Origin of the sequence: Streptomyces sp. NPDC057939, assembly GCF_042887545.1 — a bacterium.
GTDB lineage: Bacteria > Actinomycetota > Actinomycetes > Streptomycetales > Streptomycetaceae > Streptomyces.
In genome coordinates this window covers 1-42,117 of sequence record NZ_JBHVPG010000064.1, presented here as the reverse complement: position 1 = coordinate 42,117, position 42,117 = coordinate 1, and the positions used below count along the sequence as shown (strand labels likewise).

The window sequence follows — 42,117 nt, the reverse complement described above, 5'->3', positions numbered from 1 at the left end:
GTCGTGGACGGTGTACGTCTGGTCCTCCTTGACCCCGACCAGGCTGGAGCCCGCGCCCACACCGGCCAGCTCCTCGTCGGTGACCAGGTGCTCCTCGTCCTTGGGGAGCTTGGGCAGCACGGTGTCGGGTTCGTTGGCTGATACGTGCATTCATACGACCCATCCCGCGCCCCGTCCTTTCCGAGCAGCGTCCCCCCGATGCGCCCTTCACGGGACCGGGAGACCGCTCCGGCCGCCTCGCACACCCCGATCTACGACACGCTCTACTCGGAGTACCTGCGCGCCTTCAGGGCGCTGCCGGGCGACCGGACGGGTGAGGAGCACCTCGGCTTCACGGCGTTCTCCCACGGTGGCCCGTACAGCTCGTACAGCACCGGCGGATGGAACGGTTCCGCATGGCAGAGCGACCCCTGGCAGCCCGTCCACGCCCCGTTGCCGGTGCCGGCCACGCCCTCCCCGCAGGCCTCGTACGCCCACGCCGGGACCACCGGGTCCGGATACGGCGGCGGGCGCCAGCACCAGACCGGGATGCAGCACATCCCGGCGGCCCTGCCGCCCGCTCCGCGCCGGGGCTACTGACCCCGCGGTCGCCTACTTCTTCTTCTTGTACTGCGCTCCGCGCTTCTCGCGCACCCGCACCGAGATGTGGATCGGGGTGCCGTCGAAGCCGAACTCCTCGCGCAGGCGGCGCTCGATGAAGCGGCGGTAGCCGTGCTCCAGGAAGCCGGAGGCGAACAGGACGAACCGCGGCGGCTTGCTGCCCGCCTGGGTTCCGAACAGGATGCGGGGCTGCTTGCCGCCGCGGATCGGGTGCGGGTGCGCCGCCACGACCTCGCCGAGGAAGGCGTTCAGCCGGCCGGTGGGAACACGGGTCTCCCAGCCGGCGAGCGCGGTCTCGATCGCCGGGACCAGCTTCTCCATGTGGCGGCCGGTGAGCGCCGAGACGTTCACCCGGGGCGCCCAGGCGACCTGCTGCATCTCGGTCTCGATCTCGCGTTCGAGGTAGTAGCGGCGCTCCTCGTCGAGCTCGTCCCACTTGTTGTAGGCGATCACGATCGCGCGCCCGGCCTCGACGGCCATGGTGATGATGCGCTGGTCCTGGACGCTGATGTTCTCGGTCGTGTCGATCAGGATGACCGCGACCTCCGCCTTCTCGACGGCGGCGGCCGTGCGCAGGGAGGCGTAGTAGTCGGCGCCCTGCTGGAGGTGCACCTTCTTGCGGATGCCGGCGGTGTCGACGAACTTCCAGGTGACGCCGCCGAGCTCGATCAGCTCGTCGACCGGGTCGCGGGTGGTGCCGGCCATCTCGTTGACGACGACGCGGTCCTCCTTGGCGACCTTGTTCAGGAGGGAGGACTTGCCGACGTTGGGGCGGCCAATCAGGGCGATGCGGCGCGGGCCGCCGGGGGCGGCGCCGCCGAAGGTCTGCTCGGGGGCCTCCGGCAGGGCCTCCAGCACGGCGTCGAGCATGTCGCCCGTACCGCGGCCGTGGAGGGACGACACCGGGTGCGGCTGGCCGAGGCCCAGCGACCACAGGGAGGCCGCGTCGGCCTCGCCGCTCTGGCCGTCGACCTTGTTGGCGCAGAGCACGACGGGCTTGCCGGCCCGGCGCAGCAGCCTGACGACGGCCTCGTCGGTGTCGGTGGCGCCGACCTTGGCGTCGACGACGAAGACGACCGCGTCGGCGGCCTCGATGGCGTACTCGGCCTGGGCGGCGACGGAGGCGTCGATGCCGAGGACGTCCTGCTCCCAGCCGCCGGTGTCGACGACCTTGAAGCGGCGGCCGGCCCACTCGGCCTCGTAGGTCACGCGGTCGCGGGTGACGCCCGGCTTGTCCTCGACGACCGCCTCGCGGCGGCCGATGATGCGGTTCACCAGGGTCGACTTGCCGACGTTCGGGCGGCCGACGACGGCGAGCACGGGGAGCGGGCCGTGGCCCGCCTCCTGGAGCGCCCCCTCGACGTCCTCGACGTCGAAGCCTTCCTCCGCGGCGAGCTCCATGAACTCCGCGTACTCGGCGTCGCCAAGTGCTCCGTGGTCCTGCTGGTCGTTCATGAAGTCCGTTCCTCGTCGTTCGTGGTGATCGGTGGCGCCCGCGCAGCGCGGTTCCACTACTAGGTCAAGTCTCGCTCAGCGCCCGGTGAGGCGCTTGGCGTCGGCCAGGTGGGCGGTCAGCCGGTCCTGGATGCGTACGGTGGCCGCGTCCAGCGCGGTCCGCGTGCGGCGGCCCGTGCCGTCCCCGGCGTCGAAGGCGGAGCCGAAGACGACGTCGACCCGGCTCCGGAGCGGCGGCAGTCCCTTGACGACCCGGCCCTTGGCCTCGGTGCTGCCCAGGACGGCGACGGGCACTATCGGGGCGCCGCTGCGGACCGCGAAGTACGCGAGGCCGGCGCGCAGGGACGCGAAGTCCCCTTCGCCGCGACTGCCCTCGGGGAAGATCCCGAGGGCGCCGCCGCCGTCGAGCACGCCGAGGGCGCGGGTGATGGCGGTCCGGTCCGTGCCGCTCCGGTCCACCTTCACCTGCCCGATGCCGTCGAGGAAGGGTCCGAGGGGCCCCACGTACGCTTCCTTCTTGATCAGGAAGTGCAGGGGGCGCGGAGCGGTGCCCATGACCATGGGCCCGTCGATGTTGTGGGCGTGGTTCACCGCGAGGATGACGGGGCCGGAGACGGGCACCTTCCAGGCCCCCAGCACGCGGGGCTTCCACAGCCCGTACATGAGCCCGATGCCGATGCGCCTGCCGATCGCCGCACCCTTGGGGGAGGGCGTTGCGCTCACTTGGCGCGCCGCTCTTCGACCAGGGTCACGACGCATTCGATGACCTGGTCGAGGGTGAGTTCGGTGGTGTCCACCTCGACGGCGTCGTCGGCCTTGGCCAGCGGGGACGTCTTGCGGCCGGAGTCGGCGGCGTCCCGCTTGATCAGGGCTTCCCTGGTGGCCGCGAGGTCCGTGGCCTCCTTGCCGCGCAGTTCGCCGCTGCGGCGGGCGGCGCGCGCCTCGGCCGAGGCGGTCAGGAAGACCTTGAGGTCGGCGGCGGGCAGGACGGTGGTGCCGATGTCCCGGCCCTCGACGACGATCCCCTCGCCCGCCTCGGCCGCCTCGGCGGCGATGGAGCGCTGGAGGTCGGTGATCAGGGTGCGCACCTCGGGGACGGCGCTGACGGCGCTGACCTTGGAGGTGACCTCGCGGGTGCGGATGGGGGCGGCGGCGTCCAGGCCGTCCACGGTGATCGTGGGGGCGGTCGGATCCGTACCGGACACGAGGGTCGGCTTGCCGGCGGCGACGGCGATGGCCTGCGGGTCGTCGGTGTCCACGCCGTTGGTGATCATCCACCAGGTGATGGCCCGGTACTGGGCGCCGGTGTCCAGGTAGCGGAGTCCGAGCTTGGCGGCCACGGCCTTGGAGGTGCTGGACTTGCCCGTGCCGGAGGGACCGTCGATGGCGACGATCACGGCGGACGGAGCTGCGGTTTCCACGGTGCGGGCACCTTCCTGGTTGCGCGTACGTGTCCGGGCGCGCCAAAAGCGCCCCTCCCCCAGGTTACCGGGCCGCGGCGCCCGCTGATTCCGCTCGTGCCGGGACCGTCCCGCGGGCGGTCCCGGCGGGGCTACTGCTGGCGCAGGGCCCAGCCCCGCTCGCGCAGCTCCGCCTCCAGGCCGGGGACGGCGCGCGGCTCCACCATCAGCTGGACCAGGCCCGCCTGCTGGCCGGTGGCGTGCTCGATGCGCACGTCCTCGATGTTGACCCCGGCCCGGCCCGCGTCCGCGAAGATCCTGGCCAGCTCGCCGGGGCGGTCGCTGATGAAGACGCCGACCGTCTCGTAGGCGGTGGGGGCCGCGCCGTGCTTGCCGGGGACCCGGACGCGGCCGGCGTTGCCGCGCCGCAGGACGTCCTCGATGCCGGCGGCGCCGCCCCGGCGCTCGGCCTCGTCCGCCGACTGGAGTCCGCGCAGGGCCTCCACGGTCTCCTCCAGGTCGGCCGCGATCCCGGAGAGGACGTCGGCGACGGGACCGGGGTTCGCGGAGAGGATCTCCACCCACATCCGCGGATCGGACGCCGCGATGCGCGTCACGTCCCGGATGCCCTGTCCGCACAGCCGGACCGCGGTCTCGTCCGCCTCCTCCAGCCGGGCCGCGACCATGCTCGACACGAGCTGCGGGGTGTGCGAGACGAGGGCCACGGCCCGGTCGTGGGCGTCGGCGTCCATCACGACGGGGACGGCCCGGCACAGCGCGACCAGCTCCAGCGCCAGGTTCAGCACCTCGTGGTCGGTGTCGCGGGTGGGGGTCAGCACCCAGGGCCGACCCTCGAACAGGTCGGCCGTCGCGGCCAGCGGCCCGGAGCGCTCCTTGCCCGCCATCGGGTGGGTGCCGATGTACGCGCCGGCGTCGACACCCAGCGCGGTGAGCTCCCGGCGCGGTCCGCCCTTGACGCTGGCGACGTCCACGTAGGCCCGGGCGAGGCCGCGGCCGATCGCGTCGGCGAGGGCGCTCGCCACGTGGGCCGGGGGGACGGCCACGATCGCCAGGTCTACGCGGCTCTCGGGGGCCTCGTCGGTGCCGGCGCCGAGGGCGGCGGCCGTCCGGGCCTGGGAGGGGTCGTGGTCGACGAGGTGGACGGTGATGCCGCGGGCGGTCAGCGCGAGCGCCGCGGAGGTGCCGATCAGTCCGGTTCCGATGACGACGGCGGTTCTCACGGGTGCTCCAGGGTGATCGCGGACGGCAGGCCCTCAGGGTAGCCGGCCGGTACGCCGCGAGGGCCCGGCGGCCACCCTGTGGGACGGTCGCCGGGCCCTCGTGCCGTACCGCCTACAGGTTCTGCTGCTTGATGATGTCCTCCAGCGAGCCCGACGGGACGGAGCCCTCCGGGGTCAGCTTGTCGACCGCCGTGGGCAGTGCCCGGGCGATCTGGTCGGCGGCCTGCTCCGGACTGACGCCCGTCTGCTGCGCGACCTGCTGGAGGGCCTCGTCCGGCAGGGCCTGGGCGATCTCCGCGCCGCTGACGGCCTTGTTCTCGCCGGTGCCGACCCAGGACTGGGCCTGGTCGACCAGGCCCGACTTGGTCAGCATCTCCAGCAGCCCGCCCAGCGGGTTGTTGCCGCCGCCCGCGGCCTGGGCCCCCTGGCCGCCGGCCCCGCCGCCGAGGGCTCCGAGCAGCGCGCCGAGGATGTTGCCCGCACCGCCGCCCTGACCGCCCTGGCCGCTGCCGCCGAGGAGTCCGCCGAGCAGGGAGCCGAGGTCATTACCCGCCATGGTCACGCCTTTCGAAGAGGGACCGGGCCGCACACCCAGCGGAGGGCCCGGCGTCGAGACACGGACAATGTCACCCGAATCAACCCGAACCGCCACTCGTCGCACACGCGTGCCCCTCACCCCGGGCGCCTCAGGAGCCGCCCCCCGAGCAGCGTCGCGCGCCGTGCGGTAGAACGACCGGCATGATCTTCCACATCGTCCCGCTCGCCGACTGGAACACCGCGCCGGAGCTCCCGTACGCCCCCGCCTCGCTCGCCTCCGAGGGGTTCGTCCACTGCTCGGCCGACCGTCCGACCCTGCTCGCCATCGCGGAGGCCCACTACCGGGAGACGCCCGGCACCCTGCTCGCCGTGGAACTGGACGAGACGGCGCTGACGTCGGAGGTCCGCCGGTCGGGTGAATCGGGCGGCCGTTACCCGCACGTCCACGGTCCGTTGAACCGGAACGCGGTGGCCCGCGTGTGGGAAGTCGTACGAGCCCCCGGCCGCCCGGCGGAACTGACGCCGTGGCAGCCGGCGGGATGAACCGGTGTGGCGGGCTTCACCTGGGGCCCGCCACGCGCCAGGATGCTGCACGCCATCCCGGCACCCCAGCGAGGAGATCACATGAGCGACCCCACGCAGACCGCCCGGCGCACCGTACTCGCGGCCGGAGCCGCCGCCCTCGCGGGCGGCACGATCGCCGCCTGCGGCGGCGGCACGGACAAGACGGCGAGCGAGCCGGGCAGCGCGTCCACCGGTGAGCCCGGAGGTGCCTCCGCGGCCCCCGCGGCGAAGGCGCTGATCAAGTCCTCGGAGGTGCCGGTCGGCGGCGGCAAGGTCCTCAAGGAGGAGAAGGTGGTGGTCACCCAGCCGACCGCCGGGTCCTTCCGCTGCTTCTCGGCCGTGTGCACGCACCAGGGATGCCTCGTCGACAAGGTCCGGGACGGTCAGATCGACTGCCCCTGCCACGGCAGCACGTTCAGCGTCACCGACGGCGCGGCCACCAAGGGTCCGGCCACCCGCCCGCTGCCCGAGAAGAAGATCACGGTGGCCGCGGACGGCGGTATCTCGCTCGCCTAGCGGGCCGCGGCCCGCCTAACCTCCCGGGATGGACGACCTCACCCTGGTACGGGACCACACGATCTACAGCTGCGTCATGGGCTCCCGTGCCTTCGGTCTGGCGACGGAGGCGAGCGACACCGACGTGCGCGGTGTCTACCTCGCCCCCACGCCGCTGTTCTGGCGGTTCGAGAAGCCGCCGACGCACGTCGAGGGGCCCCGGGACGAGGAGTTCTCCTGGGAGCTGGAACGCTTCTGCGAGCTCGCGCTGCGGTCCAATCCGAACGTCCTGGAGTGCCTGCACTCCCCCCTGGTCGAGCGGGTCACCCCGGTGGGGCGGGAACTCCTCGACCTGCGCGGGGCCTTCCTCTCCCGCCGGGCCCACACCAGCTTCACCCAGTACGCGAAGTCCCAGCACGGCAAGCTCCTGGCCGACGTCCGCGTCCACGGCGCCCCGCGCTGGAAGCACGCCATGCACCTGCTGCGGCTGCTCGGCTCCTGCCGCGACCTGCTCCGCACGGGCCGCCTGACGATCGACGCGGGCCCCGAACGGGAACGCCTCCTCGCGGTCCGGCGGGGCGAGGTCGGCTGGGCCGAGGTCGACGCCTGGATGACCCGCCTCGCGGCGGAGTCCGACGCCGCCCTGGACACCGGCCCGCTCCCCGCCGAGCCGGACCGGGCCCGGGTCGAGGACTTCCTGCGGCGCGCCCGCCGCGCCTCGGCCGCGTAGGACGGACGGGGCGGACGCCGCGTACCGGCCCGGCGGGGTGCGGCGGGCTACGCCCCGCGCGCGCGGACGACGAACGCGTCGAGCGCGTCGAACGCCGTCGCCCGCTCGGGCAGGGCCGTCACGGCCTGCGCCGCGTCCAGTACCGCGTGCAGGGCCTCGTAGTCGGCCGTCGGCGGCGGTCCGGCGTACCCGCCGTGCTCGGCGGCCACCTTCGCCTCCACCAGGTCGGCCAGTCGCGCGGGCGCCTCGGGCACCTCGGCGAGCAGGGTCGGCAGGTGTGCCTGGACCTCCCCGGAGCGCATCAGGTGGATGCCGGTGAGCAGCGCGCGGAAGGTGTAGAGCAGCGGCTTGAGTTCGCCGCTCCTGCCGAAGAGCCGCCACTGGGTGCCGGCGAACCCCCGGTAGTGGTGGGCGTGGTGGGAGGTCAGTACGCCCGGGGCGAGCGCCACGAGCTCCTCGTGGGCCGGCGTGGTGTGCACCACGAGCGGGGACAACAGCTGCTCCAGGACGTAGCCGTTGGGTCGCAGCATGAGACCGGCGAACTTGCGCAGGTCGTGGGTGACGAGGTCCATCTCCACCCCGTCGTCGTCCCACATCCGGGTCCGGGTCAGCTCGGGGTCCCGCAGTCCGAGCAGCGCCCGCGCGGGCAGCAGGTGGACGCCGCGCAGGTCGACGTCGGAGTCCCGGGAGGGGAACCCGTACAGGTGGGCGCCCGAGACGGTCGCGAACAGCAGCGGGTCGGGCTCCCGGGCCACGACGGGAGCCAGGTCGAGGGTCATCGCGTCGAGCACGGCTCAGGCCTCCCAGAGGGCGCCGAAGGCGAGGAGCTCGTCGCGGTACTCGATGCGGCCCTCCCACTCGCGGGGCCAGACGTCGGCGCCGAGGTGGGCGCCCGCGAAGGCGCCTGCGAGGCAGGCGATCGAGTCGGAGTCGCCGGAGGTGCAGGCGGCGCGGCGCAGGGCGAGGAGCGGTTCCTCCGGGAAGAGCAGGAAGCACTGCAGGCCGGTGGCCAGGGCCTCCTCGGCGATCCAGCCCTCGCCGGTGGTCAGGCAGGGGTCGGTCTCCGGGGAGGGCGTGCGCAGGGCGGCGGTGAGGCGGTCCAGCACCCCGAGGCACTCGTCCCAACCGCGGGCCATGAAGGACTCCGCCGAGGCGTCGGAGGCCGTACGCATCCACAGGTCGCCGAGCCAGCGCTCGTGGTAGCGGGTGCGGTTCTCCAGGGCGTACGAGCGCAATTGCCCGACCAGGCCGGTGACTTCGGTGCCGCGGGCCAACAGGTGGACGGCGCGGGCGGTGAGGTCCGAGGCGGCGAGGGCCGTCGGGTGGCCGTGGGTGAGGGCGGACTGGAGTTGGGCGGCGCCCGCGCGTTCCTCCTCGGTCCAGCCGGGGACGAGGCCGACGGGTGCCACGCGCATGTTCGCACCGCACCCCTTGGAGCCGATCTGACTGGCGTCCCGCCAGTCGCGCTCCGGCGTCCTCAGCAGGTGGCAGGCCTTCAAGCAGGTGTTGCCCGGTGCCCGATTGTTCTCTGGGGACTGGTACCAGTCGACGAACTCCTCCCGGACCGGGCGGGCGAGCCGCGTCGGAGTGATCGGGCCGCGTTCACCGGCCCTGCGGATGCCGCGGGCCAGGGCGAGCGTCATCTGCGTGTCGTCGGTGACGATCGCCGGGCGGGGCAGCGCCATCTGCCGCCAGGGGCCGGTCTTGGCCAGGATCGAGGGGACGTCGTTGAACTCGGTGGGGAAGCCGAGGGCGTCGCCGAGGGCGAGGCCCACGAGCGCACCGGTGGCGGGGCGCTTGCCGGTCGTGGGGCGCCCGCCGGTCGACCCGGCCGTGTCGGTCGCGGCGTTCGTCGCGCCCGTCGTTCCGTTCGTCGCGTTCGTCTTCATCGCGCGGTGCCTTCCGTCGGGCGCAGCAGGGGTGGGTGGAGGGCGGTCGCGGGTCCCGCCCGGTAGAGCGCGGCGGGTTTGCCGCGGCCGCCGGTGAGGCGGGCGGCGCCGGGCACGGCTTCGACGAAGCCGGGCGTCGCGAGCACCTTGCGTCGGAAGTTGGGCCGGTCCAGGGGGGTGCCCCAGACGGTCTCGTAGACGGCCCGGAGCTCCCCGAGGGTGAAGTCGGGCGGGCAGAAGGCGGTGGCCAGGCAGGTGTACTCCAGCTTGGCGCCGACCCGCCGGCGCGCGTCGGCGAGGATCGACGCGTGGTCGAAGGCCAGGTCCGCGACGTCCCCGACGGGTACCCAGCGGGCCCGGTCGGCGTCGCCGCCGCCCTCCGCCGCGGGCTCGGGCATGTCGGGGACCAGTGCGGTGAAGGCCACCGACACGACCCGCATCCGGGGGTCCCGGTCCGGTTCGCTGTAGGTGCGCAGCTGTTCCAGGTGGAGGTCCGCGACGAGGGAACCGTCGAGGCCGGTCTCCTCGGCGAGTTCGCGGCGGGCGGCCGTCTCGGCGGACTCCCGGGGCAGGACGAACCCGCCGGGCAGCGCCCAGGCCCCCTCGTACGGGGCCTGGCCGCGCCGGATCAGCAGGACGTGGAGGACGCCGGCGCGGACGGTGAGGACGGCGAGGTCGACGGTCACCGCGAACGGCTCGAAGGCGTGGGGGTCGTAACCGGCCGGGTGCCGGGTGCCGTCGCGCGGCCCGGGCCCGCTCACCGGTTCTCCGGGAGCGGGTCCGCGAAGCGGCGGCCCTCGGCGAGCAGGGCGTCCACGGCCGCGACGGCGGTCGCGAGGCGGGTCGCCCGGTCGCCGCGCAGGGTCAGGAAGGGTCTGCCGGTCGCGGTCAGCTCCTCGCGGAACCGACCGGTCATCCAGGGCCTCAACTGCGGGCCGTCGCGCAGGCCGTCGTCCTCGAAGGGGACGTCGGCGTCGTCGGTCAGCAGGTACAGGTCCCGGCGGGTCAGCGCGGCGGTCTTCTCGACCTCGATGTTGCGGCCGCCCATGTAGCGCTCGTGCCAGATGCCGGTCGCGAAGGAGTCGGTGTCGCAGAAGAGCACGGGCGAGCCGAGCCGGGCCGCCCGCTCCTCGGCCTCGTCCTGCCGGCGGGCGATCACCGGGAACTCCCGCGAGGTGAAGGTGACGTCGGACCAGGAGGCGGCCGGGTCGGCCGCCCGGGCCGCGGCGAGCTTCTCCTCGCTGTACTCGCGGCCGTACTCGGCGACCCATCCCGTTCCCGCCCACACCCCGCCCCGCGCCCGGTAGTGCGCTGCCAGGTCCCGGGAAAGGGTGGTGGTCCCGGTGGACTCGGCGCCGAGCACGACGACCCTGCGGGTCAGGGCGGCCCGGACGGCCGGCCCCAGGAACTCCCAGCAGGCCACGGGGTCGGCCCGGACGGCCGTGCCGGAGACGGGGAACAGCGTCCGCTCCGGGTCTACGCAGACCTCCCGGGCCCCGAACCGGCGGGCGAGTTCGGTGCCGTAGGCCTCCGAAGTGAAGACGGCGTCGACGGGCCGGCCCACCGCGCTCCGGAAGATCGCCATGTGCGCATCCCAGACCGCCGGGTCGTGCAGGTCGACGGGGATGTCGTCGACGGCCCCGACCACGTCCGCCCCGGGGTGCGCCTCGCGCATCCAGGCGACCCGGTCGGCGAGCGGCACCGACTCCACCGAGGCGGCGCACACCAGTACGGTCAGCCGCTCGCAGCGTTCCTCGGCGGTGCGCACCAGGTGGTGGTGGCCGGCGTGGGGCGGATAGAACTTGCCCAGCACCAGTCCGTGTCCGAAGCGCTCGCCGCCGCTCATGCCGCCGCTCCCACGGCCTTGCGGAGGTCCCCCGCGACGAGCGTGCGGCGCCAGCCGATCAGCCCGGCGACGCACAGGGCGAGGAAGCCGACGTACAGGACCGAGGTCAGGTAGAGGCCCTTGTAGGCGTAGAGCGGGATGTAGACGAGGTCGGCGGCGATCCACAGCCACCAGGATTCGAGGCGCTTGCGGCACTGTCCGTAGGTGGCCATGAGCGAGAGGCCGGTGGTCAGCGCGTCCCAGAAGGGGACGGTCGAGTCGGTGGCGCGGTCCAGCAGCAGGGTCAGGGCGGCGGTCCCCACCGCCCCCGCCACGAGCAGCCACGCCCATTCGGCGCGCGTGGTGCGGCGCACCGGCAGGGCTCCCGTGGTGCCCGGTCCACCCCCGTGGGTCCAGGACCACCAGCCGTACGCGGCGAGGGCGATGAAGACGATCTGGAGTCCGGCGTCCGCGTACAGGCCGGCCTGCGTGAAGAGGACGATGAAGAAGACGTTGTTGGCGATGCCGACCGGCCAGTTGGCGATGTGCTGCCGGGCCACCAGCCAGACGCAGACGGCCCCGGTGGCGAACCCGAGGATCTCGGTCCAGCTCGTACTCCAGCCCATGGCGGCCCCCGCGTGTTCGAAAGTTCCCGACCTTTAATAGTCAGTGTGACTATAAACAGCGGAGGGGGCGCCGGGCAAGCGAAGAGCCCGCGGCGCCAGGGCACCGCGGGCTCTTCGGGGTCGTGCGCGGGGACTACAGGCCGACCTCGCGCATCAGCATGCCGACCTCGGTGTTGGTCAGGCGGCGCAGCCAGCCGGACTTCTGGTCACCGAGCTCGATCGGGCCGAAGGAGGTCCGGACGAGCTTCTCGACCGGGAAACCGGCCTCCGCCATCATGCGGCGCACGATGTGCTTGCGGCCCTCGTGGAGGGTCACCTCGACCAGGTAGTTCTTGCCGACCTGGTCGACGACGCGGAAGTGGTCGGCGCGGGCGTAGCCGTCCTCCAGCTCGATGCCGTCCTTGAGGCGCTTGCCGATCTCGCGCGGCAGCGGGCCGGTGATCGCGGCGACGTAGGTCTTCTTGACGCCGTACTTCGGGTGCGTGAGGCGGTGGGCCAGCTCACCGTGGTTGGTGAGCAGGATGATGCCCTCGGTCTCGGTGTCGAGCCGGCCGACGTGGAAGAGACGCGTCTCACGGTTGGTGACGTAGTCGCCGAGGCACTGACGGCCGTCCGGGTCCTCCATGGTGGAGACGACGCCGGCGGGCTTGTTCAGCGCGAAGAACAGGTACGACTGGGTGGCGACGGTCAGGCCGTCCACCTTGATCTCGTCCTTGGGCTGGACGCGCTTGCCCTGCTCCAGCACGATCTCGCCGTTGACCTCGACGCGGGCCTGCTCGATGAGCTCCTCGCAGGCGCGGCGCGAACCCATGCCGGCGCGGGCGAGGACCTTCTGCAGGCGCTCGCCCTCCTCCTCGGCACCCGGGAAGGTCTTCGGGGTCTTGATCTCGGGCTTGTCCGCGTACCGGTCGCGCACGCGCTCCTCGATCCGCGCCTCCAGCTCGCGCGGCTTGGACTGGCCGCTGCGGCTGCCGGGGCCGCGACGCGGGCCGCCGGCCCCGCCGATGGCCGGGGTCCTGGAGGTCTTGGGGCCGCCCTTGGCGCCACCGCGGGCCGCCGCGCCGCGGGCGCCGCCGCGGTTGCCGTCGGCCGCGCCACGGGCACCGCCGCCGCCCGCCTTGGCTCCGCCGCGGCCGTTGCGCTCGCCCTCGGGGCCGACGTCGTAGCGGCGCTCCTCGGGACGGGGGTTGCGGATGCGGGGCGCCGGCTGGTCGCGGTCACGGTCACGCGAGTCGGAGCCGCCGCCCTGATAGCCGCCGCTGGAGGAGCCGCCCTGGTAGCCGCCGCGGGAGCCGCCACCGGACGAGGAGCCGCCCTGGTAGCCGCCGCGGGAGCCGCCACCGGACGAGGAGCCACCGCGGTAGCCGCCGGAGCTGCCGCCGCTGGACGAGCCACCGCGGTAGCCGCCCGAGGAGCCGCCGCTGGACGAGCCACCGCGGTAGCCGCCCGAGCTGCCGCCGCTGGAGCCGCCGCGGGATCCGCCGCCGCCCGAGCCCGAGCCGCCGCCGCGGTAGCCACCGCCCGATCCGGAGCCGCCGCCGCGGGAGCTGCCGCCGCGTGCGCCGCCACCGCCGCCGCTGCTGTTCCTGTTGCCGCCGCCGTTGCCGTTACCGTTGCCGCTGCTTCGCATCAAAGTTCCGTCGTCTTGTCGTCTTCTGAGGTATCCGGTGCATCCGGATCGAACGACGGAACACCCTCTTGCGTCTCGGCTTCGATCGCGTCCGCCTCGGGGAGGAAGGGCGCGAGCTCCGGGAGCTCGTCCAGGCCGCGCAGGCCCATCCGCTCCAGAAAGTAGTTCGTCGTCCTGTACAGGATCGCACCTGTTTCGGGTTCCGTCCCCGCCTCGGTCACCAGACCCCGCTGCAGGAGGGTCCTCATGACCCCGTCGCAGTTGACTCCGCGGACCGCGGAGACCCTCGACCGGCTGACCGGCTGCCGGTACGCGACGACCGCCAGGGTCTCCAGGGCCGCCTGGGTGAGACGGGCCTGCTGACCGTCCAGGACGAAGGCCTCGACGGCCTCCGCGTACTCGGGCCGGGTGTAGAACCGCCAGCCGCCCGCGACCGGACGCAGCTCGAAGCCCCTGCGCTGCGCGGTGTACTCGTCGGCGAGCTCGCGCAGGGCGTCGGCCACCTCCCTCGGGGTGCGGTCCAGCACCTTGGCCAGGTGGTCCGTCGTCGCGGGTTCGTCCACGACCATCAGGACGGCCTCCAGGGCCCCCTTCAGCGACCGGCCGTCCCTCGGCGCCGCGCCGTCCGTGCCCTGCTCCGGGGCCTGTGTCATTCGCCCGCCTCCACGACCTGGTCGAATTCGTCGGTGACCTTCGGCATTCCGTCGCCGTCCCCGCCGCTCCAGCGGACGGTCAGGGTCCGCAGGGCCTCCTCCTGGTCGAGGACCACGGCCCTCTCCCGGTAGAGCTCCAACAGCGCCAGGAACCGCGCGACGACGGTCAGGGTGTCCGGGGCGTCCTCGGTCAGTTCCTGGAACGTGGCCTCGCCGCGCGCCTTGAGCAGACGTACGACGTGTCCCGCCTGCTCCCGCACGCTGACGAGCGGGGCGTGGATGTGGTCGACGTACACCTCGGGCCTGGCCTTGGGCTGCATGGCCCGGACCGCGAGGCGGGCGAGGCCGTCGGCGCCGATGCTGATGACCACCTCGGGCAGCAGGTCGGCGTGGTGCGGCTCCAGACCGACCGTACGGGGGTGGCGCCGGCCCTCGTCCTCGGCCCGCAGCTCGAAGATCTCGGCGATCCGTTTGTACGCCCGGTACTGGAGGAGCCGGGCGAAGAGCAGGTCCCGGGCCTCCAGCAGGGCGAGGTCGGCCTCGTCCTCGACCTCGGCGGCGGGCAGCAGCCGGGCCGCCTTCAGGTCGAGCAGGGTGGCCGCGACCACCAGGAACTCCGTGGTCTGGTCGAGGTCCCAGTCGGGGCCCATGGCCCGGATGTGCGCCATGAACTCGTCGGTGACCTTGGACAGGGCCACCTCGGTCACGTCGAGCTTGTGCCGGGAGATCAGTTGGAGGAGCAGGTCGAAGGGGCCCTCGAAGTTGGCGAGCCGCAGCGTGAACCGCCCGTCCGCGGCGGTCCCGCCCTGCTGGGCGGCCTCCGACGCGGTTTCCGGCGCAGTTTCCGACGCGGTTTCCGGCGCGGTTTCCGGCGCGGTTTCCGGCGCAGGTTCCGGCGCGGTTTCCGCAGCCGCTTCGCGTACGAATTCCCGCACGGGTTCTTGTGCCGCTTCGGGCACGGTTTCCGGGGCCGGTTCCCGTTCCGGCTCCCCCACGGCCTCCGGCGCCGTCCGGCGTACGACCTCGTGGCGGGGCTCGGCGGGGGCTTCAGCGCTCCGGGGGGCCTCGGGGGCCCCGCCGACCGGTGCGTCCTGCGGCGGGCCCGCCTGGGGCTCCTCGGCCGTTCCCGGCCCGCGGCCCAGGCTCCGGCGGGTCGGGCGGGCGGGGAGGTCGTTCGGGGGCATCGGGGTCCAGGGGTGGTGCGGAGGGTTCGGCGTGCGGCCGGGCGGGCTCGGCCCGCCCCCGGACGCAGCCTATGCCCCGGACCCCCGCGGAGGCCGGATCAGCGCCCGCGCAGGCGGCGTACGAGGATGCTGGCGTCCCCTCGGGACTCCAGGTCCGCCAGGACCACGGCGACGGCCTCGCGAACGATCCGGCCGCGATCGACGGCCAGCCCGTGTTCGCCGCGGAGCACCAGCCGGGCGTGCTCCAGGTCCATGAGCTCCTCGGCGGAGACGTAGACCGTGATCTTCTCGTCGTGCCGCTCACGACCGCTGGGCCGCCGGTTCGCACCGCGGCCCTGCCCCTTGCCGGACCGGGGCGAGGACGCCCCGGCGGCAGAGGCAGAACCTTCCTGCGGCCTGCGCTGCGCGCCGACCGCCGGATCGCCGGCCTCCCGGACCCGCGCGTCCCCCGTGGTCCGCGCCGTGCCGTCCGCCGGAGCGGCCGCGTGTTCCGTACCGCCGGCCGGCGCCTCGTCGGCGCCCCGCCTCGGCGAGGACGACTGGAGGGCCATCCCCCCGGTCGTGCGGAACAGTTCGTCGGCTCCGGGCAGACTCACTCGGCGGGACACCGGGCGAGCACCTCCCTGGCCAGCTGGCGGTAGGCGGCGGCGCCGACGGAGTTCGACGCGTACGTGGTGATCGGCTCACCGGCGACCGTGGTCTCCGGGAAGCGCACCGTACGGCCGATGACCGTGTGGTAGACGTGGTCGTCGAAGGCCTCGACGACGCGCGCCAGGACCTCGCGGCTGTGCACCGTGCGGGAGTCGTACATCGTCGCGAGGATGCCGTCGAGCTCCAGCTCCGGGTTGAGCCGCTCCTGCACCTTCTCGATCGTCTCGGTCAGCAGCGCGACACCGCGCAGCGCGAAGAACTCGCACTCCAGCGGGACGATGACCTTGTGAGCCGCCGTCAGGGCGTTCACGGTCAGCAGGCCGAGCGAGGGCTGACAGTCGATCACGATGTAGTCGTAGTCGGCCATCAGGGGCTTGAGGGCCCGCTGGAGCGTCGACTCGCGCGCGACCTCGCTGACCAACTGCACTTCGGCGGCGGAGAGGTCGATGTTGCTCGGCAGCAGGTCCATGTTGGGGACCGCCGTCTTGAGCAGCACCTCGTCGGCCGACATGCCCCGCTCCATGAGCAGGTTGTAGACCGTCAGGTCGAGTTCCATCGGGTTCACGCCGAGCCCCACGGACAGGGCGCCCTGCGGGTCGAAGTCGACGAGCAGCACCCGCCGTCCGTACTCGGCGAGGGCGGCACCCAGGTTGATGGTCGACGTGGTCTTTCCCACGCCGCCCTTCTGGTTGCACATCGCGATGATCTTCGCCGGCCCGTGTTCGGCCAGCGGACCCGGGATCGGGAAGTACGGCAGCGGGCGTCCGGTCGGGCCGATCCGCTCACGGCGCTGACGGGCAGCGTCGGGGGCGAGGGTGGCCGCGTACTCGGGGTCCGGTTCGTACTCCGCGTCGGGGTCGTAGAAGTGCCCCTCGGGCACATTTGCGTAGTCGGCGAAACCCACGGGCTTTTCGCCGCTCGGGTCGCCGGCCCTGGAGTTCACGTCTAGGCCGTCCATGCTGTTTCGGGGCGTCGTCATGTGCTGGTGGTTTGCGAAGGTGCGGACCGCGACGGAGCCGACAGCTTCGAGCCCGGCAGGACCCTGGCCCCGCTCAGGCGTCCCTGCTCGACCACCTCCAGGAGCAAATGTCGACTCATTCACAAGTCGTCTTACCTCCTCGGACGTGACCAGGACACTTATCGATAGGTCAGCGTTGCACCATGCCGACGGTTGGCGACTCTATGGCGTGTCACCGCTCAGCGGCAACACAATCCACCGGACCCGACGCGTTGTGTCGGCAACCGAACACGACTCTGTCAAGGGCGTGCGAGCTGTCACTGCGAAGTTTCGCGGGTGTGCGAAAGGGTTAAAGGGTTACGTTCGAGGCGAGTTGAGCCGGGTCCGCGGGCACCTCGCAAACGCGTCCGGCCGGACCTTGTGGGCAAGGTCCGGCCGGATACGTGAGATTGACGTCAGTCGTTGACGGATCAGCCGAGCAGCGTGCTCAGCTCAAGGGTCTCAAGGCCGTGGGCCTCGGCGACGGGACCGTAAACGACCTGCCCGTCATGGGTGTTGAGGCCCAGCGCGAGCGCCGGGTCACGCCGCAGCGCCTCGGCCCAACCGAGGTTCGCGAGCTGCACGATGTACGGCAGGGTCGCGTTCGTCAGCGCGTAGGTGGAGGTGTTCGGCACCGCGCCCGGCATGTTGGCGACGCAGTAGAAGACCGAGTTGTGGACCTGGAAGGTCGGCTCGGCGTGAGTGGTCGGACGGGAGTCCTCGAAGCAGCCGCCCTGGTCGATCGCAATGTCGACAAGGACACTTCCGGGCTTCATCCGGGAGACGAGCTCGTTGGTGACCAGCTTCGGGGCCTTCGCACCCGGGATCAGCACCGCGCCGATGACGAGGTCCGCCGCGAGGACGGCCTTCTCCAGCTCGTAGGCGTTGGAGACGATCGTCTGGATCTTCGTGCCGAAGATCTTGTCGGCCTCGCGGAGCTTGTTGATGTCGCGGTCGAGCAGGGTCACGTGGAAGCCCATGCCGATGGCGATCTGCGCGGCGTTCCAGCCGGAGACGCCACCACCGATGACGACGGCCTCGCCGGCGGAGGTGCCGGGCACGCCGCCCGGAAGCACGCCGCGGCCGCCGGCCGAGCGCATCAGGTGGTAGGCACCGACCTGCGGGGCCAGCCGGCCCGCGACCTCGGACATGGGGGCGAGCAGCGGGAGCGCGCGGTTCGCGAGCTCGACCGTCTCGTACGCGATGGCGGTGGTGCCGGACTCCAGCAGGGCGTCCGTGCACTCGCGGGAGGCCGCGAGGTGCAGGTACGTGAAGAGCGTCTGGTCCTTGCGGAGGCGGTGGTACTCCTCCGCGATGGGCTCCTTGACCTTCAGGAGCAGGTCCGCGGTCGCCCAGACCTCGTCCGCCGTGGCGAGGATCTCGGCGCCGGCCGAGACGTACTCGACGTCCGTGATCGAGGAGCCGACACCGGCGTTCTGCTCGATGAAGACCTGGTGGCCGTTGCGGACCAGCTCATGCACGCCGGCGGGCGTGATGGCGACCCGGAACTCGTTGTTCTTGACCTCGCGGGGGATGCCGACCTTCATCGTCGATCACGGTCCTTGGCTCAGGGGAAAATACGGGCTACTTCCATACATACCCGCCCACAAGAACGCGCAACGGGATGCACCACGGGATGCCGCGGTGAACCCAGTCTAATGAAGGATGAGTCGCTGTCTAGCCTTGCAAACGAATAATCTCAGTCGGAAGTACTACGGATTTCGCAGGCTGCGGGGTCATCTCCCAGCAATCTGTCGGCTGCGGAGCGGTGCAACCTGGCAGCCGCGGGGTCGCCGAGCCGGTCCAGCGTGTCGGCCAACCGCACCTGCAGGGCGGCCTGAAGTCGCAGGTCGCCGGCCCTGCGCGCCAGCTCGATCGCCTCGCGGCAGGTGTGCAGGGATTCCTCGGGTCGGCCCGCGTATTCCTGGACCCGCGCCATCTCGCTCAACGCCTTTGCCTGGCCCGGAAGATCGGCGAGCTTGCGGTAGCCCGCGGCGGCCGCCCGCCAGCTGCGCAGCGCCTCCCCGTACCGGCCCGCGTACGTGTGCACGTTGCCCAGCCGCCCGTACAGCCTGGCCTCGTCCGCGCGCTCGCCGCGGGCGAGGGCCTGGGACAGGGCGCGGCCGAACCAGTCGGAGGCCCGCTGCCAGTCCGCCAGCTCCTGGTACGCGCCGCCTACGGATTCCATCGCGCGGCCGGTGGCGTACGGGTCCTTCGCGGCCTTCCCCGCGTCGAGAGCGGCCCGGTACCGCTCCAGGGCCTCCTGGGTGCGACCCGTCTCGGCGTCCAGATCGGCCAGGTTCAGCAGTGCGGCGGCCTGCTCGCGGTGCAGCTGGCGCCGCTCGGCGACGTCCAGGACGAGGCGGTGCAGCCCGTACAGCTCGGGGGCCGCGGCCTCGGTGCCGCGGTGCTCGGCGAGCGCCCTGACCAGGGCGGACACCAGTCGCCGGGCCAGGGTGTCGAGGCCCCCGTCGGCCACGGCCAGGGTGGCGGCGGCCGACAGCGCGGGCAGTCGGGTGTCGAGCCAGACGGCGGCGGCGCGCCGGTCGGGGAAGCGCAGGGCGCGGGGCGTCCCGTCGAGCCGCTCCCGCAGCACGTCCTCGTCGTCCTCGGCCATGGAGCGGCAGGAGGTGAGCAGCCGTACGGTCCGCTCCAGCATCCGGGCCCGGGCCAGCTGGACCTCGGCGGGCCGCTCCTTGGCCTCCAGGAGGGACTGGAGCAGCGGGGCGAGGCAGCCGGGCAGCAGGAACAGGCCGTCCGGGGCGTGCCGTACGAGGCCCAGCCCGGCGAAGTCCTCCAGGGTGGACTGCGCGGCGGCCACCGAGCACCCGGCGAGGGCGGAGGCGGTGTGCGAGTCGAGCATCCCTGCGGGCGCGAGCGGCAGCAGCCGCAGGGTGCGCTGGGCGGGCTGCGGGAGGGACTCGTAGACGAGCCGGAAGGAACGCGCGAGCGGGCCGCTGGTGCCGGGCGGCATGTCGTGGAGCTGCTTGGCGAGGTCGGCGACGGCCGCCTTCGGGTGGGCGGCGAGCCAGCCGCCGGCCAGCGCGAGCGCGGCCGGTTGTCCCCCGCACTCCTCGGCGAGGGTCTCGGCGGCGCGGGGGTCGACGGTGACGCGGGTGTCGCCGATGTGCTGGGCGAGCATCTCGACGGCGGAGGGGGTGTCCAGGCCGCCGAGGGTGCAGGGGCGTACGTCCGGGATCCCGGTGAGGGGGCCCTCGGCGGTGACGACGACCAGGCACTCGGGGGTATCCGGCAGGAGGGCGTCGACCTGCTGCGGGTCCGCGGCGTCGTCGAGCAGGAGGATGGCCCGCCGTCCGGCGAGCGACTCCCGCAGGGCGGCGCTCAGGTCGTCCTCGCCCGCGCCGGGCGGGGTGGGTCTGCCGAGGCCTTCCAGGAGGGTGCGGACGGCCCGTTCGGTGGCCACCACCTCCCCGCCGGGGGTGGTCAGACGGACCGTGAACTGTCCGTCGGGGTACTGGTCCGCCACTTCGCGCACGAACGCCTCGGCGAGGGCGGTCCGGCCGGAGCCGGGCCGTCCGGCGACCAGCAGGACCCGCGCCCGGGGCGCCTTGGCCTTACGGCCGGAGAGGGTGTCGAGCCCGGTCCGCGCGATGTCCTCGCGCAGCTCCTTGAGCTCACGCCGCCGCCCGACGAAATCCGTCACGGATCCGCTCCTCTCCCTGCCTTCGGGTTGCCGAGCGTAGTTCACGCAGAGCGACGGACCGGGTGGAGCGCGGCGGGTAGATCCCCCAATCGGATCAGCGGATGGTCCGCTTTATCGCGTGCCGCGCGTACGTCACGGCGCCGCCGCCGGACTCCGACCCGCCCCGCGACCCCGCCCCCGGCCCGGCGCAGGCCGGAACGGGGGCGGGGTCCGGGACGTCCGCCCGGGCGGGGTCCGGCGGCTCGGCGCCGGCGCGCGGGCTCCGGGCGCGGCGGCCCGGGGAAGCCCGGGTCGGGGGCCGGCGGGTGGTGACTACGCTTCGTACGGGCGGGCCGGCCAGGGCGCCAGGGCCGGGCGCAGGCCCTCGGGGCCCTCCGGGGAGGCCGTGGCCGCGGCCAGCGCCAGGACTCCGGTCACCAGGCCCGGGTTCGCGAGTTCGCCCGCGAGGACGCCGCGCACCAGGTCGGGCAGCGGCACCCAGGCCACCTCCATGTCGGCCTCCTCCGAGTCGTGCTCCTCGTACCGCTCCCCCTCGGCGTCACCGACGCCCCGCGCCAGGAAGATCCGGATGGCCTCGTCGGAGCCGCCGGGCGAGGCGAAGAAGTCGGCCAGCACCCGCCAGTCCTCGGCCTTGACGTGGGCCTCCTCGTACAGCTCCCGCTGCGCCGCGTGCAGCGGGTTCTCACCGGGTACGTCGAGCAGGCCGGCGGGGAGTTCCCACAGCCGGTGGCGTACGGGGTGCCGGTACTGGCGGATCACCAGGACCCGGTCCTGCGCGTCGAGCGCCAGGACGCACACCGAGCCGGGGTGGACCTGGTAGTCGCGGCGGACCACGGACCGGTCCGGCATCCGCACCATGTCCGAGGCGACCGCCGTCTTGGCGCCCTGGAAGGGCCTCCTCGACGACAGGGTCTCCCAGGTTTCCGAAGTATCGCTGATGCCCATGCCCCAAGCCTCCACACAACGCGCGACAGCCGGGGTACGGATCTTCCGTACCCCGGCTGTCCACGTTATGCGGTCAGGCCCTCACTTCGCGGACTGCTGCCGCTCCACGGCCGCCTTGACCAGGCCCGCGAACAGCGGGTGCGGTCGGGTCGGGCGCGAGCGGAGCTCCGGGTGGGCCTGGGTGGCCACCAGGTAGGGATGCACCTCGCGCGGGTACTCGACGTACTCGACGAGCTTGTTGTCCGGGGAGGTTCCGGAGAAGACCAGACCGGCCTTCTGCTCCAGCTCACCGCGGTAGGCGTTGTTGACCTCGTAGCGGTGACGGTGGCGCTCGTCCACGTACGCCTGGTCGCCGTAGACCTCGCGCACGATGGAGCCCTCGGCGAGCTTCGCCGGGTACATGCCCAGGCGCATGGTGCCGCCCAGGTCGCCCGCGCCCTCGACGAAGGCCAGCTGCTCCTCCATGGTCGAGATGACCGGGTGCGGGGTGGAGGCGTCGAACTCGGTGGAGTTCGCGTCGGCGATGCCCGCGAGGTTGCGCGCGGCCTCGATGACCACGCACTGCAGACCCAGGCACAGGCCGAGCAGCGGGATCCGGTTCTCGCGGGCGTAGGTGATCGCGCCGACCTTGCCGTTGACACCGCGGTCGCCGAAGCCGCCGGGGACGCAGATCGCGTCCACGTCGGCCAGCTGCGCCGCCGCGTCCTCGGGGGTCTTGCAGTCGTCGGAGGTGACCCACTTGATCTGCACGCGGGCCCGGTTGGCGAAACCGCCGGCGCGCAGCGCCTCGGTCACCGACAGGTAGGCGTCGGGCAGGTCGATGTACTTGCCGACGAGCGCGACCTTGACCTCGTGGTCGGGGTTGTGGACCCGGTCCAGCAGGTCCTCCCACACCGTCCAGTTGACGTCGCGGAAGGGCAGGTCGAGCTTGCGGACGACGTAGGCGTCCAGGCCCTCGGTGTGCAGCACCTTGGGGATGTCGTAGATCGACTTGGCGTCGATCGCGGCGACCACGGCGGCCTCGTCCACGTCGCACATCAGCGAGATCTTGCGCTTGATGGAGGTGGGGACCTCACGGTCGGCGCGCAGCACGATCGCGTCGGGCTGGATGCCGATGTTGCGCAGGGCCGCGACGGAGTGCTGGGTGGGCTTGGTCTTCAGCTCGCCGGAGGGACCGATGTAGGGCAGCAGCGAGATGTGCACGACGAAGACGTTGTCGCGGCCGACCTCGTGGCGGACCTGGCGGACGGTCTCCAGGAACGGCAGCGACTCGATGTCGCCGACGGTGCCGCCGACCTCGGTGATGACCACGTCGACGTCCGCGGTCGCCATGCGGCGGATGCGGTGCTTGATCTCGTTGGTGATGTGCGGGATGACCTGCACGGTGTCACCGAGGTACTCGCCGCGCCGCTCCTTGGCGATGACCTGCGAGTAGACCTGGCCGGTGGTGACGTTGGCCGAGCCGTCGAGGTCGACGTCGAGGAAGCGCTCGTAGTGACCGATGTCCAGGTCGGTCTCGGCGCCGTCGTTGGTGACGAACACCTCACCGTGCTGGAAGGGGTTCATCGTGCCGGGGTCGACGTTCAGGTACGGGTCGAGCTTCTGCATCGTGACCCGCAGGCCGCGCGCCTTCAGCAGCGCACCCAGGCTGGAGGCGGTAAGCCCCTTGCCGAGGGACGAAGCGACACCCCCGGTGACGAAGATGTGCTTGGTCGTCATGGATTTGGGCGGCATCGCCAAGAGGGGGCTCCCGTGGTCGCGAGGTGAGGTGCGTCCGGCGCCGTTCCGCGAAGATCCGGATCGGGTCTCAGGGGGCGCCGAAGCTGCGGTTTCGGGGCTCCTGATTCGCACAGGCAGACCACCGGTCCACGGGGTACCAGCCTATCAGCGCCCGGGAGGGTCCGCTTCCGGACGCGCTGCGGACCGCCCGCGCCGTACCGTCGTGGAGCAGCCCGACAGGGCCGTTCGCGCAGGTCACCCGTTCAGTCGAGCCACATTGTCCCAGGACTTCAGGAGATCACTAGGGTGCCCGTCATACCCTGCTCGGATACTGCTGTTACATCGCCGCCGAGCAGGCCGGAATTCGGCGTCACCGCGCCACGTCCGGCAGTCTGGAGCTCGACGCGGGGATCCTTCCGCATCAGGAAGACCGCGCATCCGCGCAATGCAAGCGCCCTCAGGGGCGGACGTGGCCGTTCGACTGGAGATGCAACGTGTCCGGGCGCATCGAGGATTACGCACTGATCGGGGACATGCAGACCGCGGCGCTGGTCTGCCGGGACGGAGCGGTGGACTGGTTGTGTCTGCCCCGTTTCGATTCCCCTGCCGCCTTCGCGAGCATTCTCGGTACCGAGGAGCACGGGTTCTGGCGGGTCGGCCCCGCGGTCCCGCCCGGGACCGAGCCGCCGCGTGCCGACCGTCGCCGCTACCGCGGCGAATCGCTCGTGCTGGAGTCGGAGTGGGACACCCCGCGGGGGACCGTCCGCGTCATCGACTTCATGCCGCCGCGCGAGGACCACGCGCCGCAGCTGATCCGCATCGTGGAGGGTGTCAGCGGGCGCGTCCCGATGCGCTCGACGTTGCGCATGCGCTTCAGCTACGGACGGATCGTGCCCTGGGTGCACAAGGTGGACGGCCGTACCGTGGCCGTCGCCGGCCCGGACTCGGTCTGGGTGGACACCGACGCGGAGACGTACGGCAAGAACCTGACGACGTACTCCGACTTCACCGTCGGCCCCGGCGACCGCGTCGCCTTCGCCATCAGCTGGCAGGCCTCGCACCGCAGCGCCCCCGAGCGCCCCGACGCCGAGGGCGCCCTGGAGGCCACCACCGAGTTCTGGCGGGACTGGGTCGCGCACTGTACGTACCACGGTCCCTACCGGGAGGCCGTGGTGCGCTCCCTGATCACCCTCAAGGCCCTGACGTACGCGCCCACGGGCGGGATCGTCGCCGCGCCGACCACCTCCCTCCCGGAGGAGATCGGCGGGGTCCGCAACTGGGACTACCGCTACACCTGGCTGCGGGACGCCGCCATCACCCTGTCGTCGCTGCTGCGCACCGGCTACCGGGAGGAGGCCTCGGCCTGGCGGGACTGGCTGCTGCGCGCGGTCGCCGGCGACCCGGAGAACCTGCAGATCATGTACGGGATCGCAGGTGAGCGGGAGCTGGGCGAGACGGAGTTGGACTGGCTGCCCGGCTACGAGAACTCCGGCCCGGTCCGGGTCGGCAACGGCGCGGCCCACCAGCTCCAGCTCGACGTGTACGGCGAGGTCACCGAGGCGCTGCACCTGGGCCACATGACGGGCCTGGCCCGCAACGACTACGCGTCGGTGCTCCAACTGAAGCTGATCCGCTACCTGGAGACGCACTGGAGCGAGCCGGACGAGGGCATCTGGGAGGTGCGCGGCCCGCGCCGCCACTTCGTGCACTCCAAGGTGATGGCCTGGGTGGCCGTGGACCGCACGATCAAGCTGATCGAGAGCGGGGACGCGGACGGTCCGCTGGATCGCTGGCGGGAGCTGCGCGACGAGATCCACGCGGACGTCTGCGAGAAGGGCTACGACAAGGAACGCAACACGTTCACGCAGTCGTACGGGTCCCGGGAGCTGGACGCCTCGCTGCTGCTGATCCCGCAGATGGGCTTCCTGCCGCCGGACGACAAGCGGGTCATCGGGACCATCGAGGCGATCCAGCGCGAGCTGTCGACCCCGGACGGCTTCATCCTGCGCTACCCGACGGCCGGCGAGGAGGCCGGCGTGGACGGTCTTGAGGGCGACGAGGGAGCCTTCCTGGCCTGCTCGTTCTGGATGGCCGACGACCTGGCGATGATCGGCCGGGTCGACGAGGCCCGCAGGCTCTTCGAGAAGCTCCTCGCCCTGCGCAACGACCTGGGGCTGCTGGCCGAGGAATGGGACCCGAAGCTCCAGCGCCAGGTGGGCAACTTCCCGCAGGCCTTCAGCCACGTCCCGCTGATCGACACGGCCCTGCGCCTGACGGCGAGCGGGGCGTACGGGGGCTGACCCGACCGTCCCGGTCCGGCCCGCCCGAACGCGGCCCCCACGCCCGGCCCCGACGCCCGGCCGCCCGCGCGTGGGCGGCCGGGCGTCGGGATGCCGGGGTTCGGGGGCGCGCCTAGCCTGGAGTGGTCCCTTGCCCTTTCCCGAAGGGGGCCGGTCATGGCTTCCCCATCGAAGGCGACCACGGCGCTGGCCGCGCTCCGCGAGGACCTCTCGGGCCCCGTCCTCACGCCGGAGGACGACGGTTACGACGGGGCCAGGGCGATCTTCAACGCCATGATCGACCGGCGTCCGGCGGTGATCGCCCAGTGCGAGAGCGAGGCGGACGTGGTCACGGCCGTCCGGTTCGGCCGCGAGCTGGACCTGCCGATCGCGATCCGCGGCGGCGGGCACAGCGTGGCGGGGATGTCGCTGGGCGACGGGGCGCTCGTGGTGGACCTGCGCCGGATGAACGAGGTGACGGTGCATCCGGGGGCCAGGGCCGTGCGGGTGGGCGGCGGGGCGACCATGAGCCACCTGGACCGGGCCTGCCAGCCGCACGGCCTGGCCACGACCGGCGGCCGGGCCTCGACCACCGGTGTCGGCGGTTTCGTGCTGGGCGGCGGTTCGGGCTGGCTGGACCGGAAGTTCGGGCTGGCCGTCGACAACCTGCTGGGCGTGGACCTGGTGACCGCGGACGGCGAAACGGTCACCGCGACCGCCGAGGACCGTCCGGAGCTCTTCTGGGCGCTGCACGGCGGCGGCGGGAACTTCGGGATCGCCACCTCGATGACCCTGCGGCTGCACGAGCTGCCCGCCATGTCGATCGCGTTCGTGCTGTACCTGCCCGAGCACGGGCCCGAGGTGGTCCGCACGTTCCGGGCCGTCGTCGAGGCGGGCCCGCGCGAGGCGAGCGGGGCGGCCCTGTACCTGACCGGCCCGCCGGAGGACTTCGTACCGGCGCACCTGGTGGGGCGGCTGACGGCGGGCGTCCTGCTGACGTACGCCGGCCCCGAGGACGAGATGCGCCGGCTGGCCGAGCCGCTGCTGGCGCTGCCGCACGAGGCGGAGATCGTGACGGCGATCCCGTACGCCGACCTCCAGTGCATGATCGACGATCCGCCGGGGATGCGGAACTACTGGTCGGCGGAGTACCTGACGGGCGTCCCGGACCCGTTCGTGGACGTGTTCTGCGCGCGGGCGGGCACCATGCCGGTGCCGACGGGCACGCAGCACCTGGTGTGGCCGCAGGGCGGCGCCATCGCCGACGGTCCGGCCGACTACCCGGTGCCGTACCGGGACGCGGCGTGGGCGGTGCACCCGTTCGCGATCTGGGAGGACCCGGCGGACGACGAGGTGTGCCGCCAGTGGGTCAAGGACGTACGGGCCGACGTGGAGCCCTGGTCCACCGGCGCGGTCTACCTCAACTTCATCGCGCACGAGGGCGCGGAGCGGATCGTGGCCGGGCTCGGCGCGGAGAACATGCGCAGGCTGGGGGCCGTGAAGCGGGAGTACGACCCGGACAACGTCTTCCGGTTCAACCACAACATTCCTCCCGCGTGACCCCCTGGTAGCGTCCGGCGACATGGACAACCAGGGCGGGATCACGGTTCAGCGGGCGCTGGAGCTGCCGGGGCTGCGCAGCGGCCTTCCGGAGGTGGTGGCCTGCGCCGACCGGCTCGGCCGGACCGTCCGTTGGGTGCACGCGGGCGAGGTCCCCAACATCGCCTCCCTGCTCAAGGGCGGCGAGCTGCTGCTGACCACGGGGCTGGGCCTGGGCACCCGGCCCGCCGAGCAGCGTGCCTTCGTGCGCCGCCTCGCGGACCGGGGCATCGCCGCGCTGGTCGTCGAGCTGGGCCCGCGCTTCTCCCGGCTGCCCGCGACCCTCGTGGAGACGGCCCGCGCCGCGGGCCTGCCGTTGGTGCAGCTGCACCGGGAGGTGCCGTTCGTCGCGGTCACCGAGGAGGTCCACACCGAGATCGTCAACGGCCACTACGCGCTGCTCCAGCGGGCCGAGGAGGTCCACCGGCGATGTACGGAGGCCCTGCTGGGCGGTGGCGGGATCCCTCAGGTGCTGCGCGTCCTGGCCGACTTCACGGCGAACCCGGTCTTCCTGGAGACCCCCGACGGACAGTTGTTGTACGCGGCCGGCCCGGTCGCCGGGGACGCCGCGGCGGACCCGCTCCAGGTGTGGGAGGGGCTGCGCGGCCAGCGCGAGGTCGAGCCCTCGGGGAACGCGGTGGTCATCGACGTGCCCGGCGGCGGTCACGGCACGGGCTCGGTCCGGGCCCGGCTCGTACTGGCCGGGGTGTCGGCTCCGCTGCTGCCGGTGCACCGGATGGCGGCGGAGCGGACGGCCGGGGTACTGGCCGTGGTCCTCATGCAGGCCCGGCAGGAGGAGGAGCTGGCGGCGCGCGGCCGCGGCGACTTCCTGACGGACCTGGCGGAGGGCCGCATCTCGGCGGAGGACGCGCCGGCGCAGGCACGCGTGCTGGGCTTCCGGCCGGGCGCGGGACCGCTGCTGCCGATGGTGATGCGGCTGTCCACCGACCTGGGGGCCTCGGGCAACGGGGCCGTCCTGGCCCGGGCGGTCCTGGAGGAGTTGGCGTCGGTCGGGGTCCCGGTGCTGCTGGGCGTCCGTCCGGTGGAGGGGCGGGTGCCGCTGCTGGTGTCGCTGCGCGCGGAGTCGGAGCGCACCGCGGTGGCCGACCGGGTCGCGGCGGCGCTGCGGGCGGGAGTCGAGCGGGCCGGCCTGGACCGGGCCGGCGCGCCCCCGGCGGTGGTCGTCGGCGTCTCCGGCAGCTGGGCGGCCGCCTCGGCGGGGCTGCGGCACGCCGCCGAGACGGCCACCGCGGCCCACGGGTTGCCGCCGCGGCCGTGGTACGACGCCCGCCGTCTGGACATCGACCTGCTGCTGTGGCGGCTGCGCGAGCACCCCGACCTGGCGGCGTTCGTGGACCGGGCGATCGGGGCGCTGCGCGTCCACGACGCCGCTTCCCGGCCGCCGCTGCTGCCCACCCTGGAGACGTACCTGGCGCACGCGGGGCGCAAGGCGGAGACGGCCCGGGAGCTGCACCTGAACCGCCAGACCCTGTACAACCGCCTGGCGCGGATCTCCGAGTTGCTGGGCGCCGACCTGGACGACCCGGAGACGGTGCTCTCCCTCAGCCTGGCCCTGCGCGCCCGCCGACACGTGGTGGCCTCCTGAGGCGGCCGGGCCCGGCCCGCGGGCGCGGCCGGGCTCAGCGCCGGCGTTCCATCAGCTCGTCGTACACCGACAGGACCTGAGCGACCGTCTCGTCCTCGGACGGCCACGTCGCGGCCTGGGCCCGCCCCGCCTCCGCGAGGCCCGCGCGCCGCCCGGGGTCGCCCAGCAGCGCGGCCACGGCCCCCGCGAGCGCGCCCGGATCCCCGTACGGGACCAGCACGGCGGCGTTCCCGACCAGCTCGGGCACTCCGCCGACCTCGGTGGCCACCAGCGCCACCCCGGCGCGCAGGGCCTCCTGGGCCAGCAGGGAGCGCCCTTCCCAACGGCTCGGCAGCACCGCGACGTCGGCGGCGGCCAGTAGCCGGTCGGCGTCGCGGCGGCGGCCCAGCAGCCGGACGGGGAGGCCCTCCTCCTCGATGCGCCGGGACAGTTCGGCCCGCAGCGGGCCCTCCCCCGCGATGACGAGCAGCGGTACCGGGTCGAGGGCCCGCCAGGCGCGCGCCGCGTCCAGCAGGACGGAGTACCCGCGGCGGGCCACCAGGCTGCCGATCGCGATGACCAGCGGCCTTTCCACGACGCCCAGTTCCGCCCGGGTCTTGTCGGCGTCGGCCACCGGCTCGGGGCCGTCGACGGCGGTCACGGGTACGGCCACGGCCGCGAGCCGGGCGTCGCGCGCGCCGCGCAGCCGGGCGAGGTCCACCTGGTCGGAGGAGGCCCCCAGCACCACGGCCGCGGTCCGCGCCACGTGCCGCTCCAACAGTCGGCCGAGGCGTCCGAACGGGCCGGACGTCTCGGGGGTGCCCCCGTGCCAGGTGACGACCAGCGGCACCCGCCGGCCGCCGCGCAGGGCCAGCGCGGCCCGCATCCCGGCGCGGACCCCGTGCGCGTGCACGAGGTCGGCCCCGGCGCAGGCCGCCCGCAGGGCGCTCGCGGCGTCGGGCGTGAACTCCGCGCCGGCGCCGGTGAAGTCGTACTCCCCCTCCGCGGCGACGGGGGCGCAGACCGTCACGCGCACCCCGCGCGCGGCCAGACCGGTCGTCAGGGACCGTACGTGGGCGCTGCTGCCCGCGCCCGCACCGCCGAGGATCTGGACGGTACGCAGCGGTGGCCGCCCGTACGGTTGTGCGGGGGCGGGGAACGAAACCGGGGAGCTGCTCACGGGCCGAAGCTCCAGGGGGAGGAGTCAGAGACGTCGCCCAGGATGCCAGTCCGCACGCGCGTTCCGGGACCATACGGGTGCGGATCCCGTACGAGATACCGTTCGACGTCCGCCGGCCTCACCCACACGGGCTATCCCCGCGTCACCCCGAGGCCTCGCGGGCCGGGTTCCGGAGGCGTCCCCCGACCCTCCGGCGACCCGCATCGCGAGGTGACCGAGCCCCCGCTCGCGATGCGCTTGAGGCCCCGCACGCGATGTGACCGAGGGCCCGCCCGCGATCCGCCCCGGGTCCGCCCGGACGTGCCGGAGGGGCCCGGGGCGGTGTCCGTCCCGGGCCCCTCCGGTCCCGTCAGGCGTCGGCGCGCGCCGCGTCGAGGAGTTCCTCCGCGTGGGCCCGCGCGGTCTGCGAGTCCTCCTGCCCGGCCAGCATCCGGGACAGTTCGCGGATCCGGTCCTCGCCCTCCAGCACCGTCACGCCCGAGCGGGTCACGGACCCGTCGACGGTCTTCTCCACCAGCAGTTGCCGGTCGGCGAAGGCGGCCACCTGCGGAAGGTGGGTGACGACGACGACCTGCGCGGACTTGGCCAGCTTCGCGAGCCGCCGCCCGACCTCGACGGCCGCCTTGCCGCCGACGCCCGCGTCGACCTCGTCGAAGAGGTAGGTGGGCACCGGGTCGGACCCGGCGAACACGACCTCGACCGCCAGCATGACCCGCGACAGCTCACCGCCGGAGGCGCCCTTGGCGATCGGCCGCGGCTGGGCGCCCGGGTGCGGGGCCAGCAGCAGTTCGACCTCGTCCGCGCCCGAGGGCCCGTACGCCACCGGACGGCCGCCGACCTCGACGCCCTCGGCGTCCTCGGTCTGCCGGATGTCGATGGTCACGCGGGCGTGCGGCATGGCCAGGGAGGCCAGTTCCGCGGTCACGGCGGAGGCGAACCGCTCGGCCGCCTCGCCCCGAGCGTCCGTCAACGCCTGCGCCAGCAGGGACAGTTCGTCGCGCAGCGCGTCCCGCTCGGCGGTCAGCTCCGCGATGCGCTCGTCGTCCCCGTCCAGCTCCAGCAGGCGGGCGGAGCCCTGCTGGGCCCATTGGAGTACGGAGTCGATGGAGTCGCCGTACTTGCGGGTCAGCTGGGTCAGCGCCGCCCGGCGCTCCTCCACCGCGGCGAGCCGCAGCGGATCGGCGTCGAGGTCGTCGGCGTACCCGGCGAGTTCGCCGGCCACGTCGGTCAGCAGGATGCCGAGTTCCCCGATCCGCTCGGCGAGCGCGCCGAGGACCGGGTCGTGGGAGCGTACGGATTCCAGGGCCCGGTGCGCGCCGGCGACGAGCGTGTTCGCGTCGATGCCCTCCGGGTCCTCGGGGTTGCCCGCGAGGGCGGCGTGGGCGACCTGCGCGGCCGACGCGAGGGACTCGGCGTGACCGAGCCGCTCGGCCTCCGCCGCGAGCTCGGCGTCCTCGCCGGGCAGCGGTTCCACGGCGGCGACCTCGTCGAGCCCGAAGCGCAGCAGGTCCGCCTCCTGGGCCCGTTCCCGGGCCCGGGTGGTGAGGGTGTCCAACTCCACGGCGACGGCGCGCAGCCTGCGGTAGGCGCCGGCGTACTTCTCCAGGGGGACGGCGACCGCGTCCCCGGCGTACCGGTCGAGTGCCTGGCGCTGCCGGGCGGGCCTCAGGAGGCCCTGCTGGTCGGTCTGGCCGTGGACGGCGATCAGTTCGTCGGCGAGCTCGCCGAGCAGGCCGACGGGCACGGAGCGGCCGCCGACGTGGGCGCGCGAGCGCCCCTCGGCGGACACCGTCCGGCTGATCAGCAGGACGCCGTCGTCGAGCTCCGCCCCGGCCTCCTCGGCGCGCAGGGCGGCGGGCGAGTCCGGGCGCAGGACGATGCGTCCCTCGACCACCGCGGCCTTGGCCCCGATCCGCACCAGCGCCGGATCGGCGCGGCCGCCGAGCAGCAGGCCGAGGCTGGTGACGACCATCGTCTTGCCCGCGCCGGTCTCGCCGGTCACCGCGGTGAATCCGGGCGACAGCTCGACCACCGCGTCGTCGATGACCCCGAGCGACCGTATCCGCATCTCCTCAAGCACGGGACGACGATACCGAGGTTTCACCGGTGCCATGGGACAGCACCCGCCAGGGGCCTTTCGAACGCGTGTACCAATACAGACTTATGGGACGGGCCGACACGGTCCCGTCGGCCCGCCACCGTCCAACGCTCCGGCCGGCTCCGGGCCGCCCTCAGTGGGGCGCCCCGCGCCATCCCGAGACCGGCAGCGCGAACTTCGCGACGAGCCGGTCCGTGAAGGACGCGTGGTGCAGCCGGGCGAGCCGCACCGGCACCGTGCCCCGCCGGACCTCCACCCGGGCCCCGGCGGGCAGCTCCAGCATCCGCCGCCCGTCGCACCACAGCACGCCGTGCGGGGTGCCCGTCTGCACCTCGACCGCCAGCACCGAGTCCGGCGAGGTCACCAGCGGCTTCGCGAACAGCGCGTGCGCGCTGATCGGCACCATCAGCAGTGCCTCGACCTCCGGCCAGACCACCGGTCCGCCCGCCGAGAAGGCGTACGCCGTCGAGCCGGTCGGCGTCGCACAGACGATCCCGTCACAGCCGAAGCCGGTCACCGGGCGCCCGTCGATCTCCAGGACCACCTCCAGCATCCGCTCCGGGGACACCTTCTGGACGGCGGCCTCGTTCAGCGCCCAGTCCCGGTGGACCACGTCGCCGTTCGTCCGTACGAGGACGTCGAGGGTCATCCGCTCCTCGACCTCGTACTCCCGGGTGACGACCCGGTCGACGACCCGGTCCAGGTCGTCGCGCTCGGCCTCGGCGAGGAACCCCACCCGGCCCAGGTTGACGCCGAGCATCGGAACGCCCGAACCGCGCGCGAACTCCGCGCCGCGCAGCAGGGTCCCGTCGCCGCCCAGCACGATCAGCAGCTCACACCCCTCCAGCACCGTGGGCGTGCACTCCGCCACGAGTTCCACCTCGGGGGGCAGCGGCAGGTCGGCCGCCTCGTGCTCCAGGACGCGGACCCCGAGTCCCGACTTGAGCAGGCCCTGCACGACCAGTTCCGCACTGCGGATGGCCGCGGGCCGCCCGGTGTGCGCGACCAGGAAGACGGTGCGCGCTCCTGCCGGATCCGGTTCCCCCGGACCCGTTGAAACTTCCGAACCTGCCGACGCCGACGAATCTGTCACTGAGGCCCCTCCGCCACTGCACGGTCCACATCCCCCGGGTCGAGTGCCGGTGCCCCCGCCCGCAGCCACAAAAAGTACTCGACGTTCCCGGACGGCCCGGGCAGCGGGCTCGCCGTCACCCCGACCACGCCCAGCCCCAGCTTCCAGGCCTGCGCCGCGACGTCGCGCACCGCTTCCGCGCGCAGCTCGGTGCTGCGCACCACGCCGCCGCTGCCGAGGCGGTCCTTGCCCACCTCGAACTGCGGCTTCACCATCAGCACCAGGTCCGCGCCGGGTGCCGTGCACCGTACGAGCGCGGGCAGCACCAGCCCGATCGAGATGAAGGACAGGTCTCCGACGACCAGGTCCACCGGGATCCCGTCGATCAGCTCGACGGTCAGTTCGCGGACGTTGGTGCGGTCCTTCACGGTGACCCGGTCGTCGCTCTGCAGGGACCAGGCGAGCTGCCCGTAGCCGACGTCGACGGCGACGACGTGGTCGACGCCCGCGCGCAGCAGCACGTCGGTGAAGCCGCCGGTGGAGGCACCCGCGTCGAGCGCCCGCCGGCCCTCGACCAGCAGCCCCTGCGGCCCGAAGGCCTCAAGGGCGCCGGCCAGCTTGTGGCCGCCCCGGGAGACGTAGTCGGGGTCGCTGTCGTCCTTCAGCACGACGAGGGCCGCGCTGGTCTCGACCTGGGTGGCCGGCTTGGTCGCGGTGGTACCGCCCACCGTCACCCGGCCGGCGGCGATCAGCTGGGCCGCGTGCTCCCGCGAGCGGGCCATGCTGCGGCGTACCAGTTCGGCGTCCAGGCGGCGGCGTGCCACTCCTGCCACGATCGGTTCAGCTCCTGTTTTCGTAAGGTCCGGGGACGGTCGGTGCGTCCAGCGCGGTCAGCGCCTCGCGCAGTCCCCTGTGCACATCCTCGTACACCTCGACGTGTCCGTCCGCCGCCAGCCGGTCCGCGTCCGCCAGCCGCTCCAGGTGGGCGTCGACGGCGGCGTGGCCGGTCGGGGTGCGCACGACGCCCAGCGGGGCGGGCGCGGACGGCTGCGCGGACTCCGTCGCGAGGTCCTCGCCGGACGCCGTGCCGGGCTCCTCGGGACGGTCCCCGGCGCTCTCCGGTCGTTCGTCGGTCATGGTTCGACGCTACCGCGAAGCGGGTCGACGGCCGCGCACGGCTCTGCGGTACGGTCGTGATCACCATGGCTACGATCGAGGAGTGCCGCGAAGCACTCGACCGACTTTCCGACAACCTGGCGCGGGCCGAGGGCGACGTGCGCGGCGCGGCCGCCCTGGACCGCTCCCTGAGCTGCCACATCACCGACCTCGACCAAACCTTCACGGGCCGGCTCGATGACGGCCGGATCAGGGTGGACGCGGTCGCACCCGGCCCGCCGCGCACGAAGGCCGAGATCAGGCTCGCGATGACCGGGGACGACCTGCTCGCGCTGGTCGCGGGCGAGCTGAAGTTCCCCAAGGCATGGGCCTCGGGCCGGGTCCGGCTGGAGGCGGGCTTCCGCGACCTGCTGCGCCTGAAGTCCCTCCTGTAGGACGGGACCGGCGGGCCCGTCCGCGCGGTGGCCGAGAGCTCCTCGGAGCTATCGGAGCGCTCCGACGGTCGCCCGCGCACGGGCCGAACGGCCCGCCGGCACCACCAGGGGGGTGCCCGTCTGCGGGTCCTCGATGATCTGGCAGCGGACCCCGAAGACCTCCTCGACCAAGTCGGCGGTGACGACCTCGGCCGGCGGGCCCTCGGCGACGACGACGCCCCCGCGCAGCGCGATCAGGTGGGTCGCGTAGCGGGCCGCGTGGTTGAGGTCGTGGAGCACCGCGACCAGGGTCCGGCCCTGTTCCTCGTGGAGTTCCGCGCACAGGTCGAGGACGTCGAGCTGGTGCTGGATGTCCAGGTAGGTCGTCGGCTCGTCGAGGAGCAGCAACGGGGTCTGCTGGGCGAGCGCCATCGCGATCCACACCCGCTGGCGCTGACCGCCCGACAGTTCGTCCACGGCCCGGTCGGCGAGCTCGGCGACCCCGGTGGCGGCCATCGACTCGTTCACGATCCGCTCGTCCTGCGGCGACCACTGGCGGAGCAGGCCCTGGTGCGGGTACCGGCCGCGCGAGACGAGGTCGGCGACGGTGATGCCGTCGGGGGCGATCGAGGACTGCGGGAGCAGGCCCAGCGTCCTGGCGACCTTCTTCGCGGGCATCGACGCGATGGCCTGCCCGTCCAACAGCACCCGCCCCGCGGACGGCTTCAGCATCCGCGACAGGGCCCGCAGCAGCGTCGACTTCCCGCAGGCGTTGGGGCCCACGATCACCGTGAAGGAGTTGTCGGGGATCTCCACCGACAGGTTCTCCGCGATGACCCGCTGGTCGTACCCGAGCGTGACGTTCTCCGCGGTCAGCCGCTGCACCTGCGTACTCCTCGTGTTGCCGGACCCGTCGTCGTTGCCGGGCCCGTTGCCTGATTCCTTGCCGGACCCGGTCCCCGGACCGGGTCCGGACCCGTCCGCCCGCGCCCTCATATGCGGCCCGCCTTGCGCTCGACGACGAGCAGCCAGAGCAGGTAGAGACCGCCGACGAGCCCGGTCACCACGCCCACCGGCAGCTGGTCCGCGCCGAACGCCCGCTGGGAGGCCAGGTCGGACGCCAGCAGCAGTACGGCGCCCATCAGCGCGCCGGTCAGCAGGTTGGAGCCGGTCGAGCGGCTCAACCGGCGCGCCAGCTGGGGCGCGGCCAGCGCCACGAAGCTGATCGGCCCGGCGGCCGCGGCCGCGGCTGTGGTCAGCACGATCGCCGCCGGCATCAGCACCATGCGGGTCCGCTCCACCCGCACGCCCAGCGCGTACGCGGCGTCGTCGCCCATCTCGATCGTGCGCAGCGCCCGGCTCTGCCCGAGGACCAGCGGGAACAGCACGGCGCAGGTGGCCAGCAGCGGCCACACCTGTGCCCAGTCCCGGCCGGCCAGCGAGCCCGTCAGCCAGACCATCGCCCGAGTGGCCTCGACGACCTGGGCCTTGGTCATCAGGTACTGGATCACCGCGACGAGGACGGCCGATGACCCGATGCCGACGAGCACCAGCCGGTACCCCTGGATCCCCTGCTTGTACGCGAGCAGGTAGACGGCGACGCCCGCGAGCAGACCGCCCGCCAGTGCGCCCAGCGCCACCTCGGTGGCCCCGCCCTTGAAGACGACGATGACGACGAGCGCGCCCACGGACGCACCGTGCCCGAAGCCCAACAGGTCGGGCGAGCCCAGCGGGTTGCGGGAGACGGACTGGAAGACCGCGCCGGACATCCCGAGGGCCGCGCCGCACAGGACGGCGACGAGGACCCGGGGCAGCCGCAGGTCGTTGACGATGAAGGCGTGGGCGGGACTGCCGTTGCCCAGCAGGGTCCGTACGACGTCCGCGGGCGCGATCTCGAAGTCGCCGGTGCCGATGAGCACGACGGCGAGCACCACCGTGGCGACGGCCAGCACCACTCCCGTGACCAGCGCGCGGGGCTCCACGCGCAGCGAGGTCCGCCCGGGCCCGCGCAGCGCGCGCAGCCGGGCCTTCGGAGCGGCACCGACGGCGGCGGTGGTCCTGGTGGCGTTCGCGGTCACAGCTGGGCCATCCTCTTGCGCCGAACCAGGTGGATGAAGACCGGGCCGCCGATCAGGGCGGTGACGATGCCGACCTGCAGTTCGGCCGGCCGGGTGACGACCCGTCCGACGACGTCCGCTCCCAGCAGCAGGACCGGCGCCAGCACCGCCGAGTACACCAGGACCCAGTGCATGTCCGGCCCGGTCACGGCCCGCACCAGGTGCGGGATCATCAGCCCGACGAACACGATCGGCCCGCACGCGGCGGTCGCCGCCCCGCACAGCAGGGTGATGGCCACCATGGCGGCGATCCGGGTCCGCGTCAGGTGGGCGCCGAGTGCCCGCGCGGTGTCGTCGCCCATGGCCATCGCGTTGAGCGGGCGCCCCAGCAGCAGCGCGAGGGCCGCGCCCACCAGCAGGAACGGCGCCACCTGCCGGACGGTGTCCATGGTCGCGGAGGACAGCGAACCGACCGTCCAGAAGCGCAGCTTGTCCAGCGCCTTGGAATCCATCAGCTGGACGGCGTTGATGTAGCCGACGAGCGCCGCGCTGGCCGCCGTACCGGCGAGCGCGAGGCGCACCGGCGTCGCGCTGCGGCTGCCGCCGAGCACGTAGACGACGACCGAGACGACCCCCGCTCCCAGGAACGCCCACCACACGAACTCGGTCAGCGAGGCGGCGCCGAAGAAGCTGATCGCCGACACGACGGCCGCCGCGGCGCCCGCGTTGACGCCGAGGATGCCGGGCTCGGCAAGCGGGTTGCGGGTCAGGGCCTGCATCACCGCGCCGGACAGGCCGAGACCCAGCCCGACGAGCACCCCGAGGACGGTGCGCGGGACCCGAAGGTCCCGCACCACCACGTCGTCCGGGGTTCCGGCGTACGAGAACAGGCCGTGCCAGACGTCGTCGAGGGACATCGGCTTGGCCCCGACGGCGATGCTCGCCACCATGACCAGGGCCAGTACGGCGACCGCGACGAGCAGACCCGCGGCGCGCGCCGCGTGGCGCGGGCGGGCGGCGGGCACCGGCGCGGTGCTCCGTTCGGATTCGGGGGGACTGTCGACCAACACGAAGGTTAGGCTAACCTAGCTAGCCGACAAAACGTTCATCCGAACGGCCGGGGTCAGCGCCTCGGAGCGAGCTCCTCCGGATGGCCGCCCGGCTCACAGCCCCAGCTTCGCCAACGCCTTCGCCACGTCGTGCGCGTAGGAACCGTCCCCGGCCGCCGACCAGGCGACGGCGCACAGCGCCCGCAGCCCGTCGATCGGATCCGCGTCCGCCTCCGGCTTCCCCTCGGCGTCCGAGACCCGCGAGACGTCCAGGTGGGTGCCCATGTCCACGGCGCTCCAGCCGCCGCACCGCCGGCCGCCGTCCCGCTCCGTCGGCTCCGGCTGCCCGGTCAACAGCCCCCGCAGGTCCCGGTCCACATAGGTCGGACGGTGCTTCGGCTCGGCCCGCAGCAGCTGCGCCGCGTCCGTCACCCCGGTCAGCACCAGCAACGAGTCGACGTCCCCGTTGTGGGCGCCCTCGATGTCGGTGTCCAGCCGGTCCCCGACCACCAACGGCCGCTTCGCCCCGGTCCGCAGCACCGTCTCCCGGTGCATCGGGGGCAGCGGCTTCCCCGCCACCTGCGGCTCCGCGCCCGTGGCGATCCGTACGACCTCCACGGCCGCGCCGTTGCCCGGCGCGATCCCGCGCGCGCCCGGAATCGTCAGGTCCGTGTTAGACGCGTACCAGGGCACCCCCCGGTTGATCGCGTACGACGCCTCCGCGAACCGGCCCCACGCCAGGTCCGGTCCGCCGTACCCCTGGACGACCGCCGCGAGCCCCTCCTCCTCGGCCGAGTCCACCGGCACCAGCCCGCGCTCGCGCAACGCGACCCGCAGCCCCTCGCCACCGATCACCAGCACCTTCGCACCGGGCTCCACCTGGTCGGCGATCAGCCGGGCCACCGCCTGCGCCGAGGTGATCACCTCGGCCGCGTCCGTCGGGATGCCGAGCTCTCCGAGGTGCTCCGCGACGGCCTCCGGCGTCCGCAGCGCGTTGTTCGTGACGTACGCGAGGTGCATCCCCTCATCCCGGGCCACCGCGAGGGAGTCCACCGCGTGCGCGATGGCCCGCCCACCCGCGTACACCACCCCGTCGAGGTCCAGCAGGGCCGTGTCGTACGCCTGGTGCAGACTCCGCTCACTGCCCGCGGGACTGGTCCTGCTCTGCCGGGTCATCCGGTCCGCTCCTCACATGATCGAACTTGTCCGATATTGCGCTACCCCATTACTCCCCCGATCATCCCGCATCGCGAGACGCGTCTTACCATGCACCAATGACCACACCTGGCAACGCGGAGCACGGGCTGCGCCTGATCCCCTTCCACGGACTGCGTTACGTCCCGGAACGCGTCGGCAGCCTGTCCGCCGTCACCTCGCCGCCGTACGACGTGGTCGTACGACCCGACGGAGTCGACTACCTCGAATCCGCCGACCCGCACAACATCGTCCGGCTGATCCTCCCGCAGGCCGAGACCCCGGCCGCCCGCAACGAGCAGGCCGCCCGCACCCTCAACGACTGGCTGGCCGAAGGCGTCCTCAGCGCCGATCCCGACGCCGCGCTCTACGTCTACGAGCAGCGCAAGGGCTCCCTCCTGCAACGCGGCGTCGTCGGCGCCCTGGCCCTGTCGACGGCGGACGCCGGCATCGTCCTGCCGCATGAGGACGTCATGCCGGACGTCGTCACCGACCGCGCCGGCCTGATGCGCGCGACCTCGGCGAACCTCGAACCGCTGCTGCTCACCTACCGCGGCGACGGACCGGGTACCGGAGCTGCGGCCGTCGTGGAGGCCGCCGCCACCCGCACCCCCCTCCTGTCGACCGTCACCGAGGACGGGTTCCTGCACCGCCTGTGGGCGATCACCGATCCGGCCGAACTGGCCGCCGTCGCCGCCGACCTCGGCCACCGCCAGGCCCTCATCGCCGACGGCCACCACCGCTGGGCGACGTACCTGCGCCTCCAGGAGGAGCACGGCTCCCCCACCCCGTGGGACTTCGGCCTGGTCCTCCTCGTCGACACGGCCCGCTACCCGCTCCAGGTCCGCGCCATCCACCGGATGCTGCGCCGCCTCCCCCTCGCCGACGCGCTGGCCGCCCTCGAAGGCAACTTCCGCGTCCGCACCGTGGACGGGCCGCTGCCGCTCGCCCTGGAAGTCCTCGCGGACGCCTCGGAACGCGGCAACGCCTTCCTCCTGACCGGCGACGGCACCTTCCACCTGGTCACCGACCCCGACCCGGAGCTGATCGCCCGCACGGTGCGCCGCGACCGCCCCGAGGCCTGGCGTCGCCTCGACGCGACCGTGCTGCACGCCTCCCTGCTCGACGCCCTGTGGCAGGTGCCGGACGCCCCGGAGCACATCACGTACATCCACGACGCCCCCGCGACCGTCGCCATGGCCGAACGCCACGGCGGCACCGCCGTCCTGCTGCACCCGGTACGCGAGGACGTGGTGCGGGAGCTCGCCCGCCAGGGCGTCACCATGCCCCGCAAGTCCACGTCCTTCGGCCCGAAGCCGGCGACGGGCCTGGTGCTGCGCAGCCTCGACTGACCGGCCCCGCCGATCGGCCCCGAACGCGCGAAAGGGCGGTACCCCCGGTGGGGTACCGCCCTTTCGTACTCAGTCAGACCGCTCAGACGTTGTCGCGCTCGTCCCGGTCGTCGCGCTCGTCCCGGTCGTCGCGCTCGTCGTCCTCGATGACCACGATCTCGTCGGTGACGTCGACGTCGGAGTCCTCGACGGGCTCGTACTCGTCGTCGTCCTCGTCGTAGTACTCGGCCTGGTCGCCCGCGCGCTCGGCGGCGGCGACTTCGGCCTCGTCCTGGTCCTCGTCCTCGTCGTCCTCGTCATCGAAGTCGGCGTCCGAGTCCTCGTGCGCCTCGTCCGCGAGGGTGGCGGCGTCCACGAACTCGACGCCGTCGATCTCGGCGAGCCGGTCGGAGGCGTCGGTGGCCCCGTCCTTGTCCGCTTCGAGGGTCTTGCCGAACCACTCGCGCGCCTCGTCCTCACGACCGGCCGCCAGCAGGGCGTCGGCGTAGGCGTACCGCAGGCGCGCGGTCCACGGCTGCACGGAGCTGGAGGCCAGTTCCGGGCTCTGCAGGGTGACGATGGCTGCGTCGAGCTCGCCCATGTCCCGGCGGGCACCGGCCGCGACCAGACGCATTTCGACCTGGCCGGCCTTGTCCAGCTTCTGCACCTCGGGCTCGCCGGCCATGGCCAGCGCCCGCTCCGGACGGCCGAGGCCGCGCTCGCAGTCGGCCATGACGGGCCACAGCTCGACGGAACCGGTCATCCGCTTCGCGGCACGGAACTCGGCGAGCGCCTCGCTGTACTTCTGCGTGGCGTACGCGGCGAAACCGGCGGCCTCGCGGACGGCGGCGACGCGGGAGGCCAGGCGCAGGGCGATGCGAGCGTACGCGTACGACTGCTCGGGGTCCTCGTCGATCAGCCGGGCCACCATGACCAGGTTGCGCGAGACTTCCTCGGCGAGGCCCTTGGGCAGGCTCAGGAGCTCCTGACGCACATCGGCGTCGATCTCGTGGCCGGTGATGTCCTCGTCGATCGGGAGCCGCTTGACCGGGTCCCGGTCGCGGTCGGCCCGGAAGTCGCGGTCGCCGCCACGGTCGTCGCGACCGCGGAAGCCACCACGGTCACCACCGCGGTCATCGCGGCCACCACGGAACCCACCACGGTCCCCGCCACGGTCGTCGCGACGCGGGTACGACGGACGGTCGCCACCACGGTCGTCACGACCGCCACGGAAACCACCACGGTCGTCATCACGGCGCGGGTACGACGGACGGTCCCCGCCACGGTCGTCACGACGCGGGAAGGACGGACGGTCGCCACCACGGTCGTCACGACCGCCACGGAAACCACCACGGTCGTCATCACGACGCGGGTACGACGGACGGTCCCCGCCACGGTCGTCACGACGCGGGAAGGACGGACGGTCGCCACCACGGTCGTCATCACGACGCGGGTACGACGGACGATCGCCGCCACGGTCATCGCGACGCGGGAAGGACGGACGGTCGCCACCACGGTCGTCACGACGGAAACCGCCGCCACCACCAGAGGGACGCCCACCACGGTCATCGTCACGACGCGGGTACGACGGACGGTCCCCACCACGGTCGTCACGACGGAAACCGCCGCCACCACCAGAGGGACGCCCACCACGGTCGTCATCACGGCGCGGGTACGAGGGACGGTCCCCACCGCGGTCGTCACGACCGCCGCGGAAACCACCGCGGTCGTCATCGCGACGCGGGAAGGAGGGACGGTCGCCACCGCGGTCGTCGCGACGGAAACCGCCGCCACCACCGGAAGGACGGTCACTGCCGCCACGGTAGCCACCGCCGGAGGGACGGTCACCGCCGCGGAAGCCGCCACCGGACGGGCGGTCGCCACCGCCACGGTAGCCACCGCCGGACGGGCGGTCGCCGCCGGCGGGACGTCCACCGCGGTCGTCACGGCGGAAACCGCCGCCACCACCGGTCGGACGGTCACCGCGGTCGTCGCGGCGGAAGCCACCACGGTCGCCGCCACGGTCATCACGACGGAAGCCGCCCCTGTCACCGCCGTCGTTGCGCCGAGGCTCGCGCTCCGGACGATCGTCGGGAGAGTTGGACATGGGTGTGACTCCTGTCTTCGGGGTACCGCTAGTCATTCTTGCGCAACCAACCCATGGCCGCGCTTCGGCGTAAAGAGGTGAAAAACAAAAAGACCCCTGGTCCAGCGTTGAACGCTGGACCAGGGGTCCTTTGAAAAATTGTTCGGCGGCGTCCTACTCTCCCACAGGGTCCCCCCTGCAGTACCATCGGCGCTGAAAGGCTTAGCTTCCGGGTTCGGAATGTAACCGGGCG

The 42,117-nt window shown here is 73.2% G+C and carries 39 protein-coding genes, 1 rRNA gene and 1 pseudogene; 10 read left to right on the top strand and 31 right to left on the bottom strand.

The window, feature by feature from the left end:
• Positions 1-126 (bottom strand): annotated as a pseudogene (locus ACFVS6_RS38365) (D-alanyl-D-alanine carboxypeptidase); the annotation flags it as partial.
• A 72-nt stretch (positions 127-198) separates the two neighbouring features.
• Between ACFVS6_RS38365 and ACFVS6_RS38360 the strand changes: the two are divergent.
• Positions 199-579 carry a hypothetical protein gene (locus tag ACFVS6_RS38360; protein WP_389711163.1) on the top strand — a complete coding sequence of 127 codons (381 nt, stop codon included), beginning with the start codon at positions 199-201 and terminating at the stop codon, positions 577-579.
• A gap of 12 nt (positions 580-591) precedes the next feature.
• On the opposite strand, the gene der is transcribed toward ACFVS6_RS38360, so the two are convergent.
• From der to ACFVS6_RS38335, 5 genes are all read right to left on the bottom strand, one after another.
• Complete coding sequence (gene der / locus ACFVS6_RS38355; RefSeq protein ID WP_389711162.1) at positions 592-2,055, bottom strand: ribosome biogenesis GTPase Der; 1,464 nt, start codon at positions 2,053-2,055, stop codon at positions 592-594.
• A gap of 75 nt (positions 2,056-2,130) precedes the next feature.
• Positions 2,131-2,814, bottom strand: a complete 684-nt coding sequence (locus tag ACFVS6_RS38350; protein ID WP_389711161.1) for a lysophospholipid acyltransferase family protein — start codon at positions 2,812-2,814, stop codon at positions 2,131-2,133.
• Positions 2,775-3,476 carry a (d)CMP kinase gene (gene cmk / locus ACFVS6_RS38345; RefSeq protein WP_389711160.1) on the bottom strand — a complete coding sequence of 234 codons (702 nt, stop codon included), beginning with the start codon at positions 3,474-3,476 and terminating at the stop codon, positions 2,775-2,777. Before cmk ends, ACFVS6_RS38350 begins: the two co-directional genes overlap by 40 nt.
• A 131-nt stretch (positions 3,477-3,607) precedes the next feature.
• A complete protein-coding gene (locus ACFVS6_RS38340; RefSeq protein WP_389711159.1) occupies positions 3,608-4,696 on the bottom strand; it encodes a prephenate dehydrogenase in 1,089 nt (362 codons plus the stop codon).
• Positions 4,697-4,808: 112 nt separating this feature from the next.
• Positions 4,809-5,252 carry a YidB family protein gene (locus ACFVS6_RS38335; protein ID WP_389711158.1) on the bottom strand — a complete coding sequence of 148 codons (444 nt, stop codon included), beginning with the start codon at positions 5,250-5,252 and terminating at the stop codon, positions 4,809-4,811.
• 182 nt (positions 5,253-5,434) lie between these two features.
• Here ACFVS6_RS38335 and ACFVS6_RS38330 point away from each other — a divergent pair, with 182 nt between their 5' ends.
• The 3 genes from ACFVS6_RS38330 to ACFVS6_RS38320 all read left to right on the top strand — a co-directional run bounded on the left by ACFVS6_RS38330 (position 5,435) and on the right by ACFVS6_RS38320 (position 7,022).
• A complete protein-coding gene (locus ACFVS6_RS38330) occupies positions 5,435-5,776 on the top strand; it encodes a DUF952 domain-containing protein (protein WP_389711157.1) in 342 nt (113 codons plus the stop codon).
• Between the two features lie 81 nt (positions 5,777-5,857).
• Positions 5,858-6,313: a Rieske (2Fe-2S) protein gene (locus ACFVS6_RS38325; RefSeq protein WP_389711156.1), complete on the top strand. Its 456-nt coding sequence runs from the start codon at positions 5,858-5,860 to the stop codon at positions 6,311-6,313.
• A 28-nt stretch (positions 6,314-6,341) separates the two neighbouring features.
• The gene (locus tag ACFVS6_RS38320) at positions 6,342-7,022 is read left to right on the top strand and encodes a DNA polymerase beta superfamily protein (protein WP_389711155.1); all 681 of its coding nucleotides are present in this window, start codon (positions 6,342-6,344) and stop codon (positions 7,020-7,022) included.
• 47 nt (positions 7,023-7,069) lie between these two features.
• Here ACFVS6_RS38320 and ACFVS6_RS38315 read toward each other — a convergent pair whose 3' ends face one another.
• From ACFVS6_RS38315 to ACFVS6_RS38250, 14 genes are all read right to left on the bottom strand, one after another.
• Complete coding sequence (locus ACFVS6_RS38315; protein WP_389711167.1) at positions 7,070-7,801, bottom strand: DNA polymerase beta superfamily protein; 732 nt, start codon at positions 7,799-7,801, stop codon at positions 7,070-7,072.
• Positions 7,802-7,816: 15 nt separating this feature from the next.
• Positions 7,817-8,911 (bottom strand): ADP-ribosylglycohydrolase family protein, encoded by a 1,095-nt coding sequence (locus ACFVS6_RS38310; protein WP_389711154.1) that lies wholly within the window; start codon positions 8,909-8,911, stop codon positions 7,817-7,819.
• On the bottom strand, positions 8,908-9,672 hold the full coding sequence (locus tag ACFVS6_RS38305; protein ID WP_389711153.1) for an NUDIX domain-containing protein: 765 nt from the start codon (positions 9,670-9,672) through the stop codon (positions 8,908-8,910). Before ACFVS6_RS38305 ends, ACFVS6_RS38310 begins: the two co-directional genes overlap by 4 nt.
• Entirely contained in the window at positions 9,669-10,757 is a 1,089-nt protein-coding gene (locus tag ACFVS6_RS38300; protein ID WP_389711152.1) for an AAA family ATPase, read from the bottom strand. The genes ACFVS6_RS38305 and ACFVS6_RS38300 overlap by 4 nt, the downstream gene beginning before the upstream one ends.
• Positions 10,754-11,362, bottom strand: a complete 609-nt coding sequence (pnuC, locus tag ACFVS6_RS38295; protein WP_389711151.1) for a nicotinamide riboside transporter PnuC — start codon at positions 11,360-11,362, stop codon at positions 10,754-10,756. The genes ACFVS6_RS38300 and pnuC overlap by 4 nt, the downstream gene beginning before the upstream one ends.
• 133 nt (positions 11,363-11,495) lie before the next feature.
• A complete protein-coding gene (locus ACFVS6_RS38290) occupies positions 11,496-12,992 on the bottom strand; it encodes a pseudouridine synthase (protein ID WP_389711150.1) in 1,497 nt (498 codons plus the stop codon).
• Positions 12,992-13,645, bottom strand: a complete 654-nt coding sequence (scpB, locus tag ACFVS6_RS38285; protein WP_389711149.1) for an SMC-Scp complex subunit ScpB — start codon at positions 13,643-13,645, stop codon at positions 12,992-12,994. The genes ACFVS6_RS38290 and scpB overlap by 1 nt, the downstream gene beginning before the upstream one ends.
• Positions 13,642-14,829 carry a segregation/condensation protein A gene (locus ACFVS6_RS38280; protein WP_389711148.1) on the bottom strand — a complete coding sequence of 396 codons (1,188 nt, stop codon included), beginning with the start codon at positions 14,827-14,829 and terminating at the stop codon, positions 13,642-13,644. Before ACFVS6_RS38280 ends, scpB begins: the two co-directional genes overlap by 4 nt.
• A 98-nt stretch (positions 14,830-14,927) precedes the next feature.
• Entirely contained in the window at positions 14,928-15,437 is a 510-nt protein-coding gene (locus tag ACFVS6_RS38275; protein ID WP_281210456.1) for a hypothetical protein, read from the bottom strand.
• Positions 15,422-16,582, bottom strand: a complete 1,161-nt coding sequence (locus ACFVS6_RS38270; RefSeq protein ID WP_389711147.1) for a ParA family protein — start codon at positions 16,580-16,582, stop codon at positions 15,422-15,424. Before ACFVS6_RS38270 ends, ACFVS6_RS38275 begins: the two co-directional genes overlap by 16 nt.
• A gap of 326 nt (positions 16,583-16,908) precedes the next feature.
• Positions 16,909-18,024 (bottom strand): alanine dehydrogenase, encoded by a 1,116-nt coding sequence (gene ald, locus ACFVS6_RS38265; RefSeq protein ID WP_389711146.1) that lies wholly within the window; start codon positions 18,022-18,024, stop codon positions 16,909-16,911.
• Positions 18,025-18,176: 152 nt separating this feature from the next.
• The gene (locus ACFVS6_RS38260; protein WP_389711145.1) at positions 18,177-20,186 is read right to left on the bottom strand and encodes a tetratricopeptide repeat protein; all 2,010 of its coding nucleotides are present in this window, start codon (positions 20,184-20,186) and stop codon (positions 18,177-18,179) included.
• Between the two features lie 267 nt (positions 20,187-20,453).
• Positions 20,454-21,086 (bottom strand): NUDIX domain-containing protein, encoded by a 633-nt coding sequence (locus ACFVS6_RS38255; RefSeq protein WP_389711144.1) that lies wholly within the window; start codon positions 21,084-21,086, stop codon positions 20,454-20,456.
• 81 nt (positions 21,087-21,167) lie between these two features.
• Entirely contained in the window at positions 21,168-22,820 is a 1,653-nt protein-coding gene (locus ACFVS6_RS38250) for a CTP synthase (RefSeq protein WP_389711143.1), read from the bottom strand.
• 479 nt (positions 22,821-23,299) lie between these two features.
• Here ACFVS6_RS38250 and ACFVS6_RS38245 point away from each other — a divergent pair, with 479 nt between their 5' ends.
• From ACFVS6_RS38245 to ACFVS6_RS38235, 3 genes are all read left to right on the top strand, one after another.
• Complete coding sequence (locus ACFVS6_RS38245; RefSeq protein ID WP_389711142.1) at positions 23,300-25,105, top strand: glycoside hydrolase family 15 protein; 1,806 nt, start codon at positions 23,300-23,302, stop codon at positions 25,103-25,105.
• 156 nt (positions 25,106-25,261) lie between these two features.
• A complete protein-coding gene (locus tag ACFVS6_RS38240) occupies positions 25,262-26,644 on the top strand; it encodes an FAD-binding protein (protein WP_389711141.1) in 1,383 nt (460 codons plus the stop codon).
• Between the two features lie 22 nt (positions 26,645-26,666).
• On the top strand, positions 26,667-28,289 hold the full coding sequence (locus ACFVS6_RS38235) for a PucR family transcriptional regulator (protein WP_389711140.1): 1,623 nt from the start codon (positions 26,667-26,669) through the stop codon (positions 28,287-28,289).
• A gap of 34 nt (positions 28,290-28,323) precedes the next feature.
• On the opposite strand, the gene ACFVS6_RS38230 is transcribed toward ACFVS6_RS38235, so the two are convergent.
• The 5 genes from ACFVS6_RS38230 to ACFVS6_RS38210 all read right to left on the bottom strand — a co-directional run bounded on the left by ACFVS6_RS38230 (position 28,324) and on the right by ACFVS6_RS38210 (position 33,755).
• The gene (locus ACFVS6_RS38230; protein WP_389711139.1) at positions 28,324-29,448 is read right to left on the bottom strand and encodes a glycosyltransferase family 4 protein; all 1,125 of its coding nucleotides are present in this window, start codon (positions 29,446-29,448) and stop codon (positions 28,324-28,326) included.
• A 349-nt stretch (positions 29,449-29,797) separates the two neighbouring features.
• Positions 29,798-31,516 carry a DNA repair protein RecN gene (gene recN, locus ACFVS6_RS38225; protein WP_389711166.1) on the bottom strand — a complete coding sequence of 573 codons (1,719 nt, stop codon included), beginning with the start codon at positions 31,514-31,516 and terminating at the stop codon, positions 29,798-29,800.
• 163 nt (positions 31,517-31,679) lie between these two features.
• A complete protein-coding gene (locus ACFVS6_RS38220; protein WP_389711138.1) occupies positions 31,680-32,639 on the bottom strand; it encodes an NAD kinase in 960 nt (319 codons plus the stop codon).
• Positions 32,636-33,451, bottom strand: a complete 816-nt coding sequence (locus tag ACFVS6_RS38215) for a TlyA family RNA methyltransferase (RefSeq protein WP_389711137.1) — start codon at positions 33,449-33,451, stop codon at positions 32,636-32,638. Before ACFVS6_RS38215 ends, ACFVS6_RS38220 begins: the two co-directional genes overlap by 4 nt.
• 7 nt (positions 33,452-33,458) lie before the next feature.
• Positions 33,459-33,755 (bottom strand): hypothetical protein, encoded by a 297-nt coding sequence (locus ACFVS6_RS38210; protein ID WP_389711136.1) that lies wholly within the window; start codon positions 33,753-33,755, stop codon positions 33,459-33,461.
• A gap of 65 nt (positions 33,756-33,820) precedes the next feature.
• Here ACFVS6_RS38210 and ACFVS6_RS38205 point away from each other — a divergent pair, with 65 nt between their 5' ends.
• Entirely contained in the window at positions 33,821-34,168 is a 348-nt protein-coding gene (locus ACFVS6_RS38205; protein ID WP_389711135.1) for an SCP2 sterol-binding domain-containing protein, read from the top strand.
• A 48-nt stretch (positions 34,169-34,216) separates the two neighbouring features.
• On the opposite strand, the gene ACFVS6_RS38200 is transcribed toward ACFVS6_RS38205, so the two are convergent.
• From ACFVS6_RS38200 to ACFVS6_RS38185, 4 genes are all read right to left on the bottom strand, one after another.
• Positions 34,217-35,032, bottom strand: a complete 816-nt coding sequence (locus ACFVS6_RS38200; RefSeq protein WP_389711134.1) for an ABC transporter ATP-binding protein — start codon at positions 35,030-35,032, stop codon at positions 34,217-34,219.
• A gap of 107 nt (positions 35,033-35,139) precedes the next feature.
• On the bottom strand, positions 35,140-36,225 hold the full coding sequence (locus ACFVS6_RS38195) for a FecCD family ABC transporter permease (RefSeq protein ID WP_389711133.1): 1,086 nt from the start codon (positions 36,223-36,225) through the stop codon (positions 35,140-35,142).
• Positions 36,222-37,274 carry a FecCD family ABC transporter permease gene (locus ACFVS6_RS38190; protein ID WP_389711132.1) on the bottom strand — a complete coding sequence of 351 codons (1,053 nt, stop codon included), beginning with the start codon at positions 37,272-37,274 and terminating at the stop codon, positions 36,222-36,224. The genes ACFVS6_RS38195 and ACFVS6_RS38190 overlap by 4 nt, the downstream gene beginning before the upstream one ends.
• 93 nt (positions 37,275-37,367) lie before the next feature.
• Positions 37,368-38,429, bottom strand: a complete 1,062-nt coding sequence (locus ACFVS6_RS38185; RefSeq protein WP_389711131.1) for an HAD-IIA family hydrolase — start codon at positions 38,427-38,429, stop codon at positions 37,368-37,370.
• 98 nt (positions 38,430-38,527) lie between these two features.
• Here ACFVS6_RS38185 and ACFVS6_RS38180 point away from each other — a divergent pair, with 98 nt between their 5' ends.
• On the top strand, positions 38,528-39,799 hold the full coding sequence (locus ACFVS6_RS38180) for a DUF1015 family protein (protein ID WP_389711130.1): 1,272 nt from the start codon (positions 38,528-38,530) through the stop codon (positions 39,797-39,799).
• Positions 39,800-39,881: 82 nt separating this feature from the next.
• Here the strand turns inward: ACFVS6_RS38180 and ACFVS6_RS38175 are convergent, their stop codons facing one another.
• The gene (locus ACFVS6_RS38175; RefSeq protein WP_389711129.1) at positions 39,882-40,772 is read right to left on the bottom strand and encodes a hypothetical protein; all 891 of its coding nucleotides are present in this window, start codon (positions 40,770-40,772) and stop codon (positions 39,882-39,884) included.
• A gap of 15 nt (positions 40,773-40,787) precedes the next feature.
• Between ACFVS6_RS38175 and ACFVS6_RS38170 the strand changes: the two genes are divergently transcribed.
• Positions 40,788-41,966 carry a hypothetical protein gene (locus ACFVS6_RS38170; RefSeq protein ID WP_389711128.1) on the top strand — a complete coding sequence of 393 codons (1,179 nt, stop codon included), beginning with the start codon at positions 40,788-40,790 and terminating at the stop codon, positions 41,964-41,966.
• 59 nt (positions 41,967-42,025) lie between these two features.
• Here the strand turns inward: ACFVS6_RS38170 and rrf are convergent.
• Positions 42,026-42,117 (bottom strand): 5S ribosomal RNA (gene rrf, locus ACFVS6_RS38165); the annotation flags it as partial.

Bases quoted from the DNA above. Each gene is read 5' to 3' on its own strand.
- ACFVS6_RS38185 (WP_389711131.1), bottom strand. From the start codon at position 38,429: ATGACCCGGCAGAGCAGGACCAGTCCCGCGGGCAGTGAGCGGAGTCTG.
- ACFVS6_RS38300 (WP_389711152.1), bottom strand. From the start codon at position 10,757: ATGAGCGGCGGCGAGCGCTTCGGACACGGACTGGTGCTGGGCAAGTTC.
- ACFVS6_RS38315 (WP_389711167.1), bottom strand. From the start codon at position 7,801: ATGACCCTCGACCTGGCTCCCGTCGTGGCCCGGGAGCCCGACCCGCTG.
- ACFVS6_RS38235 (WP_389711140.1), top strand. From the start codon at position 26,667: ATGGACAACCAGGGCGGGATCACGGTTCAGCGGGCGCTGGAGCTGCCG.
- ACFVS6_RS38310 (WP_389711154.1), bottom strand. From the start codon at position 8,911: ATGAAGACGAACGCGACGAACGGAACGACGGGCGCGACGAACGCCGCG.
- ACFVS6_RS38205 (WP_389711135.1), top strand. From the start codon at position 33,821: ATGGCTACGATCGAGGAGTGCCGCGAAGCACTCGACCGACTTTCCGAC.
- ACFVS6_RS38210 (WP_389711136.1), bottom strand. From the start codon at position 33,755: ATGACCGACGAACGACCGGAGAGCGCCGGGGACCGTCCCGAGGAGCCC.
- pnuC (WP_389711151.1), bottom strand. From the start codon at position 11,362: ATGGGCTGGAGTACGAGCTGGACCGAGATCCTCGGGTTCGCCACCGGG.
- ACFVS6_RS38325 (WP_389711156.1), top strand. From the start codon at position 5,858: ATGAGCGACCCCACGCAGACCGCCCGGCGCACCGTACTCGCGGCCGGA.
- ACFVS6_RS38255 (WP_389711144.1), bottom strand. From the start codon at position 21,086: ATGGGCATCAGCGATACTTCGGAAACCTGGGAGACCCTGTCGTCGAGG.
- ACFVS6_RS38290 (WP_389711150.1), bottom strand. From the start codon at position 12,992: ATGCGAAGCAGCGGCAACGGTAACGGCAACGGCGGCGGCAACAGGAAC.
- ACFVS6_RS38330 (WP_389711157.1), top strand. From the start codon at position 5,435: ATGATCTTCCACATCGTCCCGCTCGCCGACTGGAACACCGCGCCGGAG.
- ACFVS6_RS38335 (WP_389711158.1), bottom strand. From the start codon at position 5,252: ATGGCGGGTAATGACCTCGGCTCCCTGCTCGGCGGACTCCTCGGCGGC.
- der (WP_389711162.1), bottom strand. From the start codon at position 2,055: ATGAACGACCAGCAGGACCACGGAGCACTTGGCGACGCCGAGTACGCG.
- ACFVS6_RS38350 (WP_389711161.1), bottom strand. From the start codon at position 2,814: ATGCGTCGTGACCCTGGTCGAAGAGCGGCGCGCCAAGTGAGCGCAACG.
- ACFVS6_RS38180 (WP_389711130.1), top strand. From the start codon at position 38,528: ATGACCACACCTGGCAACGCGGAGCACGGGCTGCGCCTGATCCCCTTC.
- recN (WP_389711166.1), bottom strand. From the start codon at position 31,516: ATGCGGATACGGTCGCTCGGGGTCATCGACGACGCGGTGGTCGAGCTG.
- scpB (WP_389711149.1), bottom strand. From the start codon at position 13,645: ATGACACAGGCCCCGGAGCAGGGCACGGACGGCGCGGCGCCGAGGGAC.
- ACFVS6_RS38240 (WP_389711141.1), top strand. From the start codon at position 25,262: ATGGCTTCCCCATCGAAGGCGACCACGGCGCTGGCCGCGCTCCGCGAG.
- ACFVS6_RS38280 (WP_389711148.1), bottom strand. From the start codon at position 14,829: ATGCCCCCGAACGACCTCCCCGCCCGCCCGACCCGCCGGAGCCTGGGC.
- ACFVS6_RS38360 (WP_389711163.1), top strand. From the start codon at position 199: ATGCGCCCTTCACGGGACCGGGAGACCGCTCCGGCCGCCTCGCACACC.
- ald (WP_389711146.1), bottom strand. From the start codon at position 18,024: ATGAAGGTCGGCATCCCCCGCGAGGTCAAGAACAACGAGTTCCGGGTC.
- ACFVS6_RS38320 (WP_389711155.1), top strand. From the start codon at position 6,342: ATGGACGACCTCACCCTGGTACGGGACCACACGATCTACAGCTGCGTC.
- ACFVS6_RS38250 (WP_389711143.1), bottom strand. From the start codon at position 22,820: ATGCCGCCCAAATCCATGACGACCAAGCACATCTTCGTCACCGGGGGT.